We start from the raw sequence: 55,730 nt of genomic DNA on the forward strand, positions 1-55,730 counted from the left end.
CGCGGCTCTGTACACCTCGGCAGCCTTCGCCATTGCGTCCGTGACGCCTGCGAGCGCCATGTCGTTGCAAGAGGCCATCCAGAAGGCACTCACGACCAATCCGCAGATTTCGCAAGCGGTCCAGAACCGCGAGGCGGTCGAATTCGAATTGCGCCAGGCGCGCGGCCTGTACCTGCCCTCCGTCGATCTCGAGGCGAGCGTGGGAAAGCGCCGGCTGTCCAACGACAGCACGGGAACGCTGACGCGGGACTACGAGACTTTTAACAATTCCGAAGTCGGCTTGACCGTGACGCAGCGCCTGCTTGATGGCGGCGGACGCCGGGCCCAGGTCGATCAGCAGGCCTCGCGCGTCGATGGCGCCTCCTTCCGCGTGCTGGAGCGGTCCGAAACGGTTGCGCTGCAGGTTGTCCAGGATTATCTCGAATACATCCTCCAGGCGAAGATCGTCGGCGTTGCCAAGCAGAATGTCGATTTCCACAATGGCATCCTCGGCGACATCAACCAGGGCATTTCCGGTGGCGCTTTGACCGAGGTGGATTCGCTTCAGGGTCGCGAACGTCTCGATGCCGCCCGCGCCCGCCTGCGCGAAGCGCAGGAAGAGCTGGAACTGACCAAGATCCGCTTCTTGAAGACTGTCGGCGAGCCGATCACCAATGCGAAGGTTCCGGCCTCCGTCGGCAAGTTCCTGCCGCGTTCGCTCGATGATGCGATTGCGACGGCCAAGTCCAACAATCCGCGCATCTATTCGGCCCGCGCCGACATCGATGCGGCGGACGCAGCCGTCCGGGCCGCGCGCTCCAACTACGCACCGACCGTCGATCTCGAAGGTCGCGCCAGCGTCGGCAACGACGTCGGTTCCAGCCAGGGCAATACCAACGACGTTCAGGTTCGCCTCGTGGCGCGCTGGAACCTCTATCGCGGCGGCATCGACCAGGCGCGCGAGCAGGAACAGATCCGCCGCGCCAGCGAGCAGCGCTATGCGTCCGACCAGGTTCATCGCGAGATCGAAGAGTCGATCCGTTCGGCCTGGAATGAACGCAGAAGCCGCGGCGAGCTTTCGCAGATCCTGAGCTCGCAGTCGTCGCAGAATGCACAGCTCGTGTCCTCTTACGGCGAGCAGTTCAAGATCGGCCAGCGGTCGCTGCTCGACGTGCTTGACGCGCAGAATACGCGCTTCAACACCAGCATCGTCGCAGAGACGGCCCGTGTGGCCGCCCTCTTTGCCGAATACAAGATCCTGGCAGCGTCCGGTTCGCTGCTGAAGACGATGAACGTCAAGGCTGTCGGCGAAGCCGACGCTTATGCACGCAATGAGTTCTCCGTGAAGACGACCCCGAATGGGGCCTATGTCGAGCGGGATCCGCGGCAAAAGGCGGGAATTCCGATGGACCTCCTGGCGCCGCTTCAGTAAACGCCCATCCAATAGGATGACATGTTAAATTCGTTGATCGAACCGGCGGGCCCTCGTGCCCGCCTGAGCTTTCGTGCGTCCTTCAAGGCTGTGGCCGCGTTTTATGGCCGGCCCAGCTCCGATACCGTATTGTTTTCTGGTTTGCCGGACGAAATTGTCGAGTCGCTCGAACTCGACGATGTCGAGCATGTCGCCGAGCGCATTGGTCTCCAGGTCATGCAGATCGGCGTGAGAGCCATCCGCGAGAATGATTTCGATTGCCCGGCCATCGTCGTCCTCAAGGACGGCGGGACGCTGCCGCTGCTGGAAGTGAGCGATGACGGGATCTACACGCTGGACGTCCGCGAAGGGACGGCAGCCAGTCGCCTGAGCCATCAGGAACTCCTGGCACTCGGGCCCGAGGCGGCCTTTGCCTTCACACTCTATTATCGCAACGACAGCGAAGAGGCGCAGATTGGCGCCGCTGATCGGATCGAAAAACGCCACTGGCTCGTGCGTGCCCTCATCCCCTATTGGCGCACCTATCTGCGCGTTGTCGTGGCGGCTCTGTTCATCAATCTGATAGCGCTCGCCTCGCCCCTCTTCACAATGAATGTCTACGACCGGGTCTTGCCGAACAAGGCGATCCCGACGCTCTGGGTTCTCGCGGCCGGCATCATGGTCGCCTATATCTTCGACTATCTGCTGAAGGAGGCGAGGGCGGCCCTGATCGATCATGCCGGGCGCAATGCCGACCTCAGGCTGTCGCAGATGATCTTCGACAAGGTGCTCAACACCACGCTCGCCTCGCGGCCGATGTCGACCGGCGAATACGCCAATCGCGTGATGCAGTATGAATTCGTGCGTGAATTCTTCACCTCGAACACGATTGGTCTGATGATCGACACGGCCTTTGTCTTCATCTTCCTGATTGTCATCTACCTGATTTCCGGCTGGCTCGCGATTATTCCGGCCGTCGCTCTGCTCCTGTCTATCGCCATCGGCTTTCGTGCCCAGGCGCAGATCGGCCATCGCATGGCAGCCGCCTCCAACGAAGCATCGAAACGTCAATCGCTTTTGGTGGAGACGATCTCTACCATCGAGACATTGAAAAGCCTGCGCGCCGAAGCGACCATGCTGCGTCGCTGGCAGGAATTGATGAAGCATTCGAGCCGCACCAGCGAAGAGATCAAGCATATCTCGACCAACGCGATCAATCTGACGGCGCTGAACCAGCAGATCGTCAGCGTTCTCATCGTGATTGCAGGCACCTACGAATTCTCGGAGGGACGGCTTGCCATGGGGGCGATCATTGCAACGGTCATGCTGGCGAGCCGCGCTGGCGCACCTTTGGGGCAGATCGCCATGACGCTCGCGCGGTTCCGCCAGGCGACCCTGTCGCTCCGGATCCTGGATCAGGTCATGGAGCAGCCGGAAGACCGGCCCTCGACGGTTGGCTTCGTCAACCGCGAGATCAAGCACGGAGGTTTCAGCTTCCAGGACGTGACCTTCCAATATCCGGGCTCGGACTATCCCGTCATCAGCAAGCTGTCGGTCACCGTGGCCCCGGGTGAGAAGGTTGGCATCATCGGGCGCATCGGATCCGGCAAGACGACACTGGGTCGCCTGCTGGATGGTCTTTTCATGCCGAATGAAGGCCGCGTGCTGATCGATGGTGTCGACATTCGCCAGTATCACATGTCCGAAGTTCGATCGGCAGTCGCTGTTGCCGGCCAATCCTCCGATCTCTTCTCCGGGACCGTGAAGGAAAACCTGCTGATCGGTCGGGCCGATGCCACGGATGAGGAACTGCTCGAAGTGGCCCGGATGACCGGCGTGGAGGAGTTCGTTTCGCGCCATCCGCGCGGCTTCGACATGCCTGTGGGCGAGCGTGGCTCCAATCTTTCCAGCGGTCAGAAGCAGGCGATGACGATTGCCCGCCTGCTGCTGACAAAGCCGAAGATCGTCTTTCTCGATGAACCCTCCGGCGCAATGGATCTTGCCAGCGAACGGCATCTCATCAACCGCCTGTCCTCGGCCTTCGACAAGGACACGACGCTGCTGATCGCCACCCATCGTTTCACCATGCTCGATCTCGTCGATCGCCTGATCGTCATCGACAAGGGGCGGATCGTCGCGGATGGTCCGAAGAAGCAGGTGATCGAAGCCATGCAGAAGAAGGGTGTGAAGCCATGAGCCGCCCGATCGCCGATACACCGCCATTCATGGCCAGGATGATCGTCGCATTGGTGGCGGCGTTCATCGTGATTTTCCTCGCCTGGGCGGCCATCGCCGAAATCGACGAGATCGCCCGCGGCGAAGGCAAGGTCATCCCCGTTTCGAAGACACAGATCATCCAGTCCTCCGAAGCGGGCGTGGTCGAAACCATCGCGGTCCAGGTCGGCCAGGTGGTTCGCAAGGGCGAACTCATTGTTCAGCTCAACAACACGACGACGGAATCGTCCCTGGGCGAATCCGTCGCCAAGGCGCGCGCTTTCGGCGCCAAGATCGCACGTCTGGCTCTCGAAGAGGCGGGCAGTTACGACGCCGCATTCGTCTGTCCGGAAGATGTGCAAACCGTTGCCAGCGCTGTCTGCGAAAACGAAGAGCGGCTCTTTGCTGCGAACAAGGCGAGCTACCTCAACAAGGCGGGTGTGCTGCGCGAGCGTGTGCGCCAGCGCGAGAACGAATTGAGTGAGGCCCAGGCCAATATCGTGCGCCTGGAGCAGAATATCACTCAATCGACCCGCCAGTTTGATCTCATGAGCCCACTCGCAAAGAAGGGCCTTGTGGCGCAGACCGAGCTGATCGCGATCGAGCGCGAACTGACGGACCAGCGTGGTCAGATCACCGTCTATCAGGAAAGCCTCGAGCGCCTGAGGGGCGCCGTCGAAGAGGCGCGTCTCCAGGTCGAAGAGCTCGCCTTGCAACTGCGTCAGCAGGCACTGACGGAAAAGGCCCAGACCCTCGCCGAACTGTCAGTCATCGACGAAACGATCCGCGGTGCGACCGATCGCGTCAGCCGGACGGATATCCGCTCTCCGGTTGATGGCATCGTCAACACGCTGGAGGTCAATACGATCGGCGCCTATGTCGATCCGGGCACGGTGGTCGCGGGCATCGTCCCGACGGCAGACACGCTTCTCATCGAGGCTAAGATCTCACCCCGCGACGTCGCTTTCATCACGCGTGGTCAAAAAGCGATCGTGAAGGTGTCCGCCTACGATTTCTCGATCTTCGGTGGTCTCGAAGGCGAGGTCACCAACGTCTCGGCCGACAGCATCGTCGACAAGGAAAAGGGCGAGACCTTCTATCTCGTCCACGTCAAGACAGACGTGTCGGAACTCATCAGGGGCGACAAGGCCTATCCGATTATCCCCGGCATGGTTGCGACAGCCGAAATCATGACAGGTCGCAAGACGATCCTGAGCTATCTCATGAAACCGATCAACAAGGCGCAATCCGTCGCCCTGACCGAACGGTGAGCCATGACGTTCTCGGAGCGGCATCTGGCACAGACGGATCAGGTCGATCTCAACCCGGCAGCGATGCAGCATGTCGATGAGAGCGATGCCGAGCCCAAGTTCCGCGCAGTCGTTGGACGGGGCGGTGTCCGGCGCGGCATCCGCCTTGAGAGCATTTATTGGGACGGCCTGTCCTGGCTCCTGAACGGTTCCCGCCAGTCCATTGGTGATGTCGTCGAACAGGCTGCCGCCCAGGTCGGAGGCCACAGCAATCTCGCCTCCATGCTGCGGGTCGTTGCCTTCCGCTGGATGTGGCGCCGGCTGGCGCATATGGAAAACGTCTATTCGACGGAAAACCTCAACACGCTGATACAGGCCTGTCCAACGCCTGCTATCGTGCTCACCAAAGACAAGAAGATCCAGTTCTTCAACGAACCCTTCATGACAATGTTGAAGCAGCGACTGGTGCTCGGCAATATCGCGCAGTTGTCGTCTGGTTTCAGGTTCGTTCTTGATACACAGATCGATGAGGCGATCCTTGGCCTGGCCGGCAAGGGCAAGATGGTGACCACAGGCTTCACGGCGACCTGCGCCGGCAAGCAATTGACCGGGCAGATGAACCTGGCCATGGCGCCAAGCCACCAGAAGCAGATGGTAATCGGCTACGTCGTCCGCGGTTGACCGTCAGTGAGCGCGGGGCATTTGCCTCGCTGTCAGAGGTCTCCACCTTCTCCCGGAGCGATGCTGTCAAAGCTCTTCATGGCCAGAGCCTTCCCCTTCGTGCGCGTGCCATGCAGAAAGCCCCGGCCATTGGAGATCGAAAAGAGCGGCTGGTAATCCGGAAGCCTGCTATCGGCCAGCACCTGATCTCGCATGTTGTCGAGAATGTAATGCGTGCCCTGGACTTCGACGGACAGGACTGCGTGATAGAAATGCCGCTTCTTGTCGTAGAGGATCACGACGGTCATGTCCTTGAGCGCAATGCCCTGGCTTTCGAGAACAGCCATTTTCAGAAGCGCATAGTCCTCACAGTCGCCGAAGCCCGACTTCAGGGTCTGCGACGGCGATGACCACTGATCGAGACGACCGTGGCTGTCGATGTCCTTGCGGTACTTGATCCGCCGGTTCACCGCGTGGTTGACGAGATTGAGCTTGTCACGGACAGACGACATGCCGCTCCCCGCAGACGTGCGCTGCACGATAGCCTGCGAATCGAAGCAGTTCTTGCCACCGCATTCGAGGGCGCTGCCCTTGGCGATCTCGGCGAAGGTCGGAGCTGCCTTCTTCAGTGCGCCCAGCTTCTTGAAGGGAATGGCGATGGAGCCGAAGACGTCGTCTGCCTGTGTACCTGTCCGCTTGGAGTGTGACGGCTTCGGTGCAGGGATGACGGCGCTGGTCGACAATGTCTTGTCATTGGGCAGAAGCGCGACTGCGTCGAACGTCACGCCTCGATCGAGTTGGCGACCTGCCTCTATCCAGCCGTTCACGATCCGATCACTCAGGGTCTGGCCGAAGGAGGCTGCCAGCGGGCTCATGCCGAGCACGAGGGTCTGAGCAACCGTGGAGTAGGAGGAAAGTGATCCCGGCAGGATCGGCGCCGCTGTCGCATGTGAGGAAAGCAGGGAGACCGCTGCGAGGGCCGAGGCTGCGATAATATTTTTATTGTTGTTGAGCATCGCTATTCTCCGATTGTTGCTCGAAGAATAGCGTCATTGCTTGAATTATTGGTTCCTATACATGAATACTATACTTTAAACATCAGTCGGTGTATTAAATTAAAAGGCAGCGGATGGAGGAAGTCATCTGTTTACCAAGCTGATGCCAGGCCCTTGTGCGGAAGGCGGCGGAGCCTCGAGGCGATGTCTGTCGCAGCCAAATAATCCGGGATGCATGGACGGTTACCATCTTGGCAATCTGCCCAGATATGGAACGCCTTCACCCTTGCGCAAGGCAAGTCCAATGCTTACGGTCCCGGCTGGGATTGGGAGCAAAGCGTAGCTGTAATCATGGTGAAATCAGAAAAAGCCACGCGGAGACTTCTACGCGCCGGGACGATGGTCTTGGTGCTTGCCGCTCTTGCCTCATGTCAGACCGACGATTTCAAGCCCTCCGCTGCCGAAGGCGCGGCACCGGTCGCTGGCAATACCGGGCTCTACAATCAGACGCTGGGGTCGGGTCCGGTGAAAGTGGCCTATCTGGGTGTTCGGCGTGCCGACCAGCCAAGCCGACAGGCAGATAGCGAATATCGCGACGGCGCAGCCCTCGCCGTCAATACGTTGGGCTCCGATGTCGTCACGTTGACGCTGCTCGAAACCACGGACAAGCCGGAAGCCATCGAGGCGGCTGCAAAGACGCTCGCCCATCAGCAGGTGTCGCTGATCATCACCACGGCCCGGGGGGCGGAATTCGAGCTTGTCCAGCGCGGTCTGGGTGGCCTCGATGTGCCGATGATCGCGTTCCAGACCAATGACGTGCCAAGTCCGCCGAATGTCTATGCCTTCGTATCCAGCCCGGCAGACAGTCTGATCGAAAGCGCGTCCTTCGCCATGGCGGAGGGGGCAACGCATGCCGTGATCCTCGCAGCCAGTCCGGCCGAAAAGCTTGAGGCAGAGCGTATTGCCGCTCAGATCAAGGCCTTCGGAGCCAAGGTAGAGCCGATCATCGAGCTTGCCGGTGGTGCATTGCCCTCGAAGGCACTGTCTTCCTGGAGCAAGGCCGACATGGTCGTGTTGATGCCAGGCGTCAAGTCGCCTGGCGAAGTTCTGAAGAAAGCAGATGCCGCCAAGCCGCCGCGCCCCGGGCGCCGTATAGTCGCCAGCGCCGTGCTGACGCCTCAGGATCTGAACGAGCCCAAGCTCACCGGCAGTATCGTCTGCCGCTATGACCAGAACGTGCAGTCGCGGATCGGCAATCGCTTCATGTCGAGCTATGGCATGCCCGCCTCGGCGCAAGCCGGGTATGGTTTCGATGCCATGGCCATGTCGATCGGGCTCGCAGGGCGCTGGGGAAAGGTGGCGTTCGCACCTGAACGCCTCATGTCGCCTGACGGCTTTTCCGGCTCGCTGGGTGTCTTCCGCCTGGAGGGCGAGCGCAAGATCCGGCGCAACTGCGATATCTTCAAGGTAGCCAAAGGCTCCTATGTCTTCTTCCAGAAGGCGCCACCTACACTCTGATTACTTCGGTGTAGCCTGATCCGTTGTGTGCCATCCTCCGTTTACATTATCGTAAAACAGACCCATGCTTGGTATGGGTGACGATAGCGGACGCGGCCGGGCATGCTCGTGATCCGGGCGGTTCGGAATTGAAGGAGGGGCAGATGAGCAGCGTGCAATTGACAGGTGACGAGCAGCGCTATGCCGGGCGAGTGCGGATCCTTCATTGGCTCATCGCAGGGCTTGTCCTTGCCACCTGGCCCCTCGGCCTGATGATCGGCTTCGTCAAGGAGGACGTGAAGCTCGATTTCTATCTGGTGCACGAAAGCCTTGGTTTTCTTATCCTGTGGGTCATGCTGGTTCGGATCGGTGCCCGGCTGACAAGTACCGCCCCGCTGATCGAGGCGCCAGCCCTTGAAAAAGCGGTGGCGCATCTCGTGCACGGACTGCTCTATGTCTTTCTGATCGTCATGCCGATCTCCGGCTTTCTCGCCACGAACGCCCACGGCTTCCCGCTCGAGTGGTTCGGCCTCTTCACCGTCTGGAGCCCGATCGGCAAGACGCCTGACATAGCCTTCGTCCTCTCGGCGATCCATGGCTGGAGCGCATGGATCCTTTTGGCCCTCTTCGCGTTACATTTTGCAGCAGTGGTATTCCACCACGTCATTCGCCGTGACGACACGCTTTATCGAATTTTGTAAGTCTTCGGGACAGGATCTCCATGCGTAAGATCGACATGACGGACCAGCTCTGGGCACGCCTTCTTTCCATGCGCGGAAGCCTGGGCAAAGCTGCCCCGGATGAAGCAGAAGCCGTCATGGCGCTCTATGCGCCGATGGCCGCAGCCGAAGGTCGTTTTGTCCTTGCCCAGGTCGGACAGTCTATCGACGGGCGCGTCGCTACCCCGTCGGGCGATGCCCGCGACATTTCCGGCCCCGACGGGATTGCCCATCTGCATCGCTGCCGCGCCTTGGTGGAAGCCGTTATCGTCGGTGTCGGGACCGTGAAATGTGACGACCCGCGCCTGTCGGTCCGCGCCGTCAAGGGACCCAACCCCGTCCGTGTCGTCATAGACTGTCGAGCCGAACTGACCGGTGAGGAGCGCCTGTTTCGGGACGGCGGCGCCCCGGTCATCCTGATCCAGGGAGCCGATGCACCGGAACGATCCCATAACGCCGATGTGCTGCGGGTTCCGCGGACTGAGGCGGGGCTTGACCCTCGCGATATTCTCGACGCACTCGCCGATCGCGGGCTCAGCCGCATTCTGGTCGAAGGTGGTGCCCGGACCATTGCCCGCTTCATCGAGGCCGGGCTGGTCGATCGGTTGCATGTGGCGATCGCGCCGCTCATCATCGGATCCGGGCCTGCCGGCATCGCGCTGCCCCCGATCGACAAGCTCACCAGCGCTTATCGGCCAGAAGCCAGAGTCTACGCCCTGGGCAGCGATATCCTCTTTGACTGCGACCTCAGGTCCTCAGCCGGCTCAGCGATGCGGCAGGGCGAGGATATCCGTGTGGCCGACCACGCATGAACTGCCGGCATCCGCGATTTTCTCCAGCCTGAAGTCCATCCAGGATTTGATATCCTCTCTGGTGAGGGTGCCAATCTCGGCCAATGGCCTTTCCAGCCCCTCGAGAAACGCCGTCTGCAGCGCCGCATCGTCCGGGCCCATGGTCCAGGGGCTGGTGCCGACAGAAATGCTGTAGCCGAGATTTTTGAAGCAATGCCTCAGATACTCTGTCGCATCGGGACCGAGGGCTGGCCCAAAGCCCTTGTCGAACCTTTGATGGCGGTTGAAGTCCGCCGCGACCTGTTCGTCAAGCGCGTGCTTTGCAGTCCACTCCATAACGCCATCATAGTTCAAGGCGGCATAGAGCCCGGTCCCGCTTCGAGAGAGCGCCTCGGCGAAACGATTGCAGAAATCGGCGGAGCACAGGTCGAAGAGCGCGGATGCCGTCACCAAGGTCACATCCGAGAGCGGGAGCAATTCTACCTCGTTGAGATCGAACTGTCGAAACGACACCGTGTCCCTCACGCCGATGCGGCGTTCCGCCTCTGCGAGCAGCAGAGGGTCGTAGTCGAGGAGGGTCCAGCGCGTGTCATCCGGAACATGTGGGGTCAGGCTGCGCCAGGTCGACCCGGTCCCGCAGCCGATGTCGAGGATCTTAGCTTGCCTGACACTTCCAAGATGCCCTGAAATCGTTTCGACCAGCGTCGAGGCCCGTGCTCGCAGATCGACGGGTTCGCGCAGTGCCAGCCAGTCCTTGTCGAAGCCGCTCATGATATCCTGTCCAATGTGTCGGAGATGATCTGTGCCGTTTCTGGCCAATCCGGCAGCTGCGCGCCCGCCTGCCGTGCGGCAATGGCCCGCCGCTTCCGCTCGGCTGGATCGGTGAGCAGGCGGCGAAGCGCCTGGCCAAAGGCATCTGCATCGTCTACCGAAACGAGTATGCCAGCGTCAGCAGGCACGACATCCGGTACGGCGCCCGCCTTGCATGCGACGATCGGTAGGCCATGAGAAAGCGCTTCGGCAAAGACCATGCCATAGCCTTCGTAGCGGCTGGCAAGCGCAAAAATGTCTGCACCGGCGAAATAGCCTTTCGGATCGTCGACTTCGCCAGCAAGGTGCACACGGTCGGTTAGATCCAGTTCGGCGACCCGGCGTGAGAGTTCGACACCGGTTGCCGGGTCGAGTGTCTTGCTGCCGATGATCGTTGCCTCCCAACCGAGATCCTCGATCGACTTCAACGCCGAAAGCAGAATGTCATGCCCCTTTCGGCGCGACAGCGTGCCGACCGAGAAGATCTTTGGGACAGAGTTGTCGGCAGGAGCGAATTCGGCACGCGCTGTCCCGGGCAGCGCCACGGTGATGCGCGGAGCTTCGACGCCATAGTTCGCAGCAATTTCACGGGCCGTCATCGGCGAGGTGACGATCACATGACGAGCAGAGGAGAGTGCCGCCCGTTCGCTTGTGCGGAGCCTCGTCTGCTCAGTCTCGGAAAGCCCGGTTTCGAGCGCGAGCGGATGGTGAACCAGTGCGACGATCTTCAGGCGTGCGGCCTCCGCCGTAGCCCAGGCATCGAGCACCCCGAAGGCAAGTCCGTCGATCACCACGAGCGTTTCGTCCGGCAGAGCCGAAAGCATCTTGCTCGCGCTTTGAACCGTCGCCTTTGAAGGCACCGGAAAACCGTCACCGAGCGGCATCAGATTGACTGTCCATCCCAGTGATCTCAAGCCCTCTGTCACCTTGCGATCATAGGCATAGCCGCCGGTTCTCAGCGAGAGATCGCCCGGATAGGCGAATATCAGCGAACGGCTCAAAGATCCGCCTCGTACCAGCCGCGCGCCGCATGGGATTCATGCAGCGTCACCTTGAGGCGGCAGATCCGGTGGCTACCGGGGCCGAGACGCTTGTCGGAAACGGCCAGGGCAAGCTGGTCGAAAATGTGCTTGGCGATCACTTCCGTCGTGCTCACCTTACCCTTGAAGACCTCCACTTCGTCGAGGTTCTGATAGTTGAGCGGCTTCAGAACCTCCGACAGTACGGTCGTGGCTGCACCAATGTCGACGGCGAGGCCATCCTCGTCGACGTCCTTGGTGAAAAATGCCGCATCGACGACGAATGTCGCCCCATGCATCCCTTGGGCCGGGCCGAAAACCGGGCGCGGCAGGCTATGGGCGATCATGATATGGTCTCGAACTTCAACAGCGAACATGAGCTCTCTTTCGTCAGTAGCGGATGCGATGGCACAGTGTGTCTTGTGCGGACAGGATACGAGCATAAGTGGCGGGCAGTTCAGCAAAAACAGTTTCACCGGAAATCAGGCGATCCAGGCGCGGGTCGAACAGCAGTTCGAGCGCCTTTGCCATGCGCCGCGCATAGGTCCAGCGCGCGCGTCGCTTGGCCGGGATAGACCCGACCTGGGAACTCACCAGCGAGAGCCGGCGCGAATGGAAGGCGCCGCCAAGCGGGATCGGCACCACCCGGTCCCCATACCAGCTCGCCTCGATAATCTTTGCCTCCATGCCCGCATGGGCAATGGCCTGCTGCAAGGCCTCGGCCGAGGCGGTCGCGTTCACCAGGACGTCGAATTCGCCATCGAGGGCGTTCGCCTCGCAAAACGTCAGGCCGAGAGCGGTTGCCAGCTCCCGCCGCGTCGCATCGCGGTCTACGATGGTCGTTTCGGTGCCGATGATACGGGATGCAAGATAGGCGACGAGTGAACCAACCACCCCGGCGCCGAAGACCGCGACGCGATCGCCCGGCTGTATGCCGGCGTCCCAGACGATGTTGAGCGCCGTTTCCATATTGGCCGCGAGGACTGCCCGCTGCGCTGGCAGCGTGTCAGGGAGGACGGTCACCTGTTCTGCGGGAAGAACGAACCTGTCCTGATGCGGGAAAAGGGCAAAGACCTCTTTGCCGACGAGATGCGAAGGCCCCGCCTCGATCTGCCCGACGGCCGCATAGCCGTACTTCACCGGAAAGGGGAAGGTACCCTCCATATGCGGCCCGCGCATCCGCTCGAACTCGCTTTCAGGCACGAGGCCACGAAAGACAAGTGCCTCCGTCCCGCGACTGATCCCGCTGTAGAGCGTACGCACGACAACGTCGGTCGGTGAGGGCTCGGCAATCCGCTCCTCGCGTAGCTGGCAGAGGCCAGGCGCTACAATCCACAGCGCGGAGGCTGCTTCCCCTTCGGCTACGGTCTGTTCATTTGCTTCGAGCTTCACACTGCGACCCCCGCGCACTAGATATATATCACAAGTGGAACGTATTGCGGCACAGAGCATTTGGTTCCGTAACCGTCATCAAATTAATTTTATGACGGATGCGCAAACCATCGCCGGAGTTGAGGCGTAGTGCTTGCCACTGATTAGGGAGTGAATGCCTCATGTCGAAATCCAGCCAGCCCGCTTTCCAGTTCCCTACCGCTGCGATCGAAGTTGAACGTGCGGTATCGGAGCTTCGTTATGGCCGTCCAGTGGTGATCAGCGAGGGTGATAGGAAGATTGCGGCTCTTGCGCTTGATTGCGTTGCGCCCTCCCTTTTCGACCAGTTCGCTGCGGTCACCGAGAACCGTCACGGCCTTCTGTTGACTGCGCCCCGCGCGAGCCGCCTCGGTATCGGCAGGGACCTTGATGTGGTCACGCCGCTTGCCGGTCTTTCCTTCGATGCTGCGTCGCGCCTCGCTTACGCACTTGGCGCGGAAAAGCCCGCACTCTGGCAGCCGGCAGATGCCTTGGCGACACAGTCTGCCGAGCTTGCACGTCTGGCGCTCTTGCTGCCGGCCATGGTCCTGGCTGACGTCACACAGATCCACGATCGTTTCGCCGGATGCTGCGAAATCGCCTCAAGTCGATTGAAGGGCGCCGATGCGGCGCGCCAGCGTTTCGACAAGGTTGTGCGCACCCGGGTCCCGCTCAAGGATCTCGGCGATGCCGATTTCGTCGTCTTCCGTGGCGGTCTCGCTCAGAAGGATCAGGTGGCGATCGTGGTTGGCAAGCCGGATGTCTCCAAGACGGTGCCGATCCGCATTCACTCCTCCTGCATTACGGGTGATCTCTGCGGCTCGCTGAAATGCGATTGTGGTGACCAGCTTCGCAACGGCCTGGCGCTTCTCAAGCAGGCCGGCGGCGGCGTCCTTCTCTATCTCGATCAGGAAGGGCGCGGCACCGGCATCGGCGCCAAGATGCGCGCCTATGGTTATCAGCACCTGGGTCTGGACACGATCGATGCCGATGCTGAACTCGGGCTTGCGGAAGATCACCGACGTTATGAGGCAGCTGTCGCCATGCTGCGTCTCCTCGATATCTCGAAGGTCGCCGTTTACACCAACAACCCGACCAAGATCGCCGGCCTCGAGCTTGGCGGTATCGAGGTCGAGGCACGGGCCGCGGTCACGGGACGTGTGACTGCGGAAAACGAGAACTACCTGCGTACAAAGACCCTGCGTGCCGGCCACCTGATGGACCTGGAAACGCTGGTCGCTGCAGAATAATATTCAGGCGGGCAGGGAGGATTGCAGATGGCAAGCGAGCCGGAACGGCTTGGCGGCGTTGATTTCGTCGGATCATGGGGCGTAAGCCGATCGGCTTTTGCCTCTCGTCTATTGGAACGGCGCGGCCTCCTGAACGATACGCTTGCTATCCTGTCCGGACTGCTTGCTGGTACGGGCGTCGTTGCGGTGCTTGCCTCCTTCGTTCTGCCTGTGGGATGGGATTTCGTCGCCTCCGTCATCGTGTCGCTCGCACTGATGTTTTCCCTGGTCATCTATGCTCTGCCGGCGCATCCGCATCGCCGCTTCGGATATGCCAATCTGGTGACGGCGTTCCGGGCCTCCCTCGTCAGTCTGACATTCGCAACCATCATCTGTTTCGAGAGTCTGGCGACCGTTGAGCTCGCTCTTTGGACGCTTGTCGGTGTGGTTCTCTTTGCCCTCGCCTTGGATGGCGTCGATGGATATCTCGCCCGTCGCTACGGCCAGGAATCGTCCTTCGGGGCCCGCTTCGACATGGAAGTCGACGCGCTCCTGATTCTGGTGCTCTCGCTGGCGGCAACCATCCTGGACAAGGCGGGGCATTGGGTGCTGCTGATCGGCCTCATGCGTTACGGCTTTGTAGCCCTAGGCTGGGTTTGGCCGCGCTTGAATGGCGAGCTTTTCCCGTCCTTCAGGCGCAAACTGATTTGTGTGCTTCAGATCGCGGCGCTCTGCATCATTCTGGTGCCATTCGTGACGCCGCCGTTTTCCACGGCAATCGCAGCGGCTGCCCTTGTCGCGCTTGTCTATTCCTTTGCCGTGGACATCATCTTCCTCCTGCGCCAGCCGGCCGAAGCATGATGGGCCTCGTTGACCGCTTCTCGACGTCCCTCGGGCTGGCGCGCTCGCTGGTTGTCTATTACGGCCAGCCCTGGCGGCGCTCGGCACTGCGCCGGTTCTACAGCTCCATCGTCAATCCCGGTGAACTCGTCTTCGATATCGGCGCCCACGTCGGCAGCCGCAGCAGCACATTGCTCTCCCTTGGGGCGAACGTGGTCGCAGTCGAGCCGCAGCCGGCCTTTGCCGAATTCATCGAGCGCCGCTTTGCCGCGCACCTGACCGGCTTCGAACGCGTGGCGGTGGGGCGCATGGCGGGTGAGATTGATCTGCTGATCTCGAGCCGTCATCCGACGGTGACGAGCATTTCGAGCCGCTTCGTCGAGACCGTCGGTCAGAGCAAGGGCTTTTCGCAGGTCGTCTGGGATCGCAAGGTGACGGTCCCGATGGTGACGCTCGACCACCTGATCGCGAAATACGGACTACCGGCCTTCTGCAAGATCGACGTTGAGGGCGCCGAGGCGGAAATTCTGCACGGTCTCACGAAACCGATCCCGCTGATCGCCTTTGAATACATTCCCGCAATGCCCTCGGTTGCGTCCAATGCAATCGACCGCTTGATGGGCCTGGGAGCCTATAGATTCAACCGCGTCGTCGGAGAACGGCATCGCTTCGTGTCCGAGCGTTGGAAGACGGCGGACGAGTTGCTCGTCGAACTCTCGCAGATGCCGACAGAGGGTGCCTCGGGCGACGTCTATGCCCGGCTCGATCGGCAATGATCGCGTCGTCAGGCTCGGCGAGGCTTGCCACGGATCGTTTCGAGCGAGAGGATTGCAAGTCCTGGCAGGGCGCCGGCGAGCGACAGGCCGCCATAAACGATGCTGGCCGCAAGCCCCTCGGTCGACGTGGCGCCGATGAGCGGCCAGAGCGCCATCGCGGCTGCTTCACGGGTCCCCCACCCGCCCATGCCGGCGGGTATCAGCATGACGATCAGGCTGAGCGGAATGACGGTCAGCGCTGCCGTCCAGGGAAGCGGCGCTCCGACCGCATCGCTTGCAAGGAAAAAGCCCGCGACATACGTTCCAACGATCAGCAGGCTCATGCCTGCTTGAATGAACAGTGCCCCGTCGCGAACGAAGACGGCGCCCACCTCGTCCGCGAGTTGCCCGATCCACGAGAAACGTCGCTTGATGACATTCATGCCGCCACCGAGTGCGGCGGCAACGAGAATGAAGCCGAGAGCGATGTGAAGCGAGAGCCGGCCCGCATCCTCGCCGCCAAGAACCTGTGGCCAGATGAAGAGGCCGCCCAGGGCCAGCACGAAGAAGGCCATTTGTCCGGACAGTCGCTCGAACAGGACAGCCTTTGTCGGCCGTTTCCAGCCGCCGGGTCCTTCACTTCGCATCCGATAGGCGCGGACGGCATCGCCGGCCACCCCGCCGGGGAGGGTCTGGTTGAGAAAGCTTGCAACATAATATTCGCTGACGGCGAGCGGCAGGGACATGGCCTCACCGAGCCGCGCGGCCGTGAAGCGCCAGCGCAGAGCCGAGACGGCGATCTGGATCTGGACGAGCATGAGACCGGCGATCACATGTGCCGCCGATACCTGCTTGAAGCCATCCTTCAGGGCCTCGAAATCCGTTCCAGAAACCAGGAATGCCAGAAAGGCAACGAGTGCGAGGGCAGCAAGGAGGCGCAGCAGGGGCAAATGATGAGACTTCCGTCGTTTGAAAATGGTCTGTCGAAGACCTATACGCAAGAAATGATCCGACGGACTTCCATGCCGAGAAAACCGCGTCTGCGCAATGGATGCCAGGTTGGGCCGAGGAGCCTGGCGCGATGCTGAAGCCGGCAACCGACATTCGTCCCCATCTCGGCGTCGGGCTCGTATCGGTAATCGCCTGGCTGGCGTTTACCCTTCCGGATCATCCAGATGCCATCGGATGGAACGCCTTCTTGCGCCTGCCGCTCGAATGGCCGCTCTTGATGCTCCTCTTGCTTGTCGTGCCCCGGCGTCTGCGCAAGCCGAGCGCTCTTCTCAGTGGGCTTCTGCTTCTGACGATCCTGTTCCTGAAGATCGCGGACATTGGCACCAAGTCTGCATTCGAACGGCCGTTCAATCCCTATCTCGATGCCAAGATGCTGGTGGATGGCTGGAACCTGATATCCGGCACGGTCGGAACGCTCACGGCTCTGACCGGTGTGGTCACAGCACTTCTTGGTCTTGCGCTGGTCCTGGTCCTCTTCCTGGCGGCCGCGCGATGGCTTGCGGCAATGCCACGGCCAGCCCGCTCCTGGCTGGTGATATTCCTGGCAGCCGTCACGCTCTTTGGCGGCTTGGCGACCTTCATGGGCACGCCCAGGATCGAGGCGCGCATACCCACCTATCTCCGCACCCGGCTTGCACTCATCGTGAAGTCCGTCGAGGACATGCATGTCTTCGAAACGGAGCTGGCCAAGGGCGAGGGCCCGCGTGCGGGTGCAAGGCTGTTCGCCGGTGTCGAGGACATGGATGTCGTCTTCCTTTTCGTCGAGTCCTATGGGCGGTCGGCCCTGGAGGATCCGCGTTACGCCGACACGACACGGCCTCGTCTGGCAAGTGTCCAGGCGGAGATCCAAAGCGCGGGGCTGGTCTCGGCCAGCGCCTGGGCAACTTCACCCACCGTCGGCGGTCTGAGCTGGCTCGCCCACGGCACGCTCCTGTCGGGCCTCTGGATCGACAGTCAGGCCCGCTACGACCGGCTGATGATCAGCAGCCAGCCGAGCCTCAATCGCCTCTTCTCGGAAGCTGGCTGGAAGAGTGTCGCGGCCATGCCGGCGATCACCATGGACTGGCCGGAGGCGGCCTATTATGGCTACCGCCAGACCCTGGCTGCGGCCGATCTCGAATATCGCGGCAAACCGTTCAACTGGGTGACGATGCCGGACCAATACACGCTTGCGGCTTTCGAACGCCTCGGCCGTGGCCCGGCCCACGCAGCAGGGGAGAAGGTCATGGCGGAAATCGCGCTGATCTCCAGCCACGCGCCCTGGACCCCGGTCCCGACACTGGTCGACTGGGCGGAGGTCGGTGACGGCACGATCTTCAACCCGCAGGCGGAAAGCGGCGATCCGCCATCCGTGGTTTGGGCCGATCCGGGGCGTGTGCGGCGTCAGTACATCCAGACGATCGACTATTCGCTTGAGACGCTCGGCAGCTATATGGCGCGCTTCGGCCGTGACACTGTCTTCGTCATCCTGGGCGATCACCAGCCAGCCAACATCATCACCGGGCCGAATGCGTCACGCGCCGTACCGATCCATGTCGTCTCGGCCGACAGAGACCTTGTCGAGAGTTTCGAAGCCCATGGCTTCACGGCTGGCATGGTTCCGGGAGCGCAGACCCGCGAGTGGCGGATGGACGAGATGCGACAGGTGCTGATCGATCGTTTCAGCGCTCCCTGATGCCGCCCGGCTCGTCGTTGCGCGATCCAATCCGCGTCTGTTCCTGCCGCCGCCAGGCGCCGGGCGTCATTCCGGTCTGGCGGCTGAAGAAACGGGAGAAATAGGCGGGGTCGGAAAAGCCGAGACGAAAGGCGATCTGCTTGACGCTGCCCGGTGTGAACAGCAATTCCCTTTGCGCCTCCTCGATCAGTCGTCGCGCCACCAGATCCTGCGTCCCGAGACCGGTCTTTGCCTTCAGCACCCGGTTGAGATGCGTCGGCGTGATGCCAAGTGCGCTGGCATAGAAGGATGCGGGCCGGTGATTGCGCACTTCCCGGTGAAGCAGCGCCGAGAAGGCTTCGATCCTGCGGTCGTTCTCGTCCGTACCTTCGGCCTCCGTCTGGTCCTGCGCGGCGATCCGCGCGGTGAGCGCGAGTGAAGCCGCAAGACCCGTCTCCATCAGCACGGTTCGGCCGGTCAGCCGTCCCTCCCATTCGGTGGCGACCCGCAGGAGATGATCGATGATCAACTTACCTTCACCGGTCTCTTGCGGCAGGCGCGTGATCCGAGGCGCCGAAAGAAAGTCGCCGAAGGCACTCGGCTCCCCTGGACGGACGGGCAGGCGGCTCGCGAGAAAGGTGAAGACATAACCCTCGATATCAGGTGAAAAACGAAACCCGTGTCCGACTGCCGGCGGAACGGTCACGAGAGACATCGGTTCGAAACGCACAGTTTCGCCGTCGAAGATGGCGTCGCCCGATCCACCGGTCACCAGCAGGATCTGAAAGTAGCGCTCGTGTCGATGCAGGCCGATTTCCCAGTGATGGAGGGCGCTTCTGGCCGCAATCGTTTCGCAGTGCACCCAAAAGCGCGAGCCCGACGGATCATCTTCGCCATAGAGGTCATAGGTCGGTATTAGGTCGCCAAGCTGAGAGTTGCGTTTCTTCATGTTCGATTTGTGCAACAAAACACATGATCCGTCCATTGTGATGGACTGCCCGTCGCACCAGAATTTGTCGAAACACGATTCCAGTGCGTAGCGGGAGGAAGACATGCGGACCAAGGTTGCCATCATCGGGTCGGGCCCTTCCGGCCTGCTTCTGGGACAGCTCCTGACCAATGCTGGCGTCGACAACGTGATCGTGGATCGCGTTGGCAAGGACCACATCCTCTCGCGCGTTCGCGCCGGTGTTCTTGAAGAAGGTACCGTTGGCCTCGTGGATCGCGCTGGCATTGCGGATCCCCTGCACCGCGAAGGTCTGCCGCATGACGGCTTCTCGTTGGCCTTTGACGGCCGCGATCATCGCATCGATCTCTTCGACCTGACCGGCGGAAAGCGAGTCATGGTCTATGGTCAGACGGAGCTGACGCGCGACCTGATCGAGCGTCGCGAGCGTGATGGCGGCGTGACGATCTATGACGCTGCCAATGTCGTGCCCTCAGGTTTCGACGGGGACCGCCCCTTCATCAGTTATGAGAAGGATGGCGTCAGTCATCGCATCGAATGTGATTTCATCGCAGGCTGTGACGGGTTTCATGGCGCAAGCCGCAAGGCGGTGCCGGACGATGCGATCAAGACCTTCGAGAAGATCTACCCGTTCGGCTGGTTTGGCATCCTCGCCGATGTGCCGCCGGTCAATCACGAACTCATCTACGCCAATCACCCGCGTGGCTTCGCCCTGTGTTCCATGCGCTCGGAAACCCGCAGTCGCTACTATGTTCAGTGCTCGCTCGACGATACGGTCGAGATGTGGTCGGACGAGCGCTTCTGGGATGAGATCCGCCGCCGCCTGCCGGCCCATCACGCCGAGGCCATGGTGACGGGTCAAAGTTTCGAGAAATCGATCGCACCACTGCGCTCTTTCGTCGCCGAGCCCATGCGCTTCGGTCGGCTTTTCCTGGTCGGCGATGCGGCCCATATCGTCCCGCCCACGGGCGCGAAGGGGCTCAATCTCGCGGCCTCAGACGTGTACTATCTCATCGAAGGCCTGCTGGAGCACTATCAGGAAAAATCCGATGCCGCGCTCGACGCCTATTCGCCTCGTGCACTCAAGCGTGTCTGGAAGGCAGTTCGCTTCTCCTGGTCCATGACCACATTGCTGCACCGTTTCCCCGATACGGGCGACTTCGGGCAGAAGATCCAGGAAGCCGAACTCGACTATCTGACCCATTCTCGCGCGGCATCCTCGGCCATGGCCGAGAACTATGTAGGTTTGCCCTACTGACCGTTCCGACGGCCGCGCGAAGACTCTTGTCAAACAATATTTGTTTGCTAGACTTACAAAAATGACAGGGCCACGGGAGATGGTGCCGTTTGCAGTACCGTCGCTGCGACGGAGGGAATCGATCCGAGATCATTGGTTGGGCGGGAACGACAACCGGCTGCCACCCGGTTCATTGGTGCTGACAACACAGGAGGAGTTTCTATCGTGAACATGCATGTTTCGCTGTTGATCAACGGCGTGGAGACGTCTGCCGCAGGCGGGCGGACTTTCACGCGCATCAATCCCTTTACTCAGGAAGTCGCGACCACGGCGTCCGCCGCCAGTCTGGAAGATGCGGCCGCGGCCGTCGATGCGGCCGCTGCAGCCTTCCCGGCATGGTCCAGAACCGGCCCGGGGGAGCGTCGCAAGATCCTCTTGAAGGCCGCCGACATCATGGAGTCGAAAACGGCCGAGTTCTCCGAACTCGTCATTGCCGAGACCGGCGCGACCGGCCACTGGGGTGCCTTCAATGTCATGGTCGCCGCCAGCATGCTGCGCGAGGCGGCCTCGATGACCACCCAGATTTCCGGCGAGGTCATTCCGTCGAACAAGCCGGGTTCGCTGTCGATGGGCATGCGCCAGGCCGTGGGCGTCTGCCTTGGCATCGCGCCGTGGAACGCGCCGATCATCCTCGGGACGCGCGCTGTCGCCATGCCGCTCGCCTGCGGCAACACCGTGATCCTCAAGGCCTCCGAGCAGTGCCCGGGCACCCATCGCCTGATCGCCCAGTGCCTGGTCGAGGCAGGTCTCCCGTCGGGCGCCATCAGCGTCATCACCAATGCACCTGAGGATGCAGCCAAGATCGTCGAAGCGCTGATCACCAATCCGGCGGTGAAGCGTGTCAATTTCACCGGCTCCACCAAGGTCGGCAAGATCATCGGGGAGCTTTGCGGACGCAACCTGAAACCGGCCCTGCTGGAGCTCGGTGGCAAGGCGCCGCTGGTCATTCTCGACGACGCCGATATCGATGCCGCGGTGAATGCGGCTGCCTTCGGCGCCTTCGCGAATATGGGCCAGATCTGCATGTCGACCGAGCGCATCATCGTCGACGATAAGATCGCCGACGAGTTTGTCGCAAAGCTCGCCGCCAAGGCTTCGAAGCTCCCTGCGGGGGACCCGAAGGGCCATGTCGTACTCGGCTCTCTGATCAGCCTGGAATCGGCCAAGAAGATGGACGATCTCATCGTTGATGCCGTTTCCAAGGGCGCAAAGCTCGTAGCTGGCGGCAAGCGCGAAGGCAGCGTCGTCGAAGCGACCCTGCTCGACAACGTGACGCCAGACATGCGCATGTATCAGGAAGAGAGCTTTGGCCCCGTCAAGCCGATCATCCGTGTGAAGGATGAGGAAGAGGCAATCCGCGTCGCCAACGACACCGAATACGGCCTGTCCGGCGCGGTCTTCAGCCGCGACATCCGCCGCGCGCTGGCAGTCGCTGCGCGCATTGAGTCCGGCATATGCCACATCAACGGCCCGACCGTGTTCGACGAACCGCAAATGCCGTTCGGCGGGGTCAAGGGCAGTGGTTACGGGCGCTTCGGCGGCAAGGCGGCGATCACCGAGTTCACCGAACTGCGCTGGATCACCATCGAGGATCCGAACCAGCACTACCCGTTCTGATCATGAAAATCGAAACGACCGCTTTCGGGCGGTCGTTTCTGTCTGGCATGTCTGGAGGTGACGCTCAGTCGGACTGGGGCAGAACAGGCAAGATGTCGGAATAGATGCGCTTCAGGCTGTCGATGAAAATCTCGAGCTCTTCGGGGGAAAACCGCTCGGTAAAGCGCAATTCGTGCTGTTCCTGGATGTTGCGCGCCTGTTTCAGAACCTCGATGCCGTTCGCCGTCAGGAGAAGTTCCTGACGCCGCCTGTCGACCGATGAAGGTTTGCGCACCAGGAGGTCGCGCCCCTCCAGCCGGTTGACCAGCGCCATCATCGTGGCACGGTCCATGCTGAGCTGATTGGCGATGTCGATCTGGCTGACCTTGGGATTGGCCGCGATCAGTTCGAGCACGGCAAACTGTTTCTGGGTCAGCCCCAGATCGCCCATGGCAGCCGAATAGTCCTGGTAGATGGCGACATTGGCCATGCGCAAATGGAAGCCGAGAATTTCATTGAGGCGTCCTGTGCGCAGCGGGGAGCCGACTTCGAAAACATCGTCGTCATTCGCCGGCTTCAGGTCATTATGTCTGGTCATGGCTTCTCTTCCAGTCATGCCGCATCGAATTTGCGGAACTATTCATGATCACTTTCGACTGCAACAGTCAAATTCGGGCTTGTCAAACCAGAATCGTCAAAATAGTATGTGAAGCATACAATTCGCCAAGGAGGCCCGGATGGGTGGCGATGAGGAGAACGAAATGCAGCCTGGAATTCAGTCGGCCGCAGCGGCTGTGGGGTCCGTCGGTCTGGAGACGGACGACCCCTTGATCCATCGCGCCTTGGTCAGTCCGGACCGCCCGGCCGCCTATGAGGTCGCGACCGGCCGTTCCGAGACCTACCAGTCACTGGACGACGCCGTCGCCCGCGCAGCCGGCCTGCTGGCCCAGATTGTCGGCAGCCGACCGCTCTCGCAGCGTATTGCCTTTCTCGGACGCAATTCCATCGACCAGATCGTCGCCTGCCTCGCCTGCCAGCGTGCAGGTCAGGTTTTCGTGCCGCTCAACTGGCGGCTCGGCGCAGCCGAACTTTCGCAGATCATTGCCGACTGCGATCCAGCACTTCTCATTCATGAAGCAGACTTTTCCGACGTGCTGGCGCAGATCGCCGAGCCGCTGCCGCGAGCCATTCCGGTCGAGGGCGCGCAAGGATGGGCGCGGATGGTGGCGAACGCCGAGCGCGCCGAACCGGTGGCGCTCGACGCCGACAAACCCTGCATCATGCTTTACACATCAGGCACGACAGGCAGCCCCAAGGGTGTGGTCATCACACGGGGCAATGCCTTTGCGTCGGCGGTCAACTTCGCCCTTGTCGGTGAAGTCACCAGCCGGTCAGTGTCGCTCTGCGACCTGCCCTTCTTCCACACCATCGGGCTTGTCGCCATCGGGCGCACGGCGCTGATGATGGGCGGGCGACTGGTGATCTCTGACCGCTTCCTGCCCGACAGGACGCTTGCGGTCCTTGGTGACCCCGACCTCGGCGTCACGCACTACTTCGCAGTGCCCCAGATGGCGTCCGCGCTGCGCAGCGCCCCCGGCTGGGATCCGACGGCACTGAAGGCGCTCCAGGCAATCTTCATCGGCGGCGCGCCGCTGTCTCCGGCCCTGATCGAAGCCTTCCTTGCAGACGGCATTCCGCTCGTGAACGGCTATGGCATGAGCGAGGCCGGTACGGCCATCCACATGCCGCTCGATCGGGATGCTGTCGCACGGCATCCCGGAAGTGTGGGCTTTCCCGCACCGCTCCTTGCCGTCCGTCTGGTCGGCGAAGACGGGCAGGATGTAAACGACGGTGAGGTCGGTGAGATCTGGGTCAAGGGGCCCTCTGTCACGCCCGGCTACTGGAACAAGCCTGGCGAGACGGCCCGTGCATTCGTCGGTGACTGGTACCGCACCGGCGACCTCGGGCGCCGGGGTGAGGGCGGGGTGATCCATGTGCCTGATCGCCTCAAGGACATGTATATTTCCGGTGGAGAAAACGTCTTCCCGGCGGAGATCGAGGCGGTGATCGGAGCGCATCCGAAGGTGCGCGATGTCGCAGTCGTCGGACTGCCCGATCCGAAATGGGGGGAATGCGGCGTCGCCTTCATCGTGGCCCACGCCGGGAGCCCGTCGGCAGAAGAGATTCTCGCCCATTGTGCCGAGCGACTGGCCACCTACAAACGTCCGACCCGCATCGTCTTTCTCGACCAGATCCCGCGAACGGCATCCGGCAAGGCGCAGAAACATATCCTGCGCCAGACCCATGCCCCAAGCTGAACACAGAAAAACGGGCACCACGTCCCAAGCAATGCCTCAAGGAGCCAGTCATGACTGATACGAACACCACGCCAGATCCGGTTCTGGTCGAATTCGACAACGGCATCGCCTTCGTGACGTTGAACCGTCCGGAGAAGCGCAACGCGATGAACCCGAAGTTGAACATGCGCATGCTGGAAGTGCTGGACGAACTCGAAGCGGATGACCGCTGCGGCGTCCTCGTCCTGCGCGGCGCCGGCCAGTCCTGGTCGGCCGGCATGGACCTCAAGGAATACTTCCGTGAGAACGACGGCAAGGGCCGTGCGGCCGTTCTCAAGAGCCGCCGCCAGTCCGGCGGCTGGTGGAACCGACTGATGTATTTCGAAAAGCCGACCATCGCCATGGTCAATGGCTGGTGCTTCGGCGGGGCCTTCACGCCACTCGTCTCCTGCGACCTCGCGATCGCGGCGGATGAAGCCACCTTCGGTCTTTCCGAAATCAACTGGGGCATCCTGCCGGGCGGCAATGTCACCCGCGCCGTGGCCGAGGTCATGAACCACCGGGATTCGCTCTACTATATCATGACCGGCGAGACATTCGGCGGCCAGAAAGCCCGCGAGATGGGTCTCGTCAACGAATCCGTACCGCTGGCCGATTTGGAAACGCGCGTCCGCACCCTGTGCGCAAGCCTGCTGGAAAAGAACCCCACCGTCCTGAAGGCGGCGAAGGACACCTTTAAGCGGGTGCGAAACATGCCTTGGGAACAGGCCGACGATTATATCTATGCCAAGCTTGAGCAGATGCTCTTCCTCGACAAGAGCAATGGGCGCGCCGAGGGCTTGAAACAGTTCCTCGACGACAAGACCTACCGCCCCGGCCTCGGCGCCTACAAGCGCTAATCGCCTGTCGGGCCCAAAGTATGGTGGCGCCTCAGGGCGTCACTGGAACGATCGCCGTCCTCGCGCATTGTGGATGTAAGCGGATCGTCGAGCAGCTTGAGACGGACTTTCCCGGCACATGATGACCGGATAGCGACTTGAAATCTGCGCGGTACCGCAAACAAGGAGAACGATTATGGGTTCCACATCCGACAAGATTTCCGGCAATGCAAATGAACTGGCCGGCAAGGCAAAGCAGGCCGTTGGCGACGCGACAGACAATCAGAGCCTTGAAGCCAAGGGCGCCGCACAGGAGGCCAAAGGCCACGGCCAGCAGGCCAAGGGTGAGGCAAAGGACGCGGTGAAGAACGTCGTCGACAAGGCCTGACACTTCAGAGTTTGAACAATTGGCCCGCTCTAGGCGGGCCTTTTGTCGTTTGAGCACTATCCCGCCCGCATGATGCAGGGTGTGCGCCCGATGCACGCGGCCGGGCCAAGCCAACGCTCTGTTGTGGCCTTGGCTTAACTCTCGTAGCGCGCAATCTCGTGGCCCACTTGCAGATAGCCACCAGCTTCGGCTTTGAACCGGATCCGACCGGCGCGGCTGGCCGTCACCTGGGTTTCCATCTTCATGGCTTCCATGACGGCAATCAGGTCGCCGGCCTGTACCTCGGTCCCATCCTCGACTTTGAAAGCTTGCAGCGTGCCGGAAATCGGCGCGGTGACGCTGTCGACATCCTCGGCTTTTGCCGTTGTCTGTCCGGCTGCATTCGCGCCGCCGCCGGCAAGGCTGCCTAGGCCTGAAAGCAACACGGCCGGGATGCCCAGTTCGTGGCGCTTGCCGTCGATCTCCACATGGGTGCGGATCAGGGACGTATCCCCAAGCGGTTCAGGCCGGGGAGCGGATGCCAGCGTCTCGGCGAAATCCGTCTCGATCCAGCGCGTGTGAACGCGGAACCCCTCTTCACCGGTGAAGTCGCTGGATTCCATCGCAGCGCGGTGGAAGGGCAGAACGGTCGCCACCCCTTCGATCTTGAACTCCGCCAATGCCCGGCGTGCGCGGGCCAGCGCCTGCGCACGCGTCGTGCCTGTCACGATGAGCTTTGCCATCAGGGAATCGAAGGTTCCGGGGATCGTCGACCCGCTGACGACGCCCGTGTCCAGCCGCACGCCCGGCCCCGACGGAGGATCGAAACGGGTGATTTCCCCCGGTGTCGGCAGAAAGCCGCGGCCGGGGTCTTCGGCGTTGATGCGGAACTCGATCGAGTGACCGCGCGGGGCAGGGGTTTCCAACACATCGAGCGTCTTGCCCTCGGCGATCCGGAACTGCTCGACCACGAGGTCAATCCCGGTCGTCTCCTCGGTCACGGGGTGCTCTACCTGCAGGCGGGTATTCACTTCGAGGAAGGAGATCGTGCCATCGACGCCGAGCAGGAATTCGACAGTGCCCGCTCCTGAGTAACCAGCTGCCGCGCAGATCTTGGCGGCGGCTTCATGGATCGACTGACGCTGGCTGTCGCTCAGGAACGGCGCCGGCGCCTCTTCAACGAGCTTCTGGTTGCGCCGTTGCAGCGAGCAGTCGCGAGTACCAAGCACCAGCACATTGCCGTGCTTGTCGGCCAGAACCTGCGCCTCGATGTGGCGTGGGCGATCGAGGAACCGTTCGAGGAAACACTCGCCACGTCCGAAGGCGGCCTTCGCCTCGCGCACGGCGGAGTGATAGAGTTCGGCGACCTCGTCCATTTTCCAGGCGACCTTGAGGCCACGCCCGCCGCCGCCATGGGCAGCCTTGATCGCAACGGGAAGCCCGTATTCCTTCGCGAAGGCCACGACCTCTTCGGCCGTTTCGACCGGGCCTTCACTGCCGGCCACCAGCGGCGCGCCGACGGAAAGCGCAATCCGCCGCGCCTCGACCTTGTCGCCGAGCGCTTCGATCACATGCGGGTCCGGGCCGATCCAGGTGAGCCCTGCCTCCTGCACCGCACGGGCGAATTCCGCCCGCTCGGAGAGGAAGCCGTAACCTGGGTGAACGGCGTCGGCGCCGGAGCGCCGTGCGATGTCGATGAGCTTCTGGATGTCGAGATAAGTCTCCGCCGGACGGCTGCCGCCAAGACCATAGGCCTCGTCCGCCAGGGTGACGAACAGAGCGTCCATATCGGGATCGGCGTAGACGGCGACGGACTGGAGCCCGTAGTCGCGGCAGGCGCGGATGATGCGCACGGCAATCTCGCCGCGATTGGCAATCAGCACTTTCTTCATCGGGGTCTCCTCATGTCTCTGGTCGGCTGCCATGAGCGTCGGCACGAAGTCATGCCTTTGCGGGCGTGATTTCGGCGAATTGCGTGATGGGCCGGAATTGGATTTTGGCGTTCACCGGGATCTGACCGGCGAGATCGAGATGATATTCGGCGACCGTGCCGATGACGGGATAGCCGCCGGTCAGCGGATGGTCGGCAAGAAACAGCACCGGTTGCCCGCTATGCGGCACCTGGATGGCGCCTGTGGCTGTGCCTTCGCTGGGAAGCTCCGCCTTGTCCTTGCGTTCAAGTGGTTCTGCGCCGGAAAGCCGGATTCCGACCCGGTTCGACTGGGGTGTGACATCGAAGATCTGGCGCGCCAGGGTCTCGATTCCCCGTCTGGTGAACCAGTCGCTGCGCGGCCCCATCACGACATCGAGAATGACGACCTCGCCAGGCGCGGGACAGTCGAAAGCGGGGCTCTCGTCGAGCGACACGGGAGAGAGGCTGCGACTGGCTGGGCGGATCGCGAGCACCGCACCCACACCGACCGGATCGGGACCGACGACGGCCAGCGTGTCCGAAGAAGCGCTACCCAGCACCGGAGCCACATCGAGACCGCCGCGAAAAGCAAGGTAGCTGCGCGCACCGCTGGGTGCAAAGCCGAGCGTGACGGTGTCGCCATTTTCCAGCGAGACGGGCTGATAGCTCTCAGCCTCGATCACGCGGCCTTTGACGTCGCGGATGGTCAGTGGGCAGGGCGCACCGGTGAGCGCCATGAGCGTGGGGCCCGAGACTTCGAACGAAAATCCCCCAAGCGTGATTTCCAGGCAGGCGGCCTCGACTGGATTGCCGACGACCCGGTTTGCTGCCCGAAACGCGCCCTGGTCGAGCGCGCCGGCGGATGACACGCCCTGGCCAGTCTGGCCGAAGCGGCCAAGATCCTGAACCAGCGCCGGCATGGGCGCCGCCGTAACCTTGATGGTGGTCGACGCCGCATGCTTGGCCGCCGGGGTCTCGATTGCCGATGAAGCGGGCACCGCAACTGTGGACTGAGCGCGTTTGGCCAGATCGAAAAAGCGCACGCGGTAGCCCGGCTGGAAAAGTGCCGGCGGCTCACGCGTCAGATCCCACATCTTCACCGGGGTGGTGCCGATGATTTGCCAGCCGCCAGGGCTTGCCTGCGGATAGACGCCGGAGAAGGCGCCGGCCAGCGCCACGGATCCTGCCGGGATCTTCGTGCGCGGGCTCTGCCGGCGCGGTACCTGCAATGCCGGATCGCCGCCGACGAGATAGCCGAAGCCGGGTGCAAAACCGCAGAAGGCGACCGTGAATTCGCTCGCCGTATGCCGCTCGATCACCTCTGCGACGGATAGCCCTGTCAGCTCTGCCACATCGTGCAGATCCTCGCCGTCATAGGTGACGGGGACTTCGACCAGCATGTCGGATGGCGGAATCCTGGCCGAGAGGTCGCGATGGGCGATGGCTGCGGCAAGCGTCTCGCCGGTCAGCATCTCTGGACGGAACCGGATCATCAGCGTGCGCGCCGCCGGAACGATATCGATGATGCCTTCGACCGGATCGGCTTCCAATGAGGCAAAAAGAGCGAGCGTCTCGTCGAGATCTTTCAACTCGACAATCAGGACGGTCAGGCTGACGGGGAGAAAGCGCATCGGAGCCTCAGGCGTGATAGGCGGAATCGGGAATATCGGTGATGAACATGTGCCCGGGCGCATGGGTGATGGCAAATGGGACTTTGGATGCCATCACGGCAGCCTGGGGTGTGACCCCGCAGGCCCAGAAGACAGGCACTTCACCAGCTTCGATCCGCACCGCATCACCAAATTCGGGTTTGCCGAGATCTGCAATTCCGAGTTCTTCCGGTGCACCCACATGCACGGGAGCGCCGTGAACGGCCGGGAAGCGGCCAGATATGGTCGCTGCATCGGCGACGCGAGACGCCGGGATAGGTCGCATCGAGACGACCAGATTGCCATGCAGCCGTCCCGCCGGGCGGCAGGCACGATTGGTCAGATACATCGGCACGTTCGACTTGTCGGTGATATGGCGGATGTCGATGCCCGCCTCCATCATCGGTGTCTCGAAAGTGAAACTGCAGCCGATCAGGAAGCTGACGAGATCGGGATGCTCCGCCCAGGCTGCGGTCGCATCCGTCACTTCTTCGGCAAGCACGCCGTCCCGCCAGATCCGGTAGAGCGGCACATCGCGGCGCAAGTCTGCGCCCTTGGCGAGCACGGTCGCATGCGAGCCCGGATCGGACACGTCGAGCACCGGGCAGGCTTTCGGATTGCGCTGGGCATAGAGCAGGAAGTCGAAGGCCCAGTCGCGCGGCAGCACGATCATGTTCGCCTGGGTGAAGCCCGGTGCCACGCCTGAGGTCGGCTCGACGGCACCCGCGCGATAGCGTTCACGGGCGGCGCGCGCGTCGGTCGTATCAACATGGCGCAAGGTGTCGAGATCGATCATTCAAGTCTCTCCTCGGTGATGCTCAGCGGTTCAGGAAGGACTGCACGGTGATGCCATCCTTCTCGAAGGCCTGCCGGATTTCCCGTGCGATGGCGACGGCGCCGGGGCTGTCGCCATGGACGCAGATCGATTGCGCGTCGATCTTGATGGTCGAGCCATCGATCGCCTCGATCGTGCCCTCGTTTGCCAGCTGCAGCATGCGCCTGGCGATAAGGCCGGCATCATGCAGAACGGCACCTGCCTCGCGCCGAGACACGAGCGCGCCGGAAGGCGTGTAGGCGCGGTCTGCAAAGGCCTCGGCCACCACGGCGAGACCGGAAGATTGAGCAAGTTCCAGGATCTGCGACCCCGCGAGCCCCATCATGACGAGCTTGGGATCAACGGCCCGGATGCCGTCGATGACGGCCTGTCCCTGCTTCGCGTCATGGGCGATCCGGTTATAGAGCGCGCCATGCGGCTTGACGTATCCGACGGCAACGCCGGCTGCCGCCGCGACGCCTTTCAGGGCGCCGATCTGGTAGATGACATCGGCGGTCAGTTCCGCAGAAGTGACATCCATGTCGCGCCGGCCAAAGCCGACGCGATCGGGATAGGAGACATGCGCCCCGATCGAAACACCGCGCTCGGCGGCGGCCTTCACCGTCTTCCAGATGCCGACGGGATCGCCGGCATGGAAGCCGCAGGCGACATTGGCGCTGGAGACGATCGAGAGCATCGCTTCGTCGTCGCCCATTGCCCAGGCGCCATAGCTTTCACCGAGGTCGCTGTTCAGATCGATGGCAGTCATGTCGTCTTCCCTGTTGTCGTTCTCAGGCCGCAGTCAGCAGCGCGAAGATTGGTCCGATCGACTTGTAGCCCATGTACCAGGTGAGCGCGCAAGTCAGCGCTCCCAGGATCAGCAACCAGCGGGGATAGCGATAGCCACCCATCAGATCGGAGCGTGCCCAGGCGGCATAGATGAAGATCGAAAGGCCGATTGGCAGGATGAGCCCGTTCAGGCCGCCGACGAAGACCAGCATCTGGGCCGGGGGTGTCGTGATGATGATGTAGAAGAACAGCGAGACGGCGATGAAAATTACCGTCGCGATATTGCGGGCACGTTCGGTCATGTCCTTCTTGAACACGGTAACGAACGAAACCGAAGTATAGGCCGCACCAATGACCGAGGTAATCGCGGCTGCCCAGAAGATGGCCCCGAAGATGCGCATGCCGACATCGCCGGCAGCGACCTGGAAAGCCTGGGCCGCCGGATTGGCGCCCTTGCCAGTGACGTCGATGACCGCGCCGCCGGCAACCACACCGAGGATGGCGAGGAACAGCACGTAGCGCATGACGCCGGTAACGGCGATGCCGGTCAGGGCCGCGCGGTTGACGGCGCCGAGATTTTCAATGCCGACGGTACCCTTGTCGAGCAGACGATGCGCGCCGGAATAGGTGATATAGCCGCCCACCGTGCCGCCGACGATCGTCGTGATCGTGGCAAAGTCAATCGTGCTTGGCAGGAAGGTCTGGAAGAAGGCGTCGCCGACTGGCGGCTGCGAGACGAAGGCCACGTAGACGGTCAGGACGATCATGAACAGGCCAGCGACGACGATGACGCGATCAATCGCGACGCCTGCGCGGTGTGACAGGAAGATGCCGATCGCAATCAAGGCGCTGATCGATCCGCCCAGCTTGGGGTCGAGACCGAGAAGCGCGTTGAGGCCGAGGCCGGAACCGCCGATATTGCCGATATTGAAGAACAGGCCGCCGACGATCACCAGGATGGCGAGCACATAGCCGGTGCCGGGAATGGCTGCATTCGCGATGTCGGAGGCGCGCATCTTCGTTAGCGTGACGATCCGCCAGATATTCAGCTGCACGACGAAGTCGATGAGGATGGAAGCGAGGATCGCAAAGGCGAAGGCCGAGCCGAGCTTGGCGGTGAACGTGGCTGTCTGGGTAATGAAGCCCGGGCCGATGGCGGAGGTCGCCATCAGGAAGATCGCGGCGATCAGGGCGCCCCGGCGCGTCTTGGCGGACATACCGCCCGGTGCGGCCTCGGTGGCCGATGTTGATGTCTGTTCCATGTTTCCCTCTCGGTTGACCTGGCCCCGGCTTTGGCGCGGGGCTTGTTGTTCACCTGCGAGAGTAACGTCTCGTGGTTTCACAATTCTGTCAATATTGTTCAACAATTTTATTTTTTCGTTCTACCTTTCTGCCTTAAACTTGTGCGCTTTGATGCTCCGCTGTGCGGAAATCGAACCTTGAGGAACAATTTTTGGCCGCTTTTGGGTCTCCTGCTTGCTGCGATTCCGCACATGGATGATAAGGCAGCGGAGTTCTTCGTCGATCGTCACGGCGGAGATGGTCCAAGAAGACGCGCCGGATGATCCGGTCACCTGGGGAAACCGATGGCAGAGACGGAAACGACGGCGGCCTTGGCGCCACGGCTGGCGGAAGAAATTCGCGACAGACTGATCCGTGGAGAGCTGAAACCCGGCCAACGCCTGTCGGAGGCGGCCCTCAGCGCGGATTTCGAGGTCTCACGCAATTCGCTGAGAGAGGCCTTTCGACTGCTGACCAAGGATGGTCTGCTTCAGCACGAGCCGAACAGGGGCGTCTTCGTCGCAACCCCGAGCATGGCCTCGATCATCGACATCTACCGCGTACGCCGCCTCGTCGAGTGCCAGGCATTGGCCAATGCCTATCCCAATCACCCTGCCGTCCCGCGCATGCGCTCGGCTGTCGATGCAGCCCGCGCCGCGAGCGACGTGAACGACTGGACGGCCGTCGGCAGCGAAAACATGAAATTCCACGCGGCGATCGTCGATCTCGCCGATAGCCAGCGGCTGAACGGCTTCTATGCCCAGATTGCTGCCGAACTGCGCCTGAGCTTCGGTCTGCTCAAGGAGCCGGAACTGCTGCATGCCCCCTATGTGGAAATGAACGCCGCCATTCTCGAAAAGCTTGAAGCAGGCGATCCGAAGGGAGCGGCAGCTGCGCTGGAGGTTTATCTTCTCCAGTCCGAACGCACGGTTTTGGCTGCCTTCTCCCGCATCTAGCAGAGGCGACCTGCGACCCCTTGGTGGGCTTCAGAAGGGTAGGCTCAAGTTCGGGTCACGCGCGCGCGTGGTCGCCACTTTCGCTCGCTTCCTTGAAGCGGGCCTCGAATTCGAGACGCAACGCCCTGCGGGTTTCGGCCGCCCGTTGCCGGCGTTTGCGCATTTCGGATTGCGGCCTGTAGGGCGGCACGGCGGTGGGCCTGCCCTCGGCATCCACAGCGACCATGGTGAAATAGCAGGAATTGGTGTGGCGTCGCTCGCCGCTGCGAATGTCTTCAGCCTCGACCCGGATGCCCACTTCCATAGAGGTTCGGCCGGCCTGGTTGATCGAAGCTCGGAAAGTTACGAGTTCGCCGACATGGATCGGCTGGCGGAACACGACCTGATCGACCGAAAGCGTGACCGCATATTGCTGGGAATAGCGCGAGGCACAGGAATAGGCGACACGATCCAGAAGGTTCAGGAGGGCCCCGCCATGCACCTTGCCGGAGAAATTCGCCATATCGGGTGTCATCAGAACCACCATTTCGAGTTGGCTCGTGTCGTGTGTCTGTTCCATGCGGCCCCCAAGGCAGATTGTCTTCCTCCGGCAACCATATTGCGCGGCGGCAGGACTTCAAGCCGAGAAGAGCGGAGGAGCCCCGTGGGGTTGCTTGTCGGCTGATTGGGCAGCGATGCACGGGGGGACGCGGAGAGACCGGTCCCGCCATCGACCGATGCGGATTTTAGACTCCCTGAAAGCCCGGCTTTCGAGAATGATCAATCCGCCGGGTCCCTGCCGGCCGTGTTCGCCGGGGCATGTGCGGACTTTTGCCACACCTAAGCTTTTTGCAAGAGCTTTCATCACGGGCGGTTACCCGTTTCGACCGCAATCCTTTACCAGTCATGCCCCGGCGGATTGCCGAGCCATCACGTCCACGCTCCCATCCGCGTCGATTGTGGCGAACACCAGTTCGCCGCTGCGTGGCACGACGGAAGTGAGCGCGGTAATGTTCACCTGATGCGTGACGAGCACGCGTGGTCCCTCCAGCCGGGTATTCGTCAGCCAGGCCCTCAAGGCTTCCGTCTGCGCCCTCCCGCTTGCTCGACTGCTGAAGAAGGAGTTGAGAAGCGGCTGTCCTGAAACGGGTCCGAGGTCGAGAAGGGTCGCCGTATCGAGGCATCGGCACCACTGGCTGGAAAACACGCGAGCCCGGCTGATCCCCTTGTCGCGGAAGAGACGTCCGGTTCGCTCCGCCTGGGCACGGCCGTCTGCGGACAGATTACGTTGCGTCTCGCAAACGCCGATGCGCATCTCCGGGGGATCGCCAGTTCCCGGCGCGATCGCGTGTCGGAGAATCACGAAGACGTCACCCGAGCGCAACGCCTGCCAGTAATCCGCGGCAGCGGCGCCGCCGCCGGCAAGAGCGAAAAAGGACGAGAGAAGAAAGGAACGTCTCTGCAGCATGGGCAACTTTCGCTCGCAAATCGAGTTGTCGGGTTCAATGTGGATACGGAAAGCGGCACACCGGGGATTGGCAGGAGACCGCACATATCCGTGAACAATCGGCGTCCGGTTTGTACCGGGCTGACTCGTAAAGATTGCATTCACTTTTTCCCGGTAAAGCTTTGTTAGCAATTCCCAGAAGCTCCGGGTGTCCGCCTCCGCATGCGCCCGGCCCCAGTATTCGAGTCCGTGTGCCATGCGTTCCAAGGTCATTCCCTCGCTCCTCATCGGCTGTCTGGTGCTTGTCGGCTGCAGTGCGCGCACGAGCCCGATCGACGCGTTGAAGCTGCAATCCCAGACCGCGCCGAAGGCACAACCGGTCCAGTCCGCCTCGATGGCCCCGGTCCCTGCCGTGGCCGTGGACGAGCAGACAGGGTCGATCGCGGCGAATGACAACGGACAGCCTCATGCTCTTGCCTGGGCAGGAGATACGTCCAGTCAGGCTCATTTCGAATCCTCGCCAATGACGGCTGGGATGCCGGTTCCGGATCAGCGCCCGGTCGCGATGCTTGCACCGCCTGTATCCCCGCTCGCCGCACCGGATGAGCCCGCTGCCCGGTCGACAGGGCGTCACCGGGTCTATAACCAGCGCTTCAGCGATGCGAAGCCGATGAACTTCGGCAAGGTGAAGCCCAAGCATCACGCGGTGCATGGCGTCGATGTGTCTCGCTGGCAGGGCGACATCGACTGGCCGAAGCTGCGCAGCCAGGGGGCAAACTTCGCCTATATCAAGGCGACGGATGGCGGGGATCACGTGGATCCCATGTTCCTCACCAATTGGAAACGGGCCAAGGAAGCCGGTGTGAAACGCGGAGCCTACCACTTCTTCTACTGGTGCCGTGTCGCCTCCGAGCAGGCGGACTGGTTTATCCGCAACGTGCCGCGTGACCCGGACGCCCTGCCGCCGGTCATCGATGTCGAATACAACGGAGAATCGAGCTGCCGCTTCCGACTGTCTCCGGAGAAGGCGCGCGAGAAGATGCAGGTTTTCATGGACCGCCTCGAGCGGCACTATGGCAAGCGCCCGGTCATCTACACGGCGCCTGACTTCTACAAGGACAATCTGCGCGGCCAGTTTCTGGACTACCCCTTCTGGCTTCGTTCGGTTGCCGCGCACCCGTCCAAGATCTATCCGGATCGCAAGTGGGTCTTCTGGCAGTATTCCGGCTCGGGCCTGTCCCAGGGGGTAAACGGAAAGATCGATCTCAACGTCTTCTACGGATCGGTTTCCGACTGGCAGAACTGGGTGGCCGGCAAGAAGAGCTGGCAGCGGGTCGCGGGCCTCCGCTGAGGCCCGCGTTCCATCGGTTCAGATACCGAGGCCGGGTTCGGTCACCGGCGGATCACGCGTCTCGTCCGGATTGGGGTTCGGCAGTTCGTCCGGAAGCACATCCGGCTCCGGTTCTTCGACCGGAACCTCCGGCGCCCAGGTCGGGGCCGGCATGGGGGGCTGGTCGTCGAATGGCGATGATGGATCATTGACGGACATCGATCGTCTCCCTGTTCGCCGTCCACCGCAGGATGCGGTGAAATCGGCCTTTTGCGTTTAAAAAGCCCGACGCCGGCGCTTTGTTCCTGAAGACTTCTGAAGGACTTGCCTTGCCAAGCCGCAGTTTACCGGCCGGAACCTTTCTCAACATTCGAGGTTTGTTCGTCTCCAGCGATCAGCAGAGGTGATCAGACAGATGGACCAGTCCCAGCCAGTGGCTGACGGTGTACCGTTCGAACAGGAATACCGGGTGTTTTCGAGAAGCTGGGGAGCGGAGTATACTGCCGCCGGTGAGGTGCGCTTTCGCCTGTGGGCGCCGGCTGTGGAAACCGTGAGCTTGCGCCTCGCGGACGAACTCGTACCGATGATGCCGACGGGGGCCGGCTGGTTCGAACTTCTCGTCAACAACCTGGCACCCGGCACGCCCTATGCCTTCATCCTGCCGGATGGAATGGCGGTCCCCGATCCCGCGGGCCGCGGCCTTGAGAGCGACGTGCATGGCTCTTCGGTTCTGGTCGATCCCACCGCCTACCGATGGCGTCACGGAGCGTGGTCCGGTCGTCCGTGGTCCGAGGCTGTGATCTACGAGCTGCATGTGGGGACGTTCACAGAAGAGGGTACCTTCGAAGCCGCAGCGAAAAAGCTTGCGGTGCTCGCGGATCTTGGGATCACCATGATCGAGCTCATGCCTGTCGCCGCCTTCGGTGGCGCGCGTGGCTGGGGCTATGATGGCGTGCTCCTCTACACCCCACACCCCGCCTATGGCACGCCTGATGACATGAAGTCATTCATCGACACCGCCCATGGCCTCGGTCTGATGGTCATGCTCGATGTCGTCTACAATCACTTCGGGATCGACGGCAATTATCTCGATGTCTATGCGCCCGCGTTCTTTCTCGGCGAAGGCACGCCATGGGGGCCTCGTCCCGATGTATCGCAAGATGCGACACGCGATTTCATGATCGAGAATGCGCTTTACTGGATCGAGGAGTTCGCTCTTGACGGTTTGCGCCTCGATGCTGCCGACCAGATCGAGCAGGACAAGGAGAGCGTCCAGTTCACTGAGGACCTCGCTTTGCGCGTTCGCCAGATGTTTCCGGAACGCCATGTCCATCTGGTGGTGGAAGACAACCGCAATATCACGAGACTGCATGAACGGGCAGAGGACAACTCCACTCCGCTCTATGATGGTGTCTGGAACGACGGCTACCATCATCTGGTTCACGCTTGGGCGACAGCGGAGCATTGTGGTCACTACCGCGCCTTCTCGACCAATTTCTGGCCGAGGATTGCCAAGACGCTCGCCACGGGCTTCGCTCTCCAGGGGGAACGGGCCGACGGCAAGGGTGACGAGCTTCTCGGAGAGCCGAGCGGTCATCTGCCACCGGTCACCTTTGTCAATTTTCTGCAAAATCACGACCAGGTCGGCAATCGTGGACGCGGTGAGCGCCTCTGGAGCCTGATAGAGGAGGATCTCGGCGAGCGACTGCTGACAATGCTCCTGCTCGCACCGCAAATCCCGCTTCTCTTCATGGGCGACGAGTTCCGATCAAAGGGGCGCTTCTTCTTTTTCCGCGACTACCCCGAAGCTCTGCGAGAGACCGATCCGGAGGAGCGGCTCCAGCAGGCCCGTGACTTCGGGACAGACGACATGTCGACGGATGAGATACGGGATCCAAATGCGCCTGCGACTTTCGCAACCTCCAAGCTTCAATGGGAAGAGGCAGAGACCGAGACGGGAAGGGCGGCCCGAGCCGCTTTCCGAGCTCTGCTGGAGAAACGGCGTCGTCACCTCATGCCTCTGTTGGAGAATGTGGGTGGGGATGTGGGGCATGTGCTTTTGGCCGAAGACGGTCGGCTCGCGATCGACTGGCAATTGGGTGAATTTCGATGGCAGTTGCGCGGCAATTTCGGAGAGAGCCGGATCACATTGCCGCCCACGCATGGCAAGACCGTGCATGTTCACCCGCCTTCTGCCGAGGCCGATATTCGGGATCTGTCCGAATTCCCGCCCGGCTCCCTGATTGTCGTCTGCGGCTGAGATTGCCGGAAAAAATTTAATCGGAGGGAACCAAAGGTCCGCTTGGTCGTTTGGTCGCCATCAGGAGGAGTGCGGCATGACTCTGGTTTATTGTGACATCGTCCCTCAGGCGAATGGTTGGTGCTTCCTATCCGAGGAAGGCCAGTCGGCGGTCTATCCCAGTTATAGGCTCGCCGTTGAGGCTGCACGCCAGCATTTGGAAAGCCAGAGGGCTCAACGCAAGCTCACTGTTATCCGACAGCAGGACTTGCGCGGGCATATGCTCGAGGTGGCCGGCATCGCGCAGGCCTGGAGCCCGGAAGGCACTGCCGGAACGGATGGTCGCGCCTGACGTCAGGCGTCTGGCCAACTGAATCGGAATGTAAGTGACGTCATCAGACGCAGAGGTACGAAGGGGAAGCAGGGTGCGTCGTTTATCGACGCGCGGGCTGCATGACCATGACCGCGGTCTGGACGTCGCTATGGGCGCCGGCCCAGCCGGTCTACGGTGCTCCGTTTTCGTGCATGTGGACCGTGACCTTCTCGACCCCGGGTACGGACAGCGCAACCTGGACAGCCCGATCCATTTCCTCGCGGCTGCCAACGTCTCCGATGATGAAGATCTCGCGACCGCTGGCCACCACCTTCAGCATTTCCGCACCTATGCCTTCGCTCGTTGCAAGTGCGTCAGCCACGCGTTGCTCAAGCGACGCGTCAACCGGTGTTTCGTCCGTGACAACGGGCCTTTCCCCGTGAAATGTCTGCGGCTTGAAGACCATGGTAACCTCCTCTGTCGGTATATTCTTTCCAACGCGGAGCGGGCCAATTGGTTCGACAATAAGATTGGCGAGCCGGACCTGTGCATCGGGAGGTCTGGACGATGAAACGCCCCCTCCGACTGTTCCTGGGGCTCTTCCCCACCGCTTCGATTGGTTCCTATCTTGCCACGATGGCGATCCTGGCGACCCTGCCCCTTCTGGCATTCGTGGTCTTCCTGCTGCTTCAGCTTGAGCGATCGCAGTTCCGCACCCTGCGGGCAGATGCCGCCCAGGATGCGCAGACCATCAGTCGGGGTGTGGAGCGCAAGCTCGCAGACATGGAAACCACGCTGGCGCTCGTTGCAAAATCGGTAGAATTGCAACAGGGCGATCTGCCGGCGTTTCACGCACGGGTGCTCGAAAGCCTGAAAGAGAGTTCGCTTTATGTCATTCTGGCGCGCCGGGATGGCCTGCAAGTCCTGAACACCCGCATGCCCTGGGGCGCGCCGCTCCCACCGATGGCCAATCCGGGCTCGGTCACATCAGCGCTTCGCTCGGGAAAGGTCGAGCTGTCCCACGTGTTTTTCGGCGCCACAAGCCAGCGCTGGGTCGTCAATCTGACGATGCCGCTCGCCGAGCGCGGTCCACAGGGGACCGATGCCGTCGTGCTCACCCAGGATGCGGAAAGCTTCGAGGACCTGGCTTCTCGCGATGCACTGCCGCCCGGTTGGACGTCTGCACTTCTGGACAAAGAGGGACGCGTGGTCGTTTCGAACGGAGCAGAACGGCAGACTGCCGGTACAGCCATGGATCAAAGCCGGCTGGAACTGATGTACGGCGTAAATGGCAGCGCTGTGTTCTACAAGGACGGCCGACAATATCTCCTGGGTTATGCAAAGCTGCCGGGCTGGCAGTGGCATGCCTTGGTCTGGGGACCCGCAGACAGCCTCCAGGGATCCTTCATTGAACTCTGGAAGAGTCTGCTGGCCGGAAGCGTGATCTTCCTCGCTTTGATCATGCTGGTGGTATTCGTCGCGGCCCATCACCTGCGCTCGGCGATCCGCAAGATCGCCTCCATGGCCGAACGCATCGGCAAGGGCGAGATCGTCTCGCCCGAACGCACCAAGATCACCGAGGCCAACCAGGTCGCGGTCGCCTTGTCCAACGCATCTTTCGACAGGGCCGAGGCGGAGGAGCGGATACATTTTATCCTGCAGGAACTTGTTCATCGCACCAAGAACATACTCTCGCTGGTCCAGGCCATGATGCGCCAACTTGCCCGCGGGACGGATGACGTGGAGGAATTCCAGCGCGCGGTCAGTGGACGTCTCGCCGGATTGGCTCAGTCGATCGAGGCGCTCGCCAAACAACAATGGGCCGGGATCCCGCTCGCCTCTCTGGTCGAACTGCAGCTCACGACCGTCACGGGTTCGTTCGACCGGATCTCCAAGCGTGGGCCGGAACTTCTGGTAAATGCGAATGCGGTACAGAATCTGGGCCTCGTTTTTCACGAACTCGCCACCAACTCGGTCAAATACGGCGCACTCTCCGTCCTGGAAGGACGACTGATGATCGAATGGCAGATCGTGGAGCCGGGGGCCGAAGGCGAAGAGCAGCGTCTGCGCCTCACCTGGACGGAACTTCATGGTCCGCCAGTGGTCACCCCAACCCGGCGCGGCTTCGGTTCGACGGTCATCGAACGTCATGCCGCAAGCGCATTTGCCGGTGAGGTCACCGTCGATTTCAACCCGAAGGGCCTTCGCTGGACGCTGGTCGCCCCGCTGTCTTCCTTCACGATCGGCACGAACGACTAGGCTCCCGGAACCTTTGTCCTCTCAGACGGGTTCAATCCCGTGGATCAGCCAAGGAGCAAAGTGATGAGCGCGGAAGATCAGGACAAAGGGACACGTCGCATCCACAAGGATGCAGATGGGCAGTATGCCGGAACCCAGGCAGGCAGGCACAGCGACGGTGTCGTCAGCGCCAAGCCGACCGTGATTACGGGTTCTGAAGATGCGACTGTCAACAAATGGCCGCCGGGTAAGGAAAATCCCCCGAAGGATTGGGACGCAAATTTCGACATTCGCGACAAGTCCGGCGACTGAAGACAATCTCAGAACTTGCCGGAACCCATGCAAGCCCCGTTGATCTGGGCAGGCACCGCGACCAGCGAGCGCGATCGTTCCCGAAGCGGAAGGTCTGCGCGCCGCGGTAGTGCGACCTGGGTGTCATCAGTTGGGCCTGTGTCCGGTCGTCGCACTTTGCGCACGCGGGAGAATAGACCATTCAGGAATTTCCGGATCATTGTTATCTCCTTTCCGTCAAAGCTTGGGTGAAGCCGTTGGGCTCGCCGAGATCCGATGAGGATCGACGAAGCGCTGCGGCGCGCGCCTTCGCGGTTTCAAGGATCTCACGGATCGCTTCGCCCTTCTCATGCCCTCGACCGATTCCGGCTGAAGGCTCGGCGCCTGGATCTTCAGAGCCATCCCGCAGCACGACTTCCTGTTCGAGATTGCGCAGGAGCTCCGGCACGCGCTCGGGCGTCGCGAGCACCTCGCTCAAAATCGACACGAGGATTTCCCGATGGGCGTTGATCCTCGCTTCGAGTGATTTCATATCGTTCTCCACCGGATATCTCCTTTTGCGCACAAGCTTCTGAATGGGGAACATTGGCCGGCCCCAATTGTTTCCTCCAGGAACGAATTCTTCCGCTTGAAGGAGAGGATCATGCCGCATACGGTCCGTCCGCCACGCTGGCGTCCCCACCCCGATCCGCGCGATCGGCTGATCATCGCGCTCTTTGCCCAGTTGGAGGCGGAACGCCAGACGCGGGAGACCCTGCGCATGGCAATCCGTTCCGGGGCCATTGATCCGGCTGTGCTGGAGGCGATCGCGGAAGATCCCGTTTCCGCCACCAGTGAGGACATCGCTGCGCTGGAACGCACCATCGCGATGCGCGAACGCGTCCCGCCGAGAGGCGAGCAGCAAGGAGAATACTGGCGATGAAGCGCGCCGAGACGGCTGTGATCCGCCATGGTAGCACCGTTGGCCACTCGGTGAGGACACCGTCAAATCCGTCGTCGTAAGACGCCGGGCCACGTGGCTCGGCTACGAGGGGGAAGCAATCCGACAGCTTTGGCCGGAGCCGCTTAACGCCCAGCAGGGCGACCGAGCGCCTAATGACCGCTATTCGGATGTTGCGAAAAAAGGGCTCGAAGATCCTCCGGGCCCTTCTCGCTTCATTGCCATCCGGTAGCCGACCTGCCTCAATGCCGCAGCAGGGCCCGCCCCTCCGTCAGCCGGCCATAGACCTCGGCATAGCTTTCGGCGCTGCGATCCCAGGAATAGTCGGCTCGCATGGCCTGCAATTGCAGCCGCGCCCATTTGCGCTTGTCACCATAGGCCTCGGCCGCTCGCCGGATCGCATGGCGAAGTCCTTCCGGGCGCACCGGATGGAACTGGAACCCGGTTGCAACCCTGGCCGAGATGGCGGCATCATTGGCGTCGATGATCGTTTCAGACAGGCCACCTGTACGGGACACGACCGGCACGCAGCCGTAGCGCAGGCCGTAGAGCTGCGTCAGGCCACAGGGCTCGAATCTCGACGGCTGGATGATTGCATCCGAACCGCCATGAATGAGATGCGCCGTCGGCTCGTTGAAGCCGACCGAGACGGCCATGCGTCCCGGGAAGCGGGCAGCCGTTGCCTTGAGCGCATCCTCGATATCATGATCGCCCTGACCATGCACGATCAGCCGTCCACCCCAGTGGAAGATCTCGTCGGCCACCTCGGCCAGCATGTCCATGCCCTTCTGCCAGGTGATCCGTGTGACAGCCGAAAAGAGCGGTCCATCGCCGGGTTCGAGGTGGAAGCGTTCGAGCAGGAGAGCCTTGTTGTTCTTCTTGTTGCGTACGGTCTTTGCGTCGTAGCGGAACGGCAGGTATGGGTCCGTCGCGGGGTTCCAGATCTCTTTGTCGATCCCGTTGACGATGCCCTGCAGTCGGTCCATGCGCGTATTGAGGACCCCGTCGAGGCCCATGCCGAATGTTGGCGACAGGATTTCGCGAGCATAGGTTGGACTGACCACCGTGATGTGATCGGCCGTCACAAGGCCGCCCTTGAGGTAGCTGATATCGCCGAAATACTCCATCTGGTCGACTGAATAGACCTCCGGCGGCAGGCCGATATAGGGCAGCAGCGAGGCGGAGTACTGGCCCTGGAAGGCAAGATTGTGGATCGTGAGAACGACTGGAACGGCCGAGCCCATCTGACGCAGATAGACCGACGTCAGGGCCGACTGCCAGTCGTGTGTGTGAACCAGATCCGGCTGCCAGCCGGGCAATGCACCGGCTGCAATCTCCGCACCGGCCAGCGACAGAACGGCGAAACGTTTCCAGTTGTCGGCATGGTCGACGCCATTTTCATCGACATAGGGGCCGCCCGGCCGGTCGTAGAGAGCCGGCGCGTCGAGCACGAACAGACTGAGGCCGTCGATTTCGAGATGCCGAAGCGTCGCCTTCTCGCCGAGCAGATCGTCGAATTCCATAAGCGGGGGATGCAGTCGTGCCAGCGCGAGGATCGAAGGATAACCTGGCACGAGGGTATGTGTGGCGATGCCAAAGGCAGACAGCGCTTTTGGAAGCGCGCCGGTGACGTCGGCGAGCCCGCCTGTTTTCACCAGTGGATAGATTTCCGAAGTGACCGCAAGCACATGCAGGGGAACGCGGGTCGGGGAGGGGCGACGTGGACGGAGTTCGTCCTCCTCCCGGTGATAGGCGTCCCGCACACGCTGGATGAATTGCGCCCGGCTGAGTGCAAGCGAAAGATCGACTCCGGCCACCTTGCTCACCCCTTCCGGCTTCGTGTTGAATTGCGAACCGGCGAGACCGGCTTTTCCGTGATCACGAGCCCTTCTTCAGCCGCGGAGAGCTGCGCCTGTGCGATGCGCCGACCGGATTTTTCTGTCGTCTCTGTTGCGGCAGCCTGCAGTGTTTCCCAGTCTCTGAGTGCGGCCTGCCAATGCGCCTCGTCCCGCCCGTCGGGGCGCCCTTCTTCTTCCCAAAGCGAGTATGCCCTGCGGGCAATCCAGTCATAGTCTCGTTCAGACATGGCAATTCTCCGTCGTCGCCGCTTGCCCGTTCTCACACCATCGGATCTCGGCGGAGCGCGGTCTCGTCGCACCCGCCGCTCCCCGGTCGGATCAGTCGGTGATGCCCAATATCACCGGCGGATCCCCCGGCTCGTCATTCGAGGGGAACTGGCAAGATAGGAACGCCAGGAAGAGCAAACGGTTCCCGCTGCAACTGCCGATTTGATCGTGGTCTGGAACAGTTCTGCCTCCCTGGCGTTTCCCGGGGCAGTCCTGCAGAACATTGCAAGCCGGAGGGAATGACACATGGCGCAGCGCGCCTTCTGGAAGGGCTACCTGAAATTGTCGCTCGTCACCTGTCGCGTGGCGATGACACCCGCCGTGACCGAAAGCGCCAAGCTCCGATTCCACAACATCAATCGCAAGACCGGCAACCGTGTTGTCAGCCGCTATGTCGATGCCGACACCGGAAAGCCGGTCGACGATGAGGACCAGGTCAAGGGTTATGAGCGGGCCGAGGACGACTATGTGCTCTTCGAGGATGAGGAACTCGACGAGGTCGCGCTGGAAAGCACGCGCACCATCGACATAGAAAGCTTCGTGCCGCGCAACTCCATCGGCTGGATCTGGTATGACAGCCCCCATTACCTGGCCCCGGCGGACAAGGTCAGCGAGGAGGCCTTCGCCGTCATCCGCGAGGCGATGCGCAAGACCGATACGGGCGGTATAGCCCGCCTCGTGCTCTATCGCCGCGAACATGCTGTGCTGCTGGTGCCGCGCGACGAGGGCATGGTGGTCTGGACGCTTCGCTATGGTGAGGAAGTCCGCGACGCCGCGTCCCTCTTCAAGGGAGCAGGAGAAGCGCCGTCGGCCCGCAGCGCAAAGACGATGATGAAGAAACTCGTCGAGGCACGCCTGCGCCCCTGGGATCCGAAGCTGGTGCGTGACCCGGTCGAGGAACGCCTCCACGAGATCATCGAAAACCGGACGAAGACGCCAAAGCGGGCCAAGCCGAAAAAGTCCTCCGCGCCCGAGCGCAAGGATAATGTCATCGACATCATGGAAGCCCTTCGCCGTAGCCTCGCCTCCGAAAAGAAGCCGGCAAAGCGTTGATGGCCTTGCTCAGCGTGATTTCCGTGCCTTGCCCTTGGCGTTGAGCGGTGCCTCCGCCGTGCGGAAATCCTCCCACGGATCGACTTCGAGCGCCGCAAGGCGCGCAGGCACGTTTTCGACTGTGAAATGGTTCGGGCCGATTGCGGGTCCGAGTTCGTCGAAGGAGAGCGGCATCGAGACAGGGGCTCCCGCCCGTGCGCGGGTGGAATAGGGAGCGACTGCGGTGGCGCCTCGCCCATTGCGCAGATAGTCGATGAGGATCTTGCCCTTGCGTTTTGCCTTGCTGATCGTGGAGACGTAGTCGGCAGGGCTGTCGGCGCTCATGCCGTCGGCCAGCGCCTTCATCGCGGCCTTTACCTCGGGCCATTGGGCTTTCGGCTTGAGGGGTGCGACGACATGCAGCCCCTTGCCTCCCGACGTCTTGACAAAGCCGGTGAGCCCAAGCTCGGTGAAGCGATCGCGCACCTCGAAGGCGGCCGCGATCACTCGTTCCCAGGAGACATCCGGCCCGGGATCGAGGTCGATATTGACCATGTCGGGTCGCTCCAGATCGCCGGCCCGCGAGCCCCAGGGATGGATTTCGAGCGCTGCGCCCTGCACCAGCGACAGCAGTCCGTCGAGATCGCGGATACCGACGAGCGCCTCATCGTCCTTCGGGTCCCGGATCGTGATGATCTCCTTACGCATGCCGCGCCAGTCGTGTTTCTGGAAGAAACAGGTCTTCTCATGTCCTTCCGGGCAGCGCAGCAGTGCGAGGGGGCGGTCGACGATGAAGGGCGCGATGCGCGGCCAGACCAGCGCATAGTGATCCGCCAATCCTTCCTTGGTAACCCCGGCTTCGGGCCAATATAGGCGATCGGGATGGGTGAGGGGAATGCGCCGGCCTTCCGCGCGCAGACTGTCGCCGCTGTTCTTTGCCGATGCGGCCGGACGTGTTTCCTTCGAGGAGCCTGCAGATTTCGATGTCGTGGCCGGTGTTTCCAGCACCACCTCCCGCGCAGCCTTGTCCTCCCGGAGCCCCCGGAATGAGGCATGGCGTAGATGGGCGTCGCCCGTCCAGCCGCGGAACTCGATCTCCGCCACCAGTTCCGGCTCGAGGAAGACGACATCCTTGCGTTCGACGCCAGTCAGCTTGTCCTTGAATGGGCTCTTGTCCCGAATGAGCGACTGCAGCCTCTCGAAGACTTGCCGCGCGACCTTCTGGGAGTAGCCCGTGCCCACACGTCCCACATGCCGCAGACCATCGGCCTCGTTCACCCCCATGACCAGCGAGCCGATTGCCTTGTCGGAGACGGACGAGGGCACATATCCGCCGATCACCAGTTCCTGCCGCGCCGTGCATTTCGATTTGACCCAATCCCGGCCGCGTCCCGGCCGGTAGGGTGCGTTGGCCACTTTCGAAATGACGCCTTCCAGGCTGAGACGGCAGGCATGTTTGAGGACGAGGTCACCGCTTTCGTCGAAATGCGCAGAATACTTCAATAGCGGAGTGGGACCGCCGACCAGCTCTTCCAACAATTCCTTGCGATCACGCAGAGCGACACCGGTCAGATCCTGTCCGTCCAGATGCATCAGGTCGAAGGCATAATAGGTGAAGCGATCGGAGCGTCCGTCACTGAGGTCCTGTTGCAGCAGGGAGAAATCGCTGCTGCCATTGCCGCCTTCGACGACGATTTCTCCGTCCAGCAATGCGGCCTGCACCGGAAGCGCCTTCAGCGCTGCGGGCAGATGATCGCCGAAGCGGTCGGTCCAGTCGAGACCGGTACGGGTGAGAAGTTTGACCTCGCCGTTTTCTATGCGGGCTTGGATGCGATAGCCGTCCAGCTTGATCTCGTGCAGCCAGCGATCGCCCTTCGGCACGGTCTTCACCAGTGACGCGAGTGCCGGCGGCACGAAGTCCGGCATTTCCCCGGGTTTGGCGCCTTTCGGCACGCGATCGCCTTTGGTGGCGCGGCGACGCGTGGCAGTGTCCTTCGCCTTCTTGGTATCCCTCTTGCGCGAATTCCAGACGGCGGCCTTCTGGTCACCCTTCAAGCTCTCGACGGGCCGCCCGCTTTTGACTGAAAGCGGCATCTCCTCCACGATGTCGGGATCGCCTGCCTCGCGCGCCACCTCGTCCTCGCCCTTGATCAGCAGCCAGTTTTCCCGCGTCTCGCCCTCCTTGCCGGCCATGCGCACGAGATGCCAATGGCCGCCGAGCTTCTCGCCCTTCAGGGTGAATTCCAGATGACCCTTTTTGTATCCCTTCTTTGCATCGTGACGGGGCTCCCAGGTTCCGCGATCCCAGACGATCACTTCGCCGGATCCGTATTGGCCAGGCGGGATCACGCCTTCGAAATCACCATAGGTCAGGGGATGATCCTCAACATGCACTGCCAGGCGTTTGACACTGGGCACGAGGCTCGGCCCGCGCGTGACCGCCCAGCTCTTGAGCACACCGTCCATTTCCAGCCGCAGGTCGTAGTGGAGGCGCCTGGCTGAGTGCTTCTGGATGACGAAACTGTTGCCGCCCGCTTTCGCATTCGGCTTCGCGGCCTTTGGCTCCGGCGTCGCCTTGAAGTCTCTCTTGCGGCGATATTCGGAGAGCGACATGTTCAGCTCGCCTTCTTCTGACGCGTCGTGTTGCCCGACGGTGCCTTGCGCCGCTGTGGCGTCTTGGCCGCGCCTGTGTCTGCGCTCTTGCGCAACGCGTCGAGCAGGCTTGTGACGTTCTCTGACTTCCGCTTCGGCAGTTTCTTCGGCTTGCGACCGGCAATCTTTGCCTTCACCAGCTCCGTGAGGGCGGCTTCGTAGCGATCCTCGTAGCGACCCGGATCGAACTCGCCCATCTTGGTGCCGATGATGTGCCGGGCAAGCTCCAGCATTTCCGTCTCGATCTTGACCTTCGAAATCCCCTCGAAACTTTCGGCTGGATCGCGGACCTCGTAGTCATAGTTGAGTGTGGTCGCGATCAGGCCTTGCCCCTGCGGCCGGATGAGCACGCTGCGAAGCCGGCGGAAGAGAACCGTCCGCGCGATCGCCGCCACCCCTTGCGCCTCCATGGTCTCACGGATCAGAGCATAGGGCTCGACGGATTTACGGTCGGCCGGTGCCAGGAAATAAGGACGTTCCAGGTACAGGGTGTCGATCTCGTCACAAGCCAGAAATGTTGCGAGTTCCAGCCGTTTGTCGCTTTCCGGCACAGCCTCGCGGATCTCGTCGGGCTCCAGGATCACGGTCTGCCCCTCCGGGGTATCATAACCCTTGACCAGGTCGTCCTTGCCGACCGGGCGGCCGGTATCGGCATCTGCGTATTCTCGTCGAACCCGGTGCCCGGTATCGCGGTTGATGATATGAAATGTCGTGCGTTCCGATGCGTTGACGGCGGAATGGAGTGCCACGGCGCAGCTTAGATCGCCGATCGACAGATGGCCTTTCCAGATGGCTCGTATGCTCACGCTGAACTCCTGTCGCTTTCCGCCGCAACGAGGAGGACATCGCCTTTGTTCCGCAGGCGCTGGAAAGCCCGCGAACGGAAACATAAAACAGGTCTCTCATATTAGTGATTGTGGTTTGACGGCGAGAATTCATTAACCTTCAAGCAAGGAATTAACCATAAAGATTGCTGGACACGTCGGAGTGGGACTCGCAATGGAGTTTCCTTCGGGCATGACGCCATCCCGTCGTACCGGTTCTGGTCCGGTCTGTATTTCTCATGGAAGTAGTTCGGTGAACCGGCAGACCATGATGCGGACGGCAGTGGGATCGCAAACCCGCGTGCCCGCACGACCGCATCCCTGACTGCAGGAACCCCGGACACGGAAGGTTCACCCTCAAGGGGTGGCCAAGTGCGGGACGAATGACAGGTCAGGGCATGTCCACGGAGCGGCCGACGGGATCACAGGCAGGCAGCCTGCGCGACCGGCTGCGTTTTGCCGGGTTGGACGAGGCTCAGTGTGATCTGCTCCGTCAGAACCGTCATATGCTTTCCCAGCCTCTCAAAACGGCACTGAGAGACCTTTTCCAGCGTCTCCAAAGCTCGCCGGACGCGGCCCGCGCTTTCACCAGCGAGCGCCAGTATGACCGGCTCCACGATCTCCTGTCGTCCCATTGGGATGTGCTCACCGATGCCCGTTTTGATGCGCTCTATGCCGAGCGGGTGAAGGTTCTCTCCGACAGCGAAAGCCGCATGGGCCTCGATCCGCGCTGGCATGTTGCAGGGCATGCGGTGGTGCTGGAACATCTGCTCACCTCCGCGCTCGCCGAGACCTCCGGCTCCGGGCTTCTCCCATCGAGCCGCCGGCGTCAGCGCGAAGTCACCGATCTCGTCGCGGCGCTTGTCCGGCTGGTCATGGTCGATGTTGAAATCGCCGTGTCGCTGCGCTTCAACGAACTGCGCCTCAAGCACCACCGCGACCTCGCGGCCCAGCGTGAACACGACCGTGCCGAATTCGAGGGTATCTTTCGTCCCGTCGTCGATGGCCTGGCATCGGGGGATCTCACCGTGCGCACGGGAGCCGATGTCCCGGAAGCCTATGCTGACCTTGCCGGTCGCATGAACGAGGCGATCGAACAACTGCAGACGGCCTTCCTCTCCTCCGAGGAGAAGCTCGCCTATGTCCGCGAGGCGACCGGCCGCATGGCCGAGACGGCCCGCACCTATGCCGGGCGCGCCGAAGATCAATCTGGTGCGCTGGGTGAAACCAGTCATGCCCTCCATGAACTGACATCAAGCGTCCGCGAATGCGCCGGCGAGACGAAGCGCGCCGAAGCGACCGTCGCTGCGACCCGCGGCTCGGTCGAAGCAAGCGGTCATGTCGTCGGTCGGGCAATCTCGGCCATGGCCGACATCGAGGCTTCCGCCGAACAGATCGGGCACATCATCGGCGCGATCGACGAGATTGCCTTCCAGACCAACCTCCTGGCGCTGAATGCGGGGATCGAAGCGGCCCGCGCCGGTGACAGTGGGCGTGGCTTTGCCGTCGTTGCCCAGGAAGTCCGTGCGCTGGCACAGCGATCGGCAGATGCCGCCCGCGAAATCAAGACACTCGTTGCCACCACGAAGAGCCAGGTCGTTGCCGGTGTCGACATGGTGGCGAAGACCCAGGGTGCCATCGCCGACATCGTGCTGCAGGTGGGGGACATCAGCGGCACGGTCTCCGATATAGCAGCCCGGTCCGACCGCCAGGCGAGCGAACTCGCAGGCATCGCTGGAACGGTTGCCAGCCTTGGCTCGGACATCGCAGACACAGCCGTCCTCGCCCGCCAATCGAGCGAAGGCACCGACGATCTCCACAAGGTCATTCTCGAGCTCGGCGCGACCATCCGCGAATTCCACATCGAGCGTCAGGCGCGCGCGCCGAAGGTGCCGGTCGGGCGTGTTCAGCTAACGGCTCAGCGGGACCTGCCGACGCCAGCACCGGCAGCCTCGATTGCCGACCTTTCTGACGACGCAGACGTCGATTTCGGCTTCGCGGCCCAGATCGCCGGGCTCGTCGGATGAGGGGATTGTTTACCACCATGCGATATACACGAAAGCTAAGGGCGGGAATTTCGGCACTCTTTCCGGGGGAATGGTTCTCCCGGGCTCCAGGTCGGAGTCTGGTTGCCGCAGCCTTCGGGACACAAGGAAAGAAATGATGGCAAGTAAGAAAGGCGAGCAGAAGGCCCTGAAGCTGGCCGCGGTCTTGGACCTCAACGAGGCTTCCAATCTCAAGGCCAATATTCTCTCGATGCGTGGTGCTCCTTTGACGATCGATGCTTCTGGCGTCGAGCGTGTCGGCGCCCAGTGCGTGCAGGTCCTGATGGCCGCAGCCAAGGCCTGGGAAGCCGACAAGCATCCCTTCTCGTATGGAAAGGCCTCCGAGGCTTTCCTCAAAACACTTCAACTGATTGGCGTGAACATCGACCATCTGCTCGCTAAGGAGATCCGGCAATGAAGAAAAAAGTGCTCACCGTGGATGACTCCAGAACCATTCGAAACATGCTTCTGGTCACCCTGAACAATGCCGGCTTCGAGACCATTCAGGCCGAAGATGGCATCGAGGGCCTGGAAGTGCTCGAAGAATGCAATCCCGACGTCATCGTGACCGATATCAACATGCCGCGTCTCGACGGCTTCGGCTTCATCGAGGGAGTTCGTCGGAACGAAAAGTATCGCGCGGTTCCGATCCTGGTTCTGACCACGGAAAGCGATGCGGAAAAGAAGAACCGCGCCCGCCAGGCTGGTGCGACCGGATGGATCGTCAAACCGTTCGATCCGACCAAACTGATCGATGCCATTGAGCGTGTAACCGCCTAAGCCGGGATTTTCTCCTATGGATATGAACGAAATCAAAGAGATCTTCTTCCAGGAATGCGAGGAGCAGCTTGCGGAACTGGAATCCGGTCTTCTGAAAATGAATGATGGGGATCGCGATCCGGAAACGGTCAATGCCGTTTTCCGTGCGGTTCACTCCATCAAGGGCGGCGCCGGCGCCTTTGGTCTCGATGACCTGGTCGCCTTCGCGCACGTCTTCGAGACGACTCTTGATTGCGTTCGTTCCAACAAGCTGGAGCCCGGCCCCGAGGTCATGAAGGTGATGCTCAAGTCGGCCGACGTTCTGGCAGACCTGGTCACCGCATCCCGCGATGGTGGTAGCGTCGACGAAAGCCGCTCCAGCGGTCTCGTCAAGGAACTGGAGGCACTGGCGAACGGAGACATGCCAGCCCCGTCGGCAGCGCCTGTTGCAGCCGCCAAGCCGGCGGCGCCCGCGCCCGTTGCTGCCGCCCCGAGCGACGACAGCGGCTTCCAGCCGATCCCCTTCACCTTTGACGACTTTGGCGGCGAAGAGCAGGAGGAGAGCCTCTCGACCTTCGACGTGACCTTCAAGCCGCGCCGTGAACTCTACTCCAAGGGCAACGAAGCGGCCCTCCTGCTGCGTGATCTCTCCCGTCTCGGCGAGATGAGCATCAACTGCAACATGGAAGACCTGCCGTCGCTCGACGATCTCGATCCCGAAGGCGCCTATTTCGACTGGACGATCCAGATCAAGGCGGAAAAGGGCGAGGAAGGCATTCGCCAGGTCTTCGAATTCGCAGAGTGGGATTGCGACCTCGATATCAAGCTCCGTGAGCCTGAAGCTGCCGCCGTCACCGAGGAACTGCCGATGGTCCCGGTTCCCTTCGACCTGTCTGCGCTCGACGACGGATCCGATGCCCCCGACCAGACTGTCGCTGCTGCCGTTGAGGCCGCAGACACGGCGACCAGCGTCCTGAAGGCGGCAGCCTCTGCCGCCAAGCCTGAGAAGAAGGAAACGCCGGCCGCAGCAGCAGCCGCCGCAGCCGCCCAGGCCAACAACGCCGCCGGCCAGACCATTCGTGTCGATCTGGACCGCGTCGACCGGCTGATCAACCTTGTCGGCGAACTCGTCATCAACCAGGCGATGCTGTCCCAGAGCGTCATCGAGAACGATGCCACCGGCACATCCGCCGTCAATATGGGTCTCGAAGAGCTGCAGCAGCTCACCCGTGAGATCCAGGACTCGGTCATGGCGATCCGCGCGCAGCCGGTGAAGCCGGTCTTCCAGCGCATGTCGCGTATCGTCCGCGAAGTCGCGGACATGGTCGGCAAGTCGATCCGCCTCGTCACTGAGGGTGAAAACACCGAAGTCGACAAAACGGTCATCGACAAGCTCGCCGAGCCTTTGACTCACATGATCCGAAATGCTGTCGACCACGGCATTGAAAGCCCCGAGAAGCGTGCGGCCGCCGGCAAGGAGCCGGAAGGCACGATCAAGCTGACGGCGAAGCATCGTTCCGGCCGTATCGTCATCGAACTCGTCGATGATGGTGCAGGCATCAACCGAGAACGCGTCCGCCAGAAGGCGATCGACAACGAATTGATCGCAGCCGATGCCAACCTGACGGACGAGGAGATTGACAACCTCATCTTCGCACCCGGCTTCTCGACGGCCGACAAGATCTCCGACATTTCCGGACGCGGCGTCGGAATGGACGTGGTCAAGCGCTCGATCCAGGCACTCGGCGGCCGCATTTCGATCACCTCCCGTCCCGGCCAGGGGTCCACCTTCACCATGAGCCTGCCGCTGACGCTCGCCGTCCTCGACGGCATGGTGGTCACGGTTGCCGGTCAGACCCTTGTCGTACCGCTCACTGCGATCGTCGAGACGCTGCAGCCGGAGGCACAGCACATTCACTCGTTCGGCGCCAACCAGCGCCTGATCTCGATCCGCAACTCCTTCTGCCCGCTTGTCGATGTCGGGCGGATCCTCAACTTCCGCGGCACGCAGGCCAACCCGATCGACGGTGTAGCCCTCCTCGTGGAGTCGGAAGGCGGCGGCCAGCGCGCTCTGATGGTCGACGCCATCCAGGGACAGCGTCAGGTTGTCATCAAGTCGCTCGAAGCCAACTACACCCATGTTCCGGGTATCGCTGCCGCAACCATCCTCGGTGATGGTCGCGTCGCGCTCATCCTCGACGTGGATGCTGTCGTCGCCGCCTCGCGGGGTCAGTCCCTCAAACAGGAAATGTCGTTAGCCGTCGCAGGGTAATAGTATGTCGTATGCGGTCAAAAACTTGATGCAGGGTAGCCGTGAGCTCATCGCCTTCCGTATTGGCGATCAGGAGTTCTGCGTGAACATCATGTCGGTGCGGGAGATCCGGGGATGGACCCCGGCAACCCCACTGCCGCATTCGCCACATTATGTCATGGGCGTCATAAACCTGCGTGGAGCCGTCCTGCCGATCATGGACCTGTCTCTGCGCCTGGGCATGAAGCCCGCCGAACCGACCGCCCGTCACGTCATCATCGTGGCGCAGGTCAAGTCTCGGGTCGTCGGTCTGCTGGTGGATGCCGTATCGGACATCCTCACCGTGGACGACGACAACATACAGCCGACGCCGGAGGTCTCCTCCGATCTCGAACGACAATATGCCCGTGGCATTCTCGCCATCGACAAGCGGATGATCTGCCTGGTCGAGCTTGCTGCACTTTTCAACGAAGCCGCCGAAAGCGAGGCTGCATGACATTCGCAATGAGCACATCCCGTCAATCGGACGATGAAGTCCTGGCCAGTGGGGAATACCCGCTGACCCGGCGGGATCTGGGTGAGATTGCTGCCATGATCTACTCGGATGCGGGCATCGCGCTGAACGACAGCAAGGCGTCGCTCGTCTACTCGCGCCTGTCCAAGCACATCCGCAATCTCGGCCTTTCGGGCTTCCGCGCCTACTGCCAGCTCGTCTCCTCGCCGGAAGGTGCAGCCGAGCGTCGGGAAATGCTGTCGCATCTGACCACCAACTTCACGCGGTTCTTCCGCGAGAACCATCACTTCGAGCACCTGCGCGACGAGGTCCTTCCCGGTCTCGTCCAGCGGGCGAAGTCCGGTGGCCGCGTCCGCATCTGGTCGGCCGCAAGCTCCGATGGCCAGGAGCCCTATTCGATCGCGCTGACGGTCTTCCAGGCCTTCCCGAACGTGCTCGATTATGACTTCAAGATCCTGGCGACCGACATCGACCCGAAGATCCTGGCGATCGCCCGTCAGGGCGCCTACGACGAGCAGGCCCTTGAAAGCGTCTCCCCGGCCACGCGCAAGCAGTGGTTCAAGGAGGTCGAGATCGGCGGCCGCCGCAAGTATCAGGTCGATGAGCGCCTCAAGCGGCTGATCACCTACAATGAACTGAACCTGATGGCGCAGTGGCCGTTCAAGGGCAAGTTCGACGTCATCTTCTGTCGCAACGTCGTGATCTATTTCGACGAACCGACCCAGATGCGGATCTGGACCCGCTTTGCGGATCTTCTGCCGGTCGGCGGTCACCTCTACATCGGTCATTCGGAGCGTGTTTCGGGCGACTCGAAGAACGATTTCGACAATATCGGGATCACGACTTACAGCTACGTGGGCAAGAACGGAGGGCGCAAATAATGGCGGCACCTGCACGCGTTCTCGTTGTCGACGACAGCCCCACCATGCGTGGACTGATCACGGCCGTCCTCAGCCAGGATCCCGATGTCAGCGTCATCGGCCAGGCCGGCGACGCGATGGAGGCCCGCGCCGCGATCAAGCAGCTCAATCCCGATGTCGTCACCCTCGACATCGAGATGCCGAACATGAACGGCCTCGAGTTCCTCGAGAAGATCATGAAACTGCGTCCGATGCCGGTGATCATGGTCTCGACAATGACCCATCGCGGCGCCGAAGCAACGCTTGCCGCGTTGGAGATCGGCGCCTTCGACTGTGTCGCCAAGCCTCAGCCGGGCGATGCGCGTCCCTTCGGCGAGCTCGCCGAGAAGGTCAAGGCCGCGGCGCGTTCGCAGCACCGTCACAGCCCCACCTCGCATGGCCATCCTGCACCGGTTGCGCCGGCGGCAGACTTCCGGGTTGGACGCAAGATCGTGGCCATCGGTTCGTCTACGGGCGGCGTGGAGGCCCTGATCGCGGTCTTGCAGAAATTCCCGCGCAATTGCCCGCCGACGGTGATTACGCAGCACATGCCGCCGACATTCACCAAGAGCTTTGCCGAGCGGCTCAATCGGCTCTGCGCACCTGTCGTGGAGGAGGCCACGGACGGTGCACGGCTCGAGATCGGCAAGATCTACCTGGCGCCGGGTGGCGATCGACATCTCCAGGTGGCGAATGCCTCTGCGCCATGCTGCCGCCTGGTTGAGCGCGCGCCGGTCAACGGTCACCGACCCTCGGTCGACGTGTTGTTCGATTCAGTTGCAGAACTTGCCGGTCGGAACGCCG

General features: G+C 61.8%; 53 protein-coding genes (1 of these 53 only partly in view). 31 read left to right on the top strand and 22 right to left on the bottom strand.

Annotated features, from left to right (window positions below; all coding sequences use genetic code 11):
* The first annotated feature begins 58 nt into the window (after nt 1–58).
* From QTL56_RS18285 to QTL56_RS18300, 4 genes are read left to right on the top strand one after another with little or no spacing between them, the layout of a single operon-like run.
* A complete protein-coding gene (locus tag QTL56_RS18285; protein WP_306424863.1) occupies nt 59–1,411 on the top strand; it encodes a TolC family outer membrane protein in 1,353 nt (450 codons plus the stop codon).
* Between the two features lie 21 nt (nt 1,412–1,432).
* Nucleotides 1,433–3,586, top strand: coding sequence for a type I secretion system permease/ATPase (locus tag QTL56_RS18290; protein WP_229573151.1), 2,154 nt, complete (start codon nt 1,433–1,435; stop codon nt 3,584–3,586).
* Entirely contained in the window at nt 3,583–4,875 is a 1,293-nt protein-coding gene (locus QTL56_RS18295; RefSeq protein ID WP_229573149.1) for an HlyD family type I secretion periplasmic adaptor subunit, read from the top strand. The genes QTL56_RS18290 and QTL56_RS18295 overlap by 4 nt, the downstream gene beginning before the upstream one ends.
* Before the next feature lie 3 nt (nt 4,876–4,878).
* Nucleotides 4,879–5,535, top strand: coding sequence for a ribbon-helix-helix domain-containing protein (locus tag QTL56_RS18300; protein WP_245134664.1), 657 nt, complete (start codon nt 4,879–4,881; stop codon nt 5,533–5,535).
* Nucleotides 5,536–5,567: 32 nt separating this feature from the next.
* Here the strand turns inward: QTL56_RS18300 and QTL56_RS18305 are convergent, their stop codons facing one another.
* Nucleotides 5,568–6,530, bottom strand: coding sequence for a transglutaminase-like cysteine peptidase (locus tag QTL56_RS18305; protein ID WP_245134666.1), 963 nt, complete (start codon nt 6,528–6,530; stop codon nt 5,568–5,570).
* Between the two features lie 378 nt (nt 6,531–6,908).
* Between QTL56_RS18305 and QTL56_RS18310 the strand changes: the two genes are divergently transcribed.
* The 3 genes from QTL56_RS18310 to QTL56_RS18320 all read left to right on the top strand — a co-directional run bounded on the left by QTL56_RS18310 (nt 6,909) and on the right by QTL56_RS18320 (nt 9,537).
* Entirely contained in the window at nt 6,909–8,027 is a 1,119-nt protein-coding gene (locus tag QTL56_RS18310) for a type 1 periplasmic-binding domain-containing protein (protein ID WP_229573884.1), read from the top strand.
* Nucleotides 8,028–8,170: 143 nt separating this feature from the next.
* Complete coding sequence (locus QTL56_RS18315; protein WP_229573143.1) at nt 8,171–8,707, top strand: cytochrome b; 537 nt, start codon at nt 8,171–8,173, stop codon at nt 8,705–8,707.
* A 20-nt stretch (nt 8,708–8,727) separates the two neighbouring features.
* Complete coding sequence (locus tag QTL56_RS18320; RefSeq protein ID WP_245134669.1) at nt 8,728–9,537, top strand: RibD family protein; 810 nt, start codon at nt 8,728–8,730, stop codon at nt 9,535–9,537.
* Here the strand turns inward: QTL56_RS18320 and QTL56_RS18325 are convergent.
* Genes QTL56_RS18325 through QTL56_RS18340 form a run of 4 tightly spaced genes read right to left on the bottom strand, consistent with a single transcriptional unit; the run spans nt 9,490 to nt 12,737 of the window.
* A complete protein-coding gene (locus QTL56_RS18325; protein WP_245134671.1) occupies nt 9,490–10,287 on the bottom strand; it encodes a class I SAM-dependent methyltransferase in 798 nt (265 codons plus the stop codon). The genes QTL56_RS18320 and QTL56_RS18325 overlap by 48 nt on opposite strands.
* A complete protein-coding gene (locus tag QTL56_RS18330) occupies nt 10,284–11,327 on the bottom strand; it encodes a glycosyltransferase family 4 protein (RefSeq protein WP_245134673.1) in 1,044 nt (347 codons plus the stop codon). The genes QTL56_RS18325 and QTL56_RS18330 overlap by 4 nt, the downstream gene beginning before the upstream one ends.
* Entirely contained in the window at nt 11,324–11,722 is a 399-nt protein-coding gene (locus tag QTL56_RS18335) for a 6-pyruvoyl trahydropterin synthase family protein (protein WP_245134674.1), read from the bottom strand. The genes QTL56_RS18330 and QTL56_RS18335 overlap by 4 nt, the downstream gene beginning before the upstream one ends.
* 13 nt (nt 11,723–11,735) lie before the next feature.
* The gene (locus tag QTL56_RS18340) at nt 11,736–12,737 is read right to left on the bottom strand and encodes a zinc-dependent alcohol dehydrogenase (protein WP_245134676.1); all 1,002 of its coding nucleotides are present in this window, start codon (nt 12,735–12,737) and stop codon (nt 11,736–11,738) included.
* Nucleotides 12,738–12,898: 161 nt separating this feature from the next.
* Between QTL56_RS18340 and ribA the strand changes: the two genes are divergently transcribed.
* From ribA to QTL56_RS18355, 3 genes are read left to right on the top strand one after another with little or no spacing between them, the layout of a single operon-like run.
* The gene (ribA, locus tag QTL56_RS18345; RefSeq protein WP_245134679.1) at nt 12,899–14,005 is read left to right on the top strand and encodes a GTP cyclohydrolase II RibA; all 1,107 of its coding nucleotides are present in this window, start codon (nt 12,899–12,901) and stop codon (nt 14,003–14,005) included.
* A 27-nt stretch (nt 14,006–14,032) separates the two neighbouring features.
* A complete protein-coding gene (locus tag QTL56_RS18350) occupies nt 14,033–14,845 on the top strand; it encodes a CDP-alcohol phosphatidyltransferase family protein (protein WP_245134681.1) in 813 nt (270 codons plus the stop codon).
* The gene (locus QTL56_RS18355; RefSeq protein WP_245134683.1) at nt 14,842–15,600 is read left to right on the top strand and encodes an FkbM family methyltransferase; all 759 of its coding nucleotides are present in this window, start codon (nt 14,842–14,844) and stop codon (nt 15,598–15,600) included. The genes QTL56_RS18350 and QTL56_RS18355 overlap by 4 nt, the downstream gene beginning before the upstream one ends.
* An 8-nt stretch (nt 15,601–15,608) precedes the next feature.
* Here QTL56_RS18355 and QTL56_RS18360 read toward each other — a convergent pair whose 3' ends face one another.
* Nucleotides 15,609–16,529, bottom strand: coding sequence for a lysylphosphatidylglycerol synthase transmembrane domain-containing protein (locus QTL56_RS18360; protein WP_245134685.1), 921 nt, complete (start codon nt 16,527–16,529; stop codon nt 15,609–15,611).
* Nucleotides 16,530–16,660: 131 nt separating this feature from the next.
* Between QTL56_RS18360 and QTL56_RS18365 the strand changes: the two genes are divergently transcribed.
* The gene (locus tag QTL56_RS18365) at nt 16,661–18,265 is read left to right on the top strand and encodes an alkaline phosphatase family protein (protein WP_245134687.1); all 1,605 of its coding nucleotides are present in this window, start codon (nt 16,661–16,663) and stop codon (nt 18,263–18,265) included.
* On the opposite strand, the gene QTL56_RS18370 is transcribed toward QTL56_RS18365, so the two are convergent.
* The gene (locus QTL56_RS18370) at nt 18,252–19,193 is read right to left on the bottom strand and encodes a helix-turn-helix domain-containing protein (RefSeq protein WP_245134689.1); all 942 of its coding nucleotides are present in this window, start codon (nt 19,191–19,193) and stop codon (nt 18,252–18,254) included. The two genes, QTL56_RS18365 and QTL56_RS18370, sit on opposite strands and share 14 nt — an antisense overlap.
* A 103-nt stretch (nt 19,194–19,296) precedes the next feature.
* Between QTL56_RS18370 and pobA the strand changes: the two genes are divergently transcribed.
* Nucleotides 19,297–20,469, top strand: a complete 1,173-nt coding sequence (gene pobA, locus QTL56_RS18375) for a 4-hydroxybenzoate 3-monooxygenase (RefSeq protein WP_245134691.1) — start codon at nt 19,297–19,299, stop codon at nt 20,467–20,469.
* A 210-nt stretch (nt 20,470–20,679) separates the two neighbouring features.
* Nucleotides 20,680–22,125, top strand: a complete 1,446-nt coding sequence (locus QTL56_RS18380) for an aldehyde dehydrogenase (protein ID WP_229573880.1) — start codon at nt 20,680–20,682, stop codon at nt 22,123–22,125.
* Nucleotides 22,126–22,189: 64 nt separating this feature from the next.
* On the opposite strand, the gene QTL56_RS18385 is transcribed toward QTL56_RS18380, so the two are convergent.
* A complete protein-coding gene (locus QTL56_RS18385) occupies nt 22,190–22,702 on the bottom strand; it encodes a MarR family winged helix-turn-helix transcriptional regulator (protein WP_229573130.1) in 513 nt (170 codons plus the stop codon).
* 163 nt (nt 22,703–22,865) lie between these two features.
* Between QTL56_RS18385 and QTL56_RS18390 the strand changes: the two genes are divergently transcribed.
* From QTL56_RS18390 to QTL56_RS18400, 3 genes are all read left to right on the top strand, one after another.
* Complete coding sequence (locus QTL56_RS18390) at nt 22,866–24,422, top strand: AMP-binding protein (RefSeq protein WP_245134693.1); 1,557 nt, start codon at nt 22,866–22,868, stop codon at nt 24,420–24,422.
* A gap of 50 nt (nt 24,423–24,472) precedes the next feature.
* A complete protein-coding gene (locus QTL56_RS18395; RefSeq protein WP_147887647.1) occupies nt 24,473–25,300 on the top strand; it encodes a p-hydroxycinnamoyl CoA hydratase/lyase in 828 nt (275 codons plus the stop codon).
* Between the two features lie 175 nt (nt 25,301–25,475).
* Nucleotides 25,476–25,667, top strand: a complete 192-nt coding sequence (locus tag QTL56_RS18400; RefSeq protein WP_229573128.1) for a CsbD family protein — start codon at nt 25,476–25,478, stop codon at nt 25,665–25,667.
* Nucleotides 25,668–25,801: 134 nt separating this feature from the next.
* On the opposite strand, the gene QTL56_RS18405 is transcribed toward QTL56_RS18400, so the two are convergent.
* The 5 genes from QTL56_RS18405 to QTL56_RS18425 are packed head-to-tail and all read right to left on the bottom strand — an operon-like array spanning nt 25,802 to nt 32,072.
* Nucleotides 25,802–27,538, bottom strand: coding sequence for an acetyl/propionyl/methylcrotonyl-CoA carboxylase subunit alpha (locus QTL56_RS18405; RefSeq protein ID WP_245134694.1), 1,737 nt, complete (start codon nt 27,536–27,538; stop codon nt 25,802–25,804).
* Between the two features lie 49 nt (nt 27,539–27,587).
* Nucleotides 27,588–29,189 carry a 5-oxoprolinase subunit B/C family protein gene (locus QTL56_RS18410; RefSeq protein WP_245134696.1) on the bottom strand — a complete coding sequence of 534 codons (1,602 nt, stop codon included), beginning with the start codon at nt 29,187–29,189 and terminating at the stop codon, nt 27,588–27,590.
* A gap of 7 nt (nt 29,190–29,196) precedes the next feature.
* Nucleotides 29,197–30,003 carry a putative hydro-lyase gene (locus QTL56_RS18415; RefSeq protein WP_245134697.1) on the bottom strand — a complete coding sequence of 269 codons (807 nt, stop codon included), beginning with the start codon at nt 30,001–30,003 and terminating at the stop codon, nt 29,197–29,199.
* Nucleotides 30,004–30,025: 22 nt separating this feature from the next.
* Nucleotides 30,026–30,790 carry a LamB/YcsF family protein gene (locus tag QTL56_RS18420; protein WP_245134700.1) on the bottom strand — a complete coding sequence of 255 codons (765 nt, stop codon included), beginning with the start codon at nt 30,788–30,790 and terminating at the stop codon, nt 30,026–30,028.
* Between the two features lie 22 nt (nt 30,791–30,812).
* Entirely contained in the window at nt 30,813–32,072 is a 1,260-nt protein-coding gene (locus tag QTL56_RS18425) for an NRAMP family divalent metal transporter (protein WP_245134703.1), read from the bottom strand.
* Nucleotides 32,073–32,396: 324 nt separating this feature from the next.
* Between QTL56_RS18425 and QTL56_RS18430 the strand changes: the two genes are divergently transcribed.
* Nucleotides 32,397–33,047 (top strand): GntR family transcriptional regulator, encoded by a 651-nt coding sequence (locus tag QTL56_RS18430; RefSeq protein WP_229573122.1) that lies wholly within the window; start codon nt 32,397–32,399, stop codon nt 33,045–33,047.
* 55 nt (nt 33,048–33,102) lie between these two features.
* Here QTL56_RS18430 and QTL56_RS18435 read toward each other — a convergent pair whose 3' ends face one another.
* Both QTL56_RS18435 and QTL56_RS18440 read right to left on the bottom strand, forming a co-directional pair.
* Entirely contained in the window at nt 33,103–33,606 is a 504-nt protein-coding gene (locus QTL56_RS18435) for an acyl-CoA thioesterase (protein WP_229573121.1), read from the bottom strand.
* Between the two features lie 324 nt (nt 33,607–33,930).
* The gene (locus tag QTL56_RS18440) at nt 33,931–34,494 is read right to left on the bottom strand and encodes a histidine phosphatase family protein (protein ID WP_245134706.1); all 564 of its coding nucleotides are present in this window, start codon (nt 34,492–34,494) and stop codon (nt 33,931–33,933) included.
* Nucleotides 34,495–34,729: 235 nt separating this feature from the next.
* Between QTL56_RS18440 and QTL56_RS18445 the strand changes: the two genes are divergently transcribed.
* Nucleotides 34,730–35,824, top strand: a complete 1,095-nt coding sequence (locus QTL56_RS18445) for a glycoside hydrolase family 25 protein (protein WP_245134708.1) — start codon at nt 34,730–34,732, stop codon at nt 35,822–35,824.
* Between the two features lie 18 nt (nt 35,825–35,842).
* Here the strand turns inward: QTL56_RS18445 and QTL56_RS18450 are convergent, their stop codons facing one another.
* Nucleotides 35,843–36,022, bottom strand: coding sequence for a hypothetical protein (locus QTL56_RS18450; protein WP_245134710.1), 180 nt, complete (start codon nt 36,020–36,022; stop codon nt 35,843–35,845).
* 196 nt (nt 36,023–36,218) lie between these two features.
* Between QTL56_RS18450 and treZ the strand changes: the two genes are divergently transcribed.
* Nucleotides 36,219–38,063 carry a malto-oligosyltrehalose trehalohydrolase gene (treZ, locus tag QTL56_RS18455; protein ID WP_245134712.1) on the top strand — a complete coding sequence of 615 codons (1,845 nt, stop codon included), beginning with the start codon at nt 36,219–36,221 and terminating at the stop codon, nt 38,061–38,063.
* 76 nt (nt 38,064–38,139) lie between these two features.
* The gene (locus tag QTL56_RS18460) at nt 38,140–38,394 is read left to right on the top strand and encodes a hypothetical protein (RefSeq protein ID WP_245134715.1); all 255 of its coding nucleotides are present in this window, start codon (nt 38,140–38,142) and stop codon (nt 38,392–38,394) included.
* 151 nt (nt 38,395–38,545) lie between these two features.
* On the opposite strand, the gene QTL56_RS18465 is transcribed toward QTL56_RS18460, so the two are convergent.
* Nucleotides 38,546–38,821 (bottom strand): BON domain-containing protein, encoded by a 276-nt coding sequence (locus QTL56_RS18465; RefSeq protein ID WP_245134717.1) that lies wholly within the window; start codon nt 38,819–38,821, stop codon nt 38,546–38,548.
* A 101-nt stretch (nt 38,822–38,922) separates the two neighbouring features.
* Here QTL56_RS18465 and QTL56_RS18470 point away from each other — a divergent pair, with 101 nt between their 5' ends.
* Complete coding sequence (locus QTL56_RS18470; protein ID WP_245134719.1) at nt 38,923–40,614, top strand: sensor histidine kinase; 1,692 nt, start codon at nt 38,923–38,925, stop codon at nt 40,612–40,614.
* A gap of 63 nt (nt 40,615–40,677) precedes the next feature.
* The gene (locus tag QTL56_RS18475; RefSeq protein WP_229573113.1) at nt 40,678–40,905 is read left to right on the top strand and encodes a hypothetical protein; all 228 of its coding nucleotides are present in this window, start codon (nt 40,678–40,680) and stop codon (nt 40,903–40,905) included.
* A 202-nt stretch (nt 40,906–41,107) separates the two neighbouring features.
* On the opposite strand, the gene QTL56_RS18480 is transcribed toward QTL56_RS18475, so the two are convergent.
* Entirely contained in the window at nt 41,108–41,416 is a 309-nt protein-coding gene (locus QTL56_RS18480) for a hypothetical protein (protein WP_245134721.1), read from the bottom strand.
* A gap of 111 nt (nt 41,417–41,527) precedes the next feature.
* On the opposite strand from QTL56_RS18480, the gene QTL56_RS18485 reads away from it, so the two are divergent.
* Nucleotides 41,528–41,806 carry a hypothetical protein gene (locus QTL56_RS18485; RefSeq protein WP_245134724.1) on the top strand — a complete coding sequence of 93 codons (279 nt, stop codon included), beginning with the start codon at nt 41,528–41,530 and terminating at the stop codon, nt 41,804–41,806.
* Between the two features lie 260 nt (nt 41,807–42,066).
* Here QTL56_RS18485 and glgA read toward each other — a convergent pair whose 3' ends face one another.
* Both glgA and QTL56_RS18495 read right to left on the bottom strand, forming a co-directional pair.
* Nucleotides 42,067–43,518: a glycogen synthase GlgA gene (gene glgA / locus QTL56_RS18490; RefSeq protein ID WP_245135489.1), complete on the bottom strand. Its 1,452-nt coding sequence runs from the start codon at nt 43,516–43,518 to the stop codon at nt 42,067–42,069.
* A 128-nt stretch (nt 43,519–43,646) separates the two neighbouring features.
* The gene (locus tag QTL56_RS18495; RefSeq protein ID WP_229573110.1) at nt 43,647–43,910 is read right to left on the bottom strand and encodes a DUF2934 domain-containing protein; all 264 of its coding nucleotides are present in this window, start codon (nt 43,908–43,910) and stop codon (nt 43,647–43,649) included.
* A 286-nt stretch (nt 43,911–44,196) separates the two neighbouring features.
* Between QTL56_RS18495 and ku (QTL56_RS18500) the strand changes: the two genes are divergently transcribed.
* A complete protein-coding gene (ku, locus tag QTL56_RS18500) occupies nt 44,197–45,003 on the top strand; it encodes a non-homologous end joining protein Ku (protein ID WP_245134727.1) in 807 nt (268 codons plus the stop codon).
* 9 nt (nt 45,004–45,012) lie between these two features.
* Here the strand turns inward: ku (QTL56_RS18500) and ligD are convergent, their stop codons facing one another.
* Nucleotides 45,013–47,595, bottom strand: a complete 2,583-nt coding sequence (gene ligD, locus QTL56_RS18505) for a DNA ligase D (RefSeq protein ID WP_245134729.1) — start codon at nt 47,593–47,595, stop codon at nt 45,013–45,015.
* Between the two features lie 2 nt (nt 47,596–47,597).
* The gene (ku, locus tag QTL56_RS18510) at nt 47,598–48,440 is read right to left on the bottom strand and encodes a non-homologous end joining protein Ku (RefSeq protein WP_229573107.1); all 843 of its coding nucleotides are present in this window, start codon (nt 48,438–48,440) and stop codon (nt 47,598–47,600) included.
* Between the two features lie 416 nt (nt 48,441–48,856).
* Here ku (QTL56_RS18510) and QTL56_RS18515 point away from each other — a divergent pair, with 416 nt between their 5' ends.
* From QTL56_RS18515 to cheB, 7 genes are all read left to right on the top strand, one after another.
* Nucleotides 48,857–50,485, top strand: a complete 1,629-nt coding sequence (locus QTL56_RS18515) for a globin-coupled sensor protein (protein WP_245134731.1) — start codon at nt 48,857–48,859, stop codon at nt 50,483–50,485.
* A 136-nt stretch (nt 50,486–50,621) separates the two neighbouring features.
* Entirely contained in the window at nt 50,622–50,921 is a 300-nt protein-coding gene (locus QTL56_RS18520) for an STAS domain-containing protein (RefSeq protein ID WP_113459914.1), read from the top strand.
* Nucleotides 50,918–51,283 (top strand): chemotaxis response regulator CheY1, encoded by a 366-nt coding sequence (gene cheY1, locus QTL56_RS18525; protein WP_075641521.1) that lies wholly within the window; start codon nt 50,918–50,920, stop codon nt 51,281–51,283. The genes QTL56_RS18520 and cheY1 overlap by 4 nt, the downstream gene beginning before the upstream one ends.
* Before the next feature lie 16 nt (nt 51,284–51,299).
* Nucleotides 51,300–53,534, top strand: coding sequence for a chemotaxis protein CheA (locus QTL56_RS18530; protein WP_245134733.1), 2,235 nt, complete (start codon nt 51,300–51,302; stop codon nt 53,532–53,534).
* A 4-nt stretch (nt 53,535–53,538) separates the two neighbouring features.
* Nucleotides 53,539–54,009, top strand: a complete 471-nt coding sequence (locus QTL56_RS18535; protein ID WP_245134735.1) for a chemotaxis protein CheW — start codon at nt 53,539–53,541, stop codon at nt 54,007–54,009.
* Nucleotides 54,006–54,908 carry a protein-glutamate O-methyltransferase gene (cheR, locus tag QTL56_RS18540; protein ID WP_229573103.1) on the top strand — a complete coding sequence of 301 codons (903 nt, stop codon included), beginning with the start codon at nt 54,006–54,008 and terminating at the stop codon, nt 54,906–54,908. The genes QTL56_RS18535 and cheR overlap by 4 nt, the downstream gene beginning before the upstream one ends.
* Nucleotides 54,908–55,730, top strand: the 5' portion of a protein-coding gene (gene cheB / locus QTL56_RS18545) for a protein-glutamate O-methylesterase CheB (RefSeq protein ID WP_229573102.1). 224 nt of this gene lie beyond the right edge of the window; only the first 823 of its 1,047 coding nucleotides appear in the window; its start codon is at nt 54,908–54,910; its stop codon lies beyond the right edge, outside the window. Before cheR ends, cheB begins: the two co-directional genes overlap by 1 nt.

The organism is Peteryoungia algae (assembly GCF_030369675.1).
In the GTDB taxonomy this organism is placed as follows: domain Bacteria; phylum Pseudomonadota; class Alphaproteobacteria; order Rhizobiales; family Rhizobiaceae; genus Allorhizobium; species Allorhizobium algae.

What these genes read in the sequence shown, in the direction of transcription:
- QTL56_RS18355 (WP_245134683.1), top strand. Translation starts at nt 14,842, where the DNA reads ATGATGGGCCTCGTTGACCGCTTCTCGACGTCCCTCGGGCTGGCGCGC.
- QTL56_RS18445 (WP_245134708.1), top strand. Translation starts at nt 34,730, where the DNA reads ATGCGTTCCAAGGTCATTCCCTCGCTCCTCATCGGCTGTCTGGTGCTT.
- QTL56_RS18325 (WP_245134671.1), bottom strand. Translation starts at nt 10,287, where the DNA reads ATGAGCGGCTTCGACAAGGACTGGCTGGCACTGCGCGAACCCGTCGAT.
- QTL56_RS18470 (WP_245134719.1), top strand. Translation starts at nt 38,923, where the DNA reads ATGAAACGCCCCCTCCGACTGTTCCTGGGGCTCTTCCCCACCGCTTCG.
- ku (WP_245134727.1), top strand. Translation starts at nt 44,197, where the DNA reads ATGGCGCAGCGCGCCTTCTGGAAGGGCTACCTGAAATTGTCGCTCGTC.
- QTL56_RS18285 (WP_306424863.1), top strand. Translation starts at nt 59, where the DNA reads ATGTCGTTGCAAGAGGCCATCCAGAAGGCACTCACGACCAATCCGCAG.
- cheY1 (WP_075641521.1), top strand. Translation starts at nt 50,918, where the DNA reads ATGAAGAAAAAAGTGCTCACCGTGGATGACTCCAGAACCATTCGAAAC.
- QTL56_RS18530 (WP_245134733.1), top strand. Translation starts at nt 51,300, where the DNA reads ATGGATATGAACGAAATCAAAGAGATCTTCTTCCAGGAATGCGAGGAG.
- pobA (WP_245134691.1), top strand. Translation starts at nt 19,297, where the DNA reads ATGCGGACCAAGGTTGCCATCATCGGGTCGGGCCCTTCCGGCCTGCTT.
- ligD (WP_245134729.1), bottom strand. Translation starts at nt 47,595, where the DNA reads ATGTCGCTCTCCGAATATCGCCGCAAGAGAGACTTCAAGGCGACGCCG.
- QTL56_RS18425 (WP_245134703.1), bottom strand. Translation starts at nt 32,072, where the DNA reads ATGGAACAGACATCAACATCGGCCACCGAGGCCGCACCGGGCGGTATG.
- QTL56_RS18420 (WP_245134700.1), bottom strand. Translation starts at nt 30,790, where the DNA reads ATGACTGCCATCGATCTGAACAGCGACCTCGGTGAAAGCTATGGCGCC.
- QTL56_RS18290 (WP_229573151.1), top strand. Translation starts at nt 1,433, where the DNA reads ATGTTAAATTCGTTGATCGAACCGGCGGGCCCTCGTGCCCGCCTGAGC.
- QTL56_RS18475 (WP_229573113.1), top strand. Translation starts at nt 40,678, where the DNA reads ATGAGCGCGGAAGATCAGGACAAAGGGACACGTCGCATCCACAAGGAT.
- QTL56_RS18535 (WP_245134735.1), top strand. Translation starts at nt 53,539, where the DNA reads ATGTCGTATGCGGTCAAAAACTTGATGCAGGGTAGCCGTGAGCTCATC.
- QTL56_RS18435 (WP_229573121.1), bottom strand. Translation starts at nt 33,606, where the DNA reads ATGGAACAGACACACGACACGAGCCAACTCGAAATGGTGGTTCTGATG.
- QTL56_RS18480 (WP_245134721.1), bottom strand. Translation starts at nt 41,416, where the DNA reads ATGAAATCACTCGAAGCGAGGATCAACGCCCATCGGGAAATCCTCGTG.
- QTL56_RS18485 (WP_245134724.1), top strand. Translation starts at nt 41,528, where the DNA reads ATGCCGCATACGGTCCGTCCGCCACGCTGGCGTCCCCACCCCGATCCG.
- QTL56_RS18520 (WP_113459914.1), top strand. Translation starts at nt 50,622, where the DNA reads ATGGCAAGTAAGAAAGGCGAGCAGAAGGCCCTGAAGCTGGCCGCGGTC.
- QTL56_RS18335 (WP_245134674.1), bottom strand. Translation starts at nt 11,722, where the DNA reads ATGTTCGCTGTTGAAGTTCGAGACCATATCATGATCGCCCATAGCCTG.
- QTL56_RS18350 (WP_245134681.1), top strand. Translation starts at nt 14,033, where the DNA reads ATGGCAAGCGAGCCGGAACGGCTTGGCGGCGTTGATTTCGTCGGATCA.
- QTL56_RS18465 (WP_245134717.1), bottom strand. Translation starts at nt 38,821, where the DNA reads ATGGTCTTCAAGCCGCAGACATTTCACGGGGAAAGGCCCGTTGTCACG.
- cheR (WP_229573103.1), top strand. Translation starts at nt 54,006, where the DNA reads ATGACATTCGCAATGAGCACATCCCGTCAATCGGACGATGAAGTCCTG.
- QTL56_RS18405 (WP_245134694.1), bottom strand. Translation starts at nt 27,538, where the DNA reads ATGAAGAAAGTGCTGATTGCCAATCGCGGCGAGATTGCCGTGCGCATC.
- QTL56_RS18440 (WP_245134706.1), bottom strand. Translation starts at nt 34,494, where the DNA reads ATGCTGCAGAGACGTTCCTTTCTTCTCTCGTCCTTTTTCGCTCTTGCC.
- QTL56_RS18450 (WP_245134710.1), bottom strand. Translation starts at nt 36,022, where the DNA reads ATGTCCGTCAATGATCCATCATCGCCATTCGACGACCAGCCCCCCATG.
- QTL56_RS18320 (WP_245134669.1), top strand. Translation starts at nt 8,728, where the DNA reads ATGCGTAAGATCGACATGACGGACCAGCTCTGGGCACGCCTTCTTTCC.
- QTL56_RS18310 (WP_229573884.1), top strand. Translation starts at nt 6,909, where the DNA reads ATGGTCTTGGTGCTTGCCGCTCTTGCCTCATGTCAGACCGACGATTTC.
- ribA (WP_245134679.1), top strand. Translation starts at nt 12,899, where the DNA reads ATGTCGAAATCCAGCCAGCCCGCTTTCCAGTTCCCTACCGCTGCGATC.
- QTL56_RS18390 (WP_245134693.1), top strand. Translation starts at nt 22,866, where the DNA reads ATGCAGCCTGGAATTCAGTCGGCCGCAGCGGCTGTGGGGTCCGTCGGT.
- QTL56_RS18295 (WP_229573149.1), top strand. Translation starts at nt 3,583, where the DNA reads ATGAGCCGCCCGATCGCCGATACACCGCCATTCATGGCCAGGATGATC.
- QTL56_RS18460 (WP_245134715.1), top strand. Translation starts at nt 38,140, where the DNA reads ATGACTCTGGTTTATTGTGACATCGTCCCTCAGGCGAATGGTTGGTGC.
- QTL56_RS18365 (WP_245134687.1), top strand. Translation starts at nt 16,661, where the DNA reads ATGCTGAAGCCGGCAACCGACATTCGTCCCCATCTCGGCGTCGGGCTC.
- QTL56_RS18380 (WP_229573880.1), top strand. Translation starts at nt 20,680, where the DNA reads ATGCATGTTTCGCTGTTGATCAACGGCGTGGAGACGTCTGCCGCAGGC.
- QTL56_RS18305 (WP_245134666.1), bottom strand. Translation starts at nt 6,530, where the DNA reads ATGCTCAACAACAATAAAAATATTATCGCAGCCTCGGCCCTCGCAGCG.
- QTL56_RS18400 (WP_229573128.1), top strand. Translation starts at nt 25,476, where the DNA reads ATGGGTTCCACATCCGACAAGATTTCCGGCAATGCAAATGAACTGGCC.
- QTL56_RS18385 (WP_229573130.1), bottom strand. Translation starts at nt 22,702, where the DNA reads ATGACCAGACATAATGACCTGAAGCCGGCGAATGACGACGATGTTTTC.
- QTL56_RS18515 (WP_245134731.1), top strand. Translation starts at nt 48,857, where the DNA reads ATGTCCACGGAGCGGCCGACGGGATCACAGGCAGGCAGCCTGCGCGAC.
- QTL56_RS18495 (WP_229573110.1), bottom strand. Translation starts at nt 43,910, where the DNA reads ATGTCTGAACGAGACTATGACTGGATTGCCCGCAGGGCATACTCGCTT.
- QTL56_RS18315 (WP_229573143.1), top strand. Translation starts at nt 8,171, where the DNA reads ATGAGCAGCGTGCAATTGACAGGTGACGAGCAGCGCTATGCCGGGCGA.
- QTL56_RS18370 (WP_245134689.1), bottom strand. Translation starts at nt 19,193, where the DNA reads ATGAAGAAACGCAACTCTCAGCTTGGCGACCTAATACCGACCTATGAC.
- QTL56_RS18415 (WP_245134697.1), bottom strand. Translation starts at nt 30,003, where the DNA reads ATGATCGATCTCGACACCTTGCGCCATGTTGATACGACCGACGCGCGC.
- QTL56_RS18410 (WP_245134696.1), bottom strand. Translation starts at nt 29,189, where the DNA reads ATGCGCTTTCTCCCCGTCAGCCTGACCGTCCTGATTGTCGAGTTGAAA.
- QTL56_RS18300 (WP_245134664.1), top strand. Translation starts at nt 4,879, where the DNA reads ATGACGTTCTCGGAGCGGCATCTGGCACAGACGGATCAGGTCGATCTC.
- QTL56_RS18430 (WP_229573122.1), top strand. Translation starts at nt 32,397, where the DNA reads ATGGCAGAGACGGAAACGACGGCGGCCTTGGCGCCACGGCTGGCGGAA.
- QTL56_RS18395 (WP_147887647.1), top strand. Translation starts at nt 24,473, where the DNA reads ATGACTGATACGAACACCACGCCAGATCCGGTTCTGGTCGAATTCGAC.
- treZ (WP_245134712.1), top strand. Translation starts at nt 36,219, where the DNA reads ATGGACCAGTCCCAGCCAGTGGCTGACGGTGTACCGTTCGAACAGGAA.